We start from the raw sequence: 57,204 nt of genomic DNA on the forward strand, positions 1-57,204 counted from the left end.
CTCCCCCAGTTCCCCAGCGACTTCAGGAGACACCACCCACCGATCCCTGCTCATGGCGGCCTCCGTTCAATCTAAAGAGGGGGCTCGAACAGCCCACCAAATTGCTTGTCCAGTTGCGCTGCGAAGTCAGTCACTTGCTGCCTCGTTGGATTGAGGTGGGTGCGATAGAAATCGTTCCAGGCGCGTCGAAGCTTGCTGAGGTGAAGGTCTGGATTGATGGACTTCGGGACTCCACGGAGGTTCTTCAACGAGTGAATCTCCGCCTCCGTGAACAGCCCTGGGTACTTCTTGAGCACTTGTTGCTCAATGGAATGATGTACGAGGACCTTGCCGCGCAAGCCAGGATGCGCTTCGAAGAACGTCTCTCGATAGTTCGTTGATGCGACGGTCGTGTCCGTACGGCCAGCGTCCCCCGGAGCATCACCACTTCCGGCCATCATCGCGACCGCCGTGGATGCCAGGGTGATGACGAGGTTGCCCTCTACGACGGCCACCTCGCTGATCTGGCCTGCCCTCGCCAGCCGGATGCCCACCTGGGAGGCCCCGAGTGCCGCCACCTCCGGGAAGTGAGGCAGCATCGACAGCCGCGAGGCCAGCCACGCGGCCCCTCCGGTCATGCCATGGCTCACCGCCACCGTGACCGAGAGGATCAGGACGCGCGCGATTCCCGGTCCCACCGCGCGTCCGAAGCGCTGGCTCGCATCCTCCAACTCCTCGACGGTGGTGGCCCGGTCGGTGGCTCGTTTCAGCTCCCTGCTCGCTTTCATCACGTCCAGGAAGGTTTCCACTCCCAGGTACACCAGCATCATCGCCGACACGAGCGCCGCCGCCTTGGTGAAGACCGGCTCGGGATTCGCCGCCAGGGCCACCCAGGTCACCAGCCCCGTGGCGATGACCGTGTAGAAGAGGTGGGGGGCCAGGGTGTCCTCCACCGCCCTGGCGATGCTCTGGCGCATGGGCTCCAGCGACAGCCCCAGGGCGACTCCCAGCTTGTCCCACTCACCCAGGCTCTTCACATCATGGAGCCGCGACAGGCACTGTTCCCCGCGCTGGCCCGCCTTGCACACGCCTCCGAAGCTCTTGCGCAGCAGGTGCTCCGAACGCTCGTCCGCGTTGTTACCTGGATAGGAGGCGCGCACCAGCCTTCCTGGCTGGGAGGGAAGGAGGGTCAGAGGGGTCTCCAGCACCAGCCGCGTCAGCGCCTCCTCGAAATCAATCTCGTCCACTCGCATGGACGCATTGACGGTGCGCGGCTTGTACTCCAGTGGAGCCCCCTCACCCGTCTCGAGGCGTACCACGCGCGGCGTGGCGCACGCGATGCACAGCGCCAGCAACAGGTGAGTCACGGCCAGACGTGGTGTCACAGGACCCCCTCCAGAGCGCGGAGGTTTCCAGCCTACGGGAGAACATCATCGCGGAGACGATGATGTGTGCTCCGGGCCAAGGGGAACGCGGATTCCCCGCACCGGCCCACCCGCACCGGGCGTGGAAACGTGCCCGCCCGCCCGCTTCCACGAACTCCACACGCGTCCTCGCCGGGGTAGGCTGCGCGCCCCATCACGCCAGACCGACGAGGAACCGCGGTGAACCGATTGAGCCTCCGTTGTCTCGCGCTCCTGCTGACGAGCGCGTTGCCCCTCTCCGCCCGCGCGCAGGCGCCGGCCCCCACGCCCGCCCTGGCCGCGCAGCCCGCGAAGGACGCGGCCAGGCCCGAGGAGAAGAAGCCCGAGGAGAAGTGGGACGTGAACGCGCCCGGCTTCCCCGCCACCCAGGTGGAGCTCGACGTCACCGAGGGCACGTGGATGAGCCTGGACGTCAGCCCCAAGGGCGACGAGCTCGTCTTCGATCTCCTGGGCGATCTCTACACGCTGCCCATCGGCGGCGGCGAGGCGAAGGTGCTCACCAGCGGCGTCGCCTGGGACATGCAGCCGCGCTACAGCCCGGATGGGAAGTCCATCGCCTTCACGAGCGACCGTGGCGGCGGGGACAACATCTGGGTGGTGAAGCGCGACGGCTCGGAGCCCACGGCGGTGACGCAGGAGAAGTTCCGCCTGCTCAACAGCCCCGCGTGGTCTCCGGACGGGCAGTACCTCATCGCGCGCAAGCACTTCACCTCGCGGCGCTCGCTGGGCGCGGGGGAAATCTGGATGTACCACCGCTCGGGCGGTGACGGCGTGCAGCTCACCGAGCGTCCGAATGATCAGAAGGACGTGGGCGAGCCGGTGTTCTCTCCGGACGGCCGGTATGTCTATTACAGCCAGGACATCACGCCCGGGAAGGTGTTCGAGTACAACAAGGACCCGAACGGCGAAATCTACGTCATCCAGCGGCTGGACCTGGACACGCGGGAGACGGAGCGCTTCATCACGGGCCCGGGCGGCTCCATCCGTCCCACGCCGTCGCCGGACGGCAAGTCGCTGGCCTTCGTCCGCCGGGTGCGCGGGAAGACGACGCTCTACGTGGCGGACCTGGTGACCGGTGCCGAGCGGCCCCTCTTCGACGGGCTCGAGCGGGACATGCAGGAGACGTGGGCCATCCACGGCGTGTACCCGGTGATGGCGTGGACGCCGGACAACAAGTCGGTGGTGTTCTGGGCGGGCGGCAAGCTGCATCGGATTGACGTGGCGACGAAGAAGGTGACGCCGATTCCCTTCCGCGTGCGCGGCACCCGGGCGATCCACGAGGCGTTGCGCTTCCCGCAGTCGGTGGCGCCCGAGAAGTTCAACGTGAAGATGCTGCGCTGGGTGCAGGTGTCTCCGAAGGGGGACAAGGTGGTGTACCAGGCGCTGGGGCACCTGTACGTGCGCGAGCTGCCGAACGGCACGCCGAAGCGGCTGACGAAGCAGACGGAGCACACGGAGATGTACCCGTCGTTCTCGCGGGACGGGAAGAGCATCGTCTACACGACGTGGGACGACGAGAAGCTGGGCACGGTGCGGGTGGTGCCGGTGACGGGCGGCGAGGGCAGGGTGGTGAGCACGAAGCCGGGGCACTACGTGGAGCCGGCGCTGTCTCCGGACGGGCGCTTCCTCGTGTACCGGGCGGTGGGGGGAGGCCATCTGCGCTCGGCGCTGTACGGCCGGGAGCAGGGGCTGTTCGTGATGCCGGCGGCGGGAGGCACGGCGAAGCGGCTGGTGAAGGACGGAGTGCAGCCGCACTTCGGGGCGGGCTCGGAGCGGGTGTTCTTCCTGACGGTGGAGCAGCGGGAGAAGGACGACGAGCGGGCGCTGAAGAGCATCCGGCTGGACGGGACGGAGCCGCGCACGCACCTGACGAGCGACGAGGCGACGGAGTACCGGGTGTCGCCGGACGAGCAGTGGCTGGCGTTCCGGGAGAACTTCAACGCGTTCATCATGCCGCTGCCGCGCGGGGCGAAGGGCGCGGTGGCGAGCCCCGAGGGCAAGGCGTTGCCGGTGGCGAAGGTGTCGCGGGATGCGGGCGAGTGGCTGCACTGGTCGGGGGATGGGAAGCGGCTGCACTGGGCGCTGGGGCCGGAGCTGTACACGCGCGAGCTGAAGGACAGCTTCCGCTTCCAGGAGGGAGCGCCGGAGAAGCTGCCGGAGACGCCGGAGACGGGGTTGGACATCGGCTTCCAGGTGAAGACGGACGTGCCGGAGGGGACGGTGGCGCTGGTGGGCGGCCGCGTCATCACGATGAAGGGTGACGAGGTGCTGGAGGACGGCGTGGTGGTGGTGAAGGGCAGCCGCATCGTGGCGGTGGGCCCGAGGGGCCGGGTGGCGGTGCCGGCGGGGGCGAAGGTGGTGGACGTGCGTGGGAAGACGGTGATGCCGGGCCTCGTGGACGTGCACTGGCACGGGGTGATGTCGGACGAGGGCATGCTGCCGGAGCAGAACTGGAAGCTGCTGTCCTCGCTGGCGTTCGGCGTGACGACGGTGCACGACCCGTCGAACGACGCGGGCGCCATCTTCGCGACGAGCGAGCGGGTGAAGTCCGGCGCCATGGTGGGGCCGCGGGTGTTCTCGACGGGCAACATCCTGTACGGCGCGGCGGGTGTGTCCCGGGTGCCCATCGAGACGGTGGAGGACGCGCGCTCGCACCTGAAGCGGCTGAAGGCGGTGGGGGCGTTCAGCGTGAAGAGCTACAACCAGCCGCGGAGGGATCAGCGGCAGAAGGTGCTCCAGGCGGCGCGCGAGCTGGAGATGATGGTGGTGCCGGAGGGCGGCTCGCTCTTCCAGCACAACATGACGATGGTGGTGGATGGGCACACGGGCATCGAGCACTCGATTCCGGTGGAGAAGGCGTACGCGGACGTGCAGCAGCTGTGGAGCCGGAGCGGGACGGGCTACACGCCGACGCTGATCGTCGCGTACGGAGGCGTGTGGGGTGAGAACTACTGGTACCAGAAGACGAACGTCTGGGACGACAAGCGGCTGCTGGCGTTCGTGCCGAGGCGGGTGGTGGACGAACGGAGCCGCCGGCCGGTGATGGCGCCGGAGGACGAGTTCAACCACTTCCAGATCGCCCGGGTGACGAAGGAGCTGAACGACAAGGGCGTGAGCGTGCAGCTGGGAGCGCACGGGCAGCGCGAGGGCCTGGGGGCGCACTGGGAGCTGTGGATGTTCGGGCAGGGCGGGATGAAGCCGATGCAGGCGCTGAGGGCGGCGACGCTGTCGGGAGCGCACTACCTGGGGCTGGACGGGGACATCGGCTCGCTGGAGGAGGGGAAGCTGGCGGACCTGCTGGTGCTGGAGAAGAACCCGCTGGAGGACCTGCGCCACAGCACGAGCATCCAGTACACGATGGTGGGCGGACGCCTGTACGACTCGCTGACGTTGAACGAGGTGGGGGGGAGCGCGCGGAAGCGCGAGCCGCTCTTCTTCGAGCGGGAGGGCCAGGAGGCGTGGGGCCCGGCGACGACGGTGAGCACGCACGAGGACTGAGGAAGCCCACCGCGAGAACCACCGCGGCACAGAAGCACGAAGGAGAGGGGGGACCGCGTCAATCTCCCCTCGCCCTCCGGGAGAGGGACGGGGTGAGGGTGCCACGCATCCCAGGTTGCCCCCGTGCCACGCCCCCTCTCCCTCTGGGAGAGGGTTGGGGTGAGGGTCATCGATCAATGTGACCCCACCCCGCCCCCATTCACCGCTCCCCAGGAACCACGGCCGTCCCCTCCACGGAAGGCGCGTGGGAGATCCGGATGGGAGGCACATCCACGAGCGCCCCGTTCTTCTTCACGCGGGAGCCGAGGATGACCTGGAAGGGAGGCTCGTCGATGACGGGAGCGGCGCCGTAGACGACGAAGTGCGTGTCCCCGTTGAACACGACGTCGGACTGTCCCTCGCGGACGAACTCCCCGGCCGAGAGCGGGAATCCGCCCGGAGAAGCGAGGGAACCATCGGCGCGCACGAAGTTGCCGCGAACGGAGATGTGGTTCGGGCTCGATTGAGTCCACGAGGCGAGGACGCGCGAGCCATCGTAGGAGAGGGCGGCAAGGAAGTCGGTGTCCGCGCTGGTGGCGATGGGGAACCCATCGGAATCGGGCACGGAGCCATTTGCCTTCACGAGCGTGCCGAAGATGTCCGGGTTGTCGCGGCGCGTGTCGGTCCAGGCGACGACGAAGCCCTGCTTCGTGGCGACGACATCCGGCCGGGTCTGCTCACCGGGAGCGTCGGAGAGCAGGAGGCCCTCCGGGTCGAGCACGGTGCCATCGGTCTTCACGCGGGCGGCGATGATCTTCTGGGAGCCGGCGCGCGCGGCGCTCCAGGCGACGAGGAAGCGGTCATGTCCCCAGGCGGCGGAGATGCCGAAGGGGGCGATGGACGGTGCGGGAGACGCGATGAGGATTTCCCGAGTCCCGAGGCCATGGTCATCGGTCTCGAGGAGGACGCCGCGGATGGTGCGGGGGTCGGCGAAGTCGGGCCAGGCGACGAGACACTTGCGCCAGCCGCAGGCGATGGCCGGAGCGGGAGCGGGGCTGCCGAAGATATCGGCGAGGGGCAGGACGGGAGGCTCCACGGTGCCGTCGCGATTCACCCGGACGAGGTACAGGGTGCGCTGGCCCTGCCAGACGACGAGGAATTGCCTGCCGTCGTAGGCGACGGCGGGGTTGCCGGTCTCGACGGTGGGCTCGAGGTCGAGGCGGATGGCCTCGGGGTCGAGCAGCTCGCCGTGCGGGGAGACGCGAGCGGCGAAGAGCTGGCCAGGCCGGCCGGAGTCACGCCAGACGGTGAGGAATTGCCGTCCATCCGTGGCGAGCACCGGGGTGGAGGCGAAGGTGGGCGTGGACCAGGTGGGAAAGACGCGCTGCCCGCCATGGGAGTCGCGCAGGGCGGAGACGGAGCCCTCCTCGCGCGAGTCCTCTCCTCGCGGCTCGGGCGCGACGCCGCACGCGGCGAGCACGAGCGCTCCCAACACGAACCACTTCCAGCCCCGGCGTGGGGCCTGCATCTCGGACGACATGGGAAACCCCCCTCGAGAGAACGACGGGGGCAAGGTTCGTCTCGGGCGCGAGGGGAACAACATCCCCGAGGTGAGGCGCGAGCGCCGGTTGGAAGACGGTGCCAGGGACGCGGGGTGCTCGCCTGCCTGGAGGGGGCGCCAGCACCCGGTGGGCGTGGACACCCCGTCAGACGATGGCGGCTGCGGGGCGCATGCACAAGCTCGCGGGGCCCGTGGGGACGCGGGAGGGAGAGGCGGTGCTGTTGCCGAGGGCGGAGGGAGCGGCGGACGTGGGCCGCGGACCGGTCCCCGTGCCTCCCAACTCCGCCCTGCTGCTCCGGTTCGTCCGCTGACCCCAGGAGCCCGATTTCCCCTCTCCCGCCGGGAGAGGGACGGGGTGAGGGTATCCGGCCCCGGGTTCCCACTCGGGCCGTGTCCCTGTCTCAGAACCCGAGGCTCTCGATGAAGGGAGCGATCTCCTCGGCCATCTTGGCGTGGGACTCGTTGGTGGGGTGCCAGTCCTCGCCGTAGGGGTCGCCGACGATGGGGGTATAGGCGAAGTAGAAGACGTTGGGGTCTCCGAGGGACTCGACCATCTGGGAGACGTAGGCCTTCATCTTGGTCCAGTGCTGTCGGCCGGCGGGGTAGTTGTCGTTCATCATGGGGCCCACGGAGCAGATGATCTTCGCGTCCGGGTAGTACTCGCGCAGCTGCTGGACGAAGGAGGCGTAGGCGGCCTTGAACTCCTCGGCGGGCGGGGCGGTCGGGAGCTTGTCCTCGCCGAGCACGTTGAAGTCGTTGTTGCCCAGGTTGATGACGATGACGTCGGGGACGTAGTACGCCGGGTTCCAGAGGGGCTTCTCCTCGTCCGGGTACATGCGCGTGTAGAGGTAGGGGAAGGCCCTGCCCACGGTGGAGCCATCGAGGTTGCGGTAGACGCCGGTGCCGGAGATGCAGGTGGTGACGGTCTCGGCCTTGAACCGGCGGCCGAGGATGGAGCCGTAGGCCTGGGAGATGTCCTCGTTCTTCGAGTGGTAGCCGGTGTTGGGCTCGGTATAGGTGGGGGCGTAGATGTCCACCTCGTTGCCGTAGCCGCAGGTGATGGAGTCGCCGATGAACTCGAACTTCTTCTCGGGCCAGGGGGGCGGATCCAACAGGACGCCCTGGAGGCTGACGCCGAGGAAGGTCACCTTGCCGGCATAGGGCTCGGTGCGCTTGACGATTTCGACGAGGTGCTCGCCGCGGGGGAGGTTGCGGGCGCCGCGCAGCAGGTTGCGACCGGGCTTGAGCTGGACCTTGGCCGCTGTTTTCCCGTCGACGATGACGTTGACCCAGTTGGTGTGCTCGTCGCCGCCGGTGCCATGGTCCTGGAAGGCCACGTCCACGCCGGTGCAGTTGCACCGGAAGCGGACGGTGACACCCGAATGGGCATACGTGGGGCCATTCTCGGTGGACCAGTCCATGCGGCCGATGTGCTGCAACTGCTTGTCATCGGGGGCGAAGTCGAACCAGGGGTCGAAGGGCTCGCAGCCGGCCATGAAGAGGACGGGCAGCAGCCAGGACAGGTGGAATCGGCTCATGTGTAGCTCCTCCGGGGCGGCGAGTATGGCCCGGTGCGAGCACGGCGTCACTCGCGCGCGCCTGACCCTCCAGCGGGCAGGTGCAGGAATTGCGTGGGGGTGGAGCGGACGCAGCATTTGCGCTGTGCGTACGGGGCCTTCCGAGGGAGCGGGGGTGGGAACGGCCATTGCACCAGGGAGGGGAGACCCGACCTGGAGTGGAACCATGAACAAGATTCAGCGAATCCTCGTGCCGGTGGACTTCTCGGAGACGTCGAAGCGTGCGCTCGAGTACGCGCACCAGTTCATCAGCCGATTCGACGCGAAGCTGGACGTGCTGCACGTGTGGAGGCCGTCGGAGTACGCGGGGGACGAGATGGTGGTGCTGACGCGCAGCGAGCCGGAGCTGACGCTGTCCACGTACCTGCGCAACCACGCGGACCAGCAGTTGACGGCGTTCCTGAAGGACGTGCCGCACTCGAAGCAGATGTTGGAGGCGGGCGAGCCGGCGCACGTCATCACCCGGGTGGCGGAGGAGGGCGGGTATGACCTCATCATCATGGGCACGCACGGGCGCACGGGCCTGTCGCACCTGATGATGGGGAGCGTGGCGGAGAAGGTGGTGCGGCTGGCGCCCTGCCCGGTGCTGACGTACCGGGTGCCGGCGGAGAAGAAGTAGGCCGGTTTGGAGGATGGTGCCCGCCTGGGGTAGCAAGGACCGGGCATGGATGAAGAAAGCATCGTCCTGGCGGTGGTGTTCCTGCTCGGGCTGGGCCTTTTGGCGGCCGGAGTGGGGAACCTGTGGTGGAGCAGGGCCCGGCTCGCGAGGCTGCGAGGCACGCCGAGGAGCCGGGTGATGGAGGCGCGGCCGGGCACCACGGTGAAGGTGGTGGGCCGGCTGGGCGCGAGGAAGCCGGTGCGTGCGCCGCTCGCGGACGTGGACTGTGCGTACTACCAGTTGCGCGTGGACGAGCGGGATGGCGAGAACTCGAGCACGCTCTTCCACGAGACGGAATACGCGGAGGGCTGGGAGTTGGAGGACGAGTTCGGCCGCATCGGGCTCGAGCCTGGCGGGGCGTCGCTGGTGGGGATGAAGGTGCGCGAGTACACGCCCGGGAGTCTCTTCAACGGCTACGAGGTGCCGTCGCACGTGCTGTCACGCTACGTGTACACGGAGACGGGGCGTGGGGACGTGGGGGCGGGCACGCGCCTGCGCGAGGAGCGGTTGGAGGTGGGGGCGAGCGTGGTGGTGATGGGGCAGGTGGCGTTGGGAGAGCGGGGGCCGGTGCTGGTGGGCGGGGAGCGGCTGGAGGTGTTCCAGGGCACGGAGCGGGAGGTGCTGGGGCAGAAGGACTTCCAGCTCATCGCGTGGCTGATGGTGGTGGGAGGGGTGCTGCTGTGCCTGGCGGGGGGCGCGGCGATGTTCGAGGAGCCGGAACCCGTACCGGTGGTGAAGGACGAGCCGCTGAGACCCGTCGCCCCGGTGCGAGCCGGGGAGAGGCGCGAGTAGCGCGGGAATACCGAGGCGCTTGCGAGGAAGCGCTGGCGGAACGAGAGTGCAGGCCCCCTCTCCTCCCGGAGTCACGACGTGCCCTCGTTCCTCCCGCTGTCCGCCGCGTTGTTGTCCCTGCTCACCGCCGCGCCGAAGACGCCGGCCCCGGCTCCCGCGGCCGTGACGGGCCCCTCGCCGCAGGTGGCGGAGCGGCTCATTGGCGCGGCGCTCACCGAGGGCCACGCGTACGCGCGGCTGGCGGAGCTGACGGATGGGATTGGACCGCGGCTGTCGGGGACGGAGGGGGAGAAGGCGGCGGTGCAGTGGGCGAAGCGGAGCTTCGAGGCGGACGGGGTGAAGGTGTGGCTGGAGCCGGTGAAGGTGCCGCGCTGGGTGCGAGGGGAGGAGAGCGGGCGGGTACTGGGGACGGAGCGTTACCGGGAGCACCCGTTGGCGCTGATGGCGCTGGGCGGGAGCGTGGGGACGGCGCCGGAGGGGGTGACGGCCGAGGTTGTCGAGGTGCGCTCGCTGGAGGAGGTGGCGGCGCTGGGGGAGAAGGTGAAGGGGAAGGTGGTGCTGTTCAACCACTCGATGGCGGTGGCGGCGGACTACGGGAAGGCGGCGGCGCTGCGGACGCGGGGAGCGTCGGTGGCGGGGAAGGCGGGGGCGGTGGGGATGCTGGTGCGCTCGCTGGCGACGGCGACGCTGCGCTCGCCGCACACGGGGGCGATGCGTTACGACGAGGACGGGCCGAGGATTCCGGCGGCGGCGGTGTCGGTGGAGGACGCGGAGCTGCTGCACCGGCTGCTGGCGAGCGGGCCGGTGAAGGTGGAGCTGAAGCTGGGGTGCCAGACGCTGCCGGACGTGGACTCCTTCAACGTGGTGGCGGAGGTGCCGGGGCGGGAGAAGCCGAAGGAGGTGGTGCTGTTGGGGGCGCACCTGGACTCGTGGGACGTGGGGACGGGGGCGCACGATGACGGCGCGGGGGTGGTGATGGTGATGGAGGCGGCGAGGCTGATTGGGAAGCTGAAGCCGGCGCCGAGGAGGACGGTGCGGGTGGTGCTGTTCGCGAACGAGGAGAACGGGCTGAAGGGAGGGAGGGCGTACGCGGAGGCGCATGCGGGGGAGCTGGCCAACCACGTGGCGGCGATGGAGATGGACGCGGGGGGCTTCAAGCCGGTGGGGGTGGCGCTGCGAGCGGGCCCGGGAGGAGCGGAGCTGGTGAGCCCGTGGCTGAAGCCGCTGGAGGCGCTGGGGGCGGCGAACATGCTGCAGGGGGATGCGGGGGGAGCGGACATCTCACCGTTGATGCCGGCGCGGGTGCCGTTCGTGGGGGTGAGGGTGGACAGCAGCCGGTACTTCGACGTGCACCACTCGGAGGCGGACACGCTGGACAAGGTGGATCCGAAGGAACTGGCGCAGGCGACGGCGGCGGTGGCGTGGGTGAGCTACGTGCTGGCGGAGGTGCCGGGGGTGCTGCCGCGTCCGGAGGCCCCGCCGGCCGAGGCGCCGAAGCCGGCTGTGGCCCCCGTGAGCCCCAAGTCCAACTGAGCCCAATCTCCCCTCGCCCTCCGGGAGAGGAGCCCCCCGTCGTTCAAAGGGGGGGCAAGCCCCCCGGGGTGAGGGTATCGAGCCCCGAGGGTTCGCATCCAAGTCGCCGAGAGAAGACCATGAGCAACGAAGCGGACCCGGAGGATCGCCGGACGCCGAGAGAGAGCCGGCTGAAGCAGGAGCACCGCGACTCCATCCTGAGCGCACTGAAACAGGTGCACGAGCGTGTGCACGAGGCGCAACCCGAGGGCTCGAGCCCCAAGTTGTCACAGGGCTGGGTGGACCGGAGAAGACTGCTGCTGGTGGACCTGGCGTTGCACCTGTGTGAGGAGGCGGTGAAGGGGGAGACGGTGGGGACGAGGGAGTTGGCGGAGAAGGTGCACTCGGTGCTGTACGTGGCGAAGGACCTGGCGCCGGGGCACGCATTGGAGAAGGCAGCGGAGCTGGTGCTCGAGGCGCTCGGGGAAGGGGACCCGGACGCGCACGTGGATTGAAGAGCTCAGAACCCCGGAGGCTTGCGAAACGCTCCGGTGACATGGGCGAGGGACTCGGAGAGGGCGAGCAACTCCTCATCGAGCCACCTTCGCCCCACCACCTGGATGCCCAGCGGAAGCGGTGAGTCCACCAACTGCGTGAGCGGCAGGACGACCACGGGGTGGCCGGTGAGGTTGAACACGGAAGTGAACCCGGCGGTACCCGCCATATAGGGGACACGCTGGTCATCGACTTCAATCCACTCGCCGCTGGGCCTGTGGGTGAACGCTTGCCCGACGGAGACGGGACACAGCCACGCATCCCAATCGGACAGGAAGGATTCGACCTGTCCGGTGAATCGGTCGCGGATGGCGAGGGCCTCGATGTACTCGGGCATTTCAATCTGCATTCCGCGGATGACGCCGCGGTTGAGGGTGGCCTCGCCGCGCATGGCGTTGAAGCGGACGCTGATGGCGAAGCGGAACAGGAAGGGCATCTCGGAGCCGATCTCCGCGCCGAGCACGCGGCCCCAGACTTCCCACAGCTCGTCGTAGTTGATGTCCTTGGGAGCGGCGCGCTCCACGCGGCAGCCGAGCCCCTCCAGGGTGCGCGCGAGCTTCTCCATCGCGGTGCGCGTCTCCCGGGTGACGGGCAATCCACCGAAATCATCCGTCCAGGCGATGCGGTAATGCCGGGGCTCGCGCGGGGGCACGTCGCGCACGGGCAGGGGAGGCACATCGAAGTCCTCATCATCCGGCCCGGCGAGCAGCTTGAGCCCGAGCCTCAAGTCCTCCACACAGCGAGCGAGCGGCCCGGCGGCGCCCTCATACCGCACCCCGCGAGGCCGGCCAGGCAAGGGCGGAATGTGCCCGGAGATGGGGACGCGGTGCTCGGTGGGCTTGAAGCCGAACACGCCGCAGTAGTGCGAGGGCACACGGATGGAGCCACCGAGGTCACTGCCCACCTCGAAGGGAGACATGCCGGCGGCCACGGCTGCCGCGCCACCGCCGGTACTGCCCCCGGGAGTGCGAGACTCGTCCCACGGATTGCTGGCGCGGCCGAACAGGTGCCCACTGGTCTGCAAATCCAACGTGAGGGTGGGCAGGTTCGACTTGCCCAGGAGGATGCCGCCGGCGGCCTTGAGGCGGGCCACCACGGTGGCGTCATGAGAGGGGATGTGGTGGCGCAGCCGCTTGTAGCTGCTGGTGGTGCGCACCCCGGCGGTCATGAACGAGTCCTTGATGGTGATGGGGACGCCATGGAGGGGGCCCCAGGACTCGCCGCGGGCGGTGGCCTCATCGGCCTGGAGGGCGCGCGCGCGGGCGCGCTCCTCGTCGAGCGTGATGAGGGCGTTGAGCCGGGCGTTGTGCCGGGCCACCTGGGCGAGGTGGACCTCCAGCAGTTCCCGGGCCGACACCTCGCGAGCGCGCACCAGGGCCGCGAGGCGGTGGGCCGGAAGGAAGTTGAGCTCCTGCATAAGGCGCCGTCCTCCGCGCACTGTGCGCTGCGTCGTGGACTTCAAAAGCTAGACACGGGCCACGGCGGCACCGTCATCCACTGCCCGGAAGTGTGGCCCGGCCGTTCACCACATGGCGGAGGGCGGAGGGGCCCCCGTTGGCCGAGGACACTCGGGGCAGGCGGGCGAGGTCACCCGGCACCCGGCGCGGGTCCGAACCGCACCCCCCGTCAAGCCGTTCCGGTACCCGGCCGGGTCCACTATCCTCGCGGCCCCTCAGGAGGACGCATGGCGAGCCAGGAGCCCACGAAGTCCGAGCGCGCGCGCAACTTCATGGCGCTGATGAACCGACTGCGCATCATCGACGACGAGGCGGCCGAGCAGGCGTTGCTCGACGAGCTCTCCCGCCCCTCGCGCCCCTTCATCCTCTCCTTCCTCAACGCGCACGCGGTGAACCTGGGGTGGAATCAGCCAGGGATGTTGGAAGGGCTGTTGCGCTCGGACCTGGTGTTGCGCGACGGCATCGGGGTGAAGCTGGGCCTCAAGGCCTTCCAGCGGCCATTTGGGCTCAACATGAATGGCACGGACTTCATCCCCAAGGTGGCGCGCCGGTACGCGGGCCGGAAGGTGGCGCTCTTCGGAACGCGCTCGCCGTGGCTGGACAACGCGCGGCGCACGCTCGAGGAGTGGGGGCTGAACGTGGTGGCGAGCCAGGAGGGCTTTGATCCACCGGAGACGTACCTGCGGCTGGCGGCGGAGACGAAGCCGGACCTCATCATCATGGCGATGGGGATGCCCAAGCAGGAGGAGGTGTCGGTGAAGCTGCGCGAGGCGCTCACGCACCCGGTGCTCATCGTGAATGGGGGCGCCATCCTGGACTACATCGGCGGCAAGGTGCCGAGGGCGCCGGTGGTGATGCGCAAGGTGGGGATGGAGTGGCTGTTCCGTCTGGCGGTGGAGCCGAGGCGGCTCTTCAGCCGGTACGTGTTGGGCATCCCCATCTACTTCGCGCACGTGGCGGAGGTGCGGCGCTCGGGCGAGACGGGAGAGCCGCCGGGCGGGCAGGCGGTGGGCTAGCGGCAGGGCCCGGGTGCGTCCCGGGCTCCTCTTGTCGCGGGCGGGGAATTCTGCGTTGCTGAAGGCGCGCATGGAATCCGCCCAGACCGCCCATCAAGCCTTTCTTCGCACCAAGACCTTCGGAGCCCTGGACGGGCTGCGAGCCCTCGCCATCTTCGCGGTGGTGCTCTACCACGTGCTGGAGGCCCGCGAGGGACTGGTGGGCCGCTTCTACCTGAGCGTCTCGCTCTTCTTCGCCATCAGCGGCTTCCTCATCACGACGCTGCTGTTGCGCGAGCGGGCGCAGACGGGGACCATCTCGCTCAAGGGCTTCTACGCGCGGCGCTCGCTGCGCATCTTCCCGCTCTACTACGCGGTGACGGCGCTCTACATCGTGCTCGTCTCGGTGTTCGAGACGGACCAGGAGGTGCGCGGGGCCTTCTTCGACAACGTGAAGTACTACCTCACGTACACGTCGAACTGGTTCATCAAGCTGGAAGAGGGGCGCATCATCTTCTACTTCGCGTGGTCCATGGCCACCGAGGAGCAGTTCTACCTGCTGTGGCCCTTCGTGGTGCGCTACTTCAAGAGCACGTGGGGCCCGGTGGTGTTCATGTCGGGGATGCTGGCGGTGGGCATCTTCATGGGCTGGGCGACGAAGACGGGCTTCCTGGACACGCGGCACCTGTGGGTGCGCATTCTCGCGAGCATCTCCATCTCGGTGTGCATGGGCTGCCTGTCGGCGTACCTGGTGCACTTCCCCAAGCCGTTCGAGCTGACGTGGAAGGTGCTGGGGCAGGTGTGGAGCGTGCCGGTCATCGTGGTGGCGGTGTTCTTCGCCATCTACAACCACGACACGCCGCTGTGGCTGTCCTCGCTGCTGCTGACGATGATGGTCATCGCGATGTGCATCCGGCCCCAGCACGTGCTGGCGCCGCTGATCGACCACAAGTGGCTGCGCTACGTGGGCTCCATCACGTACGGCATCTACCTGATGCACATGATTTCGCTGAACATCGTGCGGCGGGTGGTGCCGCACAACCTGGCGCTGTACTACGTGCTGACGCTGGCGCTGAGCATCTTCTTCGCGACGCTGAGCTACCGCTACTTCGAGAAGCCGTTCCTGAAGCTGAAGGACCGGTTCGACTGGCGCGGGAAGAAGCCGGCGGCGGAGGCGCAGCCGGTGGTGAGCACGACGATCAATCCGGGCTGAGAGCCCCGAGGAATCCGACATCATGACGACGCAGTCCCGTTCCCCCATCCTGCTGACGATGGCCGACTACTACGGCACGCTGGCCGCGGTGCGCAGCCTGGGCCGTCTGGGAATCCCGGTCACCGTGGCCGAGTCCAAGCTGCTGGCGCCGGCGCGCTGGAGCCGCTACGTGACGAGGCGGGTGGAGTGCCCGGAGGTGGGGGACTCGGACGCCTTCCTGGAGTGGCTGATGCGCTTCGGGGAGGCGGAGCCGGGGCACGTGCTCTACCCGACGAGCGATGACATGGCGTGGCTGTTCGCGCTGCACCGCGAGGAGCTGGGCCAGCACTTCCGGATGTACCAGCCGGGGGTGGACGTCATCTACGGGCTGCTGAACAAGCAGCGGCTCCACGACTTGTGCAAGGACGTGGGGCTGGACGTGCCGGACACGTGGTTCCCGGAGGGCGAGGGGGACCTGGAGAAGGTGGCGGCCGAGGCGCGCTTCCCGGTGTTGCTCAAGCCGCAGACGCAGATTCTCTTCGAGAGCCACGTGAAGGGCTCGCAGGTGGAGCGCGCGAGCGAGCTGTTGCCGCGCTACCGGGAGTTCCTGGAGCGCAACCGGTACGGGCGGAAGCTGCTGGACTACGACGCGAAGGCGAACCGGCCGATGGTGCAGGCCTTCTACACGGAGGCGGCGCAGAACATCTTCAGCCTGAGCGGCTTCGTGGACCGGACGGGCGAGCTGTTCGTGGCGCGAGGGGCGCTGAAGGTGCTGCAGCGGCCGCGCAAGCTGGGAATCGGGCTGTGCTTCGAGGAAGTGCCGGTGGAGCCGGAGCTCGCGGAGAAGGTGCGGGCGCTGTGCAAGAAGCTGGGGTACCACGGCACGTTCGAGGTGGAGTTCATCCGGGCGGGAGGGAAGCAGCTCCTCATCGACTTCAACCCGCGCTTCTACAGCCAGATGGGGTTCGACATCGCCCGGGGGAGCCCGCTGCCGCTGTTCGTGTACGAGGCGGCGTGTGGGCACGAGGAGACGCTGGGCGAGGTGGCGCGGGAGGCGTTGGGATGGAAGGGTGGGGGCCAGTACATCTACTGCCACCGGGGCATCTTCGAGCTGTTGCTGAGGGCGCAGGGGTTGTCGGGGAGGCTGAAGCCGGACGAGGTGAAGCACTGGCGCGAGTGGTACGCGCGCAACCGGGAGCGGGCGGTGGACGCGGTCATCGACACGGGGGACTGGGTGCCGTGGATGGTGGACGTGGCCATGCACCTGCGCTCGTACGCGCGGCACCCGAAGGGCTTCATCCGGACGATGGTGCTGGACCGGTAGGGAGGCGCTTCACAGTTCCAGCTTCTTGAGACCGTTTTCCACCAGGGCCACCTTCAGGGTTTCGGTGGCCTGATTCCATCCGGACCAGTCGTAGCGTCCGAGATCTTCGACGGGCATTCTTTCGGCGAGGCTCGCTTGCATCTTCGCGTTGAAGCTGCCCCCGAAGGTGCGGAGCAGGCGCTGGAGCTCGGCCTTGGCGTCCTTCTTCAGCGCGTCCTCGTCCGGCACGGGCACGGTACAGTGCTCGCGGTCGTAGGCGAGCTCAATGGCCCGCTTGCTCGTCAGCCATGCCTGGATCTCCGGCGCGGGTTGAAGCAGCGGCACATGGGTACCGAGGCTCGTGTTGACCACATGTACGGCCTTGATGGCGGAGGATGCGGCTTCATCCGCATCATGTGTGGCCACGAGCAGGTCGACAGGGACTGGCCCGCGCAGTGGTTTCAGTGCCGCCGAGACGAGTGGCGCAAGCGCATTCGAGTCGGCGAGGAGCTCGGTCATCGCTGGCTGACGCGGGAGCCGTGGTGCTGGGGGTTGCAGGACGTGTATCCCATCATTGTCCTTGAGCCCTCGATGCCAGGACTGACCGGGATGGCGCAGCGGGTATAGGGCACGCCTCACGAGGATCTCCATGGCGCCCTGTTGATCATGGGGAACGCGGGCGAAGGGCGGCAGCGTGCGAGGCTTGCCGCGCTCGTCCTTGCCTTCGCCGAGCACGATGACGCGTAGAGGCTTTTTCATGCCCCTGTCCCTGGCACACCGCCGAGAGCCCCCGAGTACCAGAGGTCACCCGCGTTCGCCTGAAACTTGTCGACAAGTGTGCGCAGGTTTTCGCTTTCGGGAATGGCATGAATGAGCGTGCTCGTCTCGTTGCTGTACTCTACGACGCGGAGTTCCGAGGGTTCCACCCAGCGGACGAAGTCAACTGATTGGGTCGCGACGACAACCCGCAGCGGATGGCCGGTGAACTCTCCAGCTGCGAGGGAACGCAGGAATTCGACTCGCTTACCCATCAGATGAGGATGGAGAGCCGCTTCTGGTTCATCGATGAGGAGCGTGCCGTGCGGAGGCGTCGTTGCTCCAGCCCAGAGCAGGAACAGCGTTGTCAGGACACCATCCGCTTCCATCTGAGCCGGAATCAGTTGCTTCGAGCGTTGGGTCGAAAAGACCAGGTGCTGGATCTTGCCTTTGGCACCGATGTCGAAGCGGATGCGCTGGATGTGCGGGAAGAGTTCGCTCAGCCTCTGCGAGATGGCCTCGAAGCGCTCACTTTCCCGATTCTGGAGGGTGGCCAACGCTGCCACGAACCCCGAACCGTCTGGCCATACCTCGTTGTCAGAGGTGGGATGGAGCATCGCCGTGCTGTTCGGCCGAAAGTAGCGGGCGGTTCCGAAGGATTCCAGGTATTGGACAAGGCCCTCAGTTTCCTCGCGAAACGGAGGAAGCCTTCCGACCTGGGAAAGCATCCACGTGATGGAAAATTGGCGTGGCTGCGACAGGCTGATTGGCCGATCGTCGATCCTGAGCGCCTGAATTCCCATGTCACTGCTGAGCGAACGTCCATTCTGATCTCTCAGTTGTTCATTCAGGATCTGCGGTTCGGCCTTTTGCTCTGCACCCGGTTGCGCAACGATGTTGCTGCGTACTTGCTCCCAATCAATGCCGAGCGTCATTTCGTAATCGGGTTGAGTGGAACCAGGCTGGACGAATCCACGCAGGATGAGGCGCTTCGCTGCATCTCCCCCGTTGATGATCTGGGGCCAGTGGGAGCCCGTCAGTGAGTAGCCCGCGTATTTCACCTCCTGCATGGGATGGTTCCGCAGCATCGCGAACAGCTCGATGCCACGCATGACGGTCGTCTTGCCGGAAGCGTTGGACCCGAGGAGCACCGTCAGGGGGCTGAGCGACACACCCGTCTTCTGGATGGGGCCGAGGTTCTCGATTTCGATTCGTTCCAGCATTTCCGCCGAACATGCCCAGCGGGCCAGAATCGGTCAACGCCCGGGAATCGACGAACGTTGAGCGTCCCGTCCATAGGGCCGGACTTGAGGGCTCGGGCCGACTCGGGCATGTGAGCACGCATGGGACTGGGTGATGCGTTTCGCTCGTGGCGGCTCTCGCGTGAGGTGCGCCGGCTGCTGGTCGCCGGGGAACGGAAGAACGCGCTCGCGCTCGTTTCCAGCGTGGGTGGGCAACTCCGGGCCAGCGCCCTGGTCGGTCTCGCCCAGGACTGCGACGAGGACGAGCCGGAGCTCGCGTGCGAACTGCTCCAGCAGGCGCTGGTGCGCTCTCCCCAGGATGATGGCATCACCTGGCTGCTGGCCCGGTACGAGGCCCGGGCGGGCCGGGTGCGCTCGTCCGTCGAGCGGCTGCGCGCACTCCGGCTCCGTCACCCCCGCCGCGTCGATGTGCTGGCCGAGCTGGCCAACCACCTCATCGCGCTGGAGCGCGCCTCCGAGGCGGAGCAAATGCTGACGGGCTGGGAGCAGTCGCTGGAGCCCCGGCTCCTGTGCCTGCTCGGCAAGGCCCGCTTCGCCCAGGCGCGTCTGGAGGAGGCGCTTCCCCCGCTGGAGCGGGCGATGGCGCTGTACGAGGAGATGATCCGCAGCGACCCGTACGGTCAAGCCGTGCGCGATGACGCGTACGTGGAACTGGAGGCGCTCCACTCGGAGGTGCTGGCCTCCTTGCATGGCCACGAGGCGTTGGTCGTGGACGCGGCGCGCCGGCGCAAGCTGGACGCGCACGCGGGCGTGAACTTCCTGCTGCTCGCGGCACACCAGATGGTGGGAGCGCCGTGCCGTGCCCCCAGCCTCACGCTGCTCCCCATGGAGCGGATGCGGGCGCTGGCGGACGAGCGGCTGCGCGAGGACGCCTCGGATGTCGTGGGTCTCGTCCAGCGGGGCGGGGTGGCTCTCCGGGAGGGCCGGTTCAGCGACGCGCTGAAGCACTTCGAGCGGGCGCACGAGCTGTCTCCGAGTGACTTCGCGCCACTCCTCGGCAAGGGCATGGCGCTCGAGCTCTCCCAGCAGGATGTTCTCGGAGGCTTGAAGCACCTGCCCGACGTGGGCTCGCTGGAGGGCCTCGAGCGCGTATTCCCGGACTGGCCGGCGCTGACCGAGCGGGAGCGCCGCGTCGTGCATGCCTCGGCGCTCCCCTTGCGCCAGTTCCTCCCGAACCTGGCCGCGAGGGGCTTCCGCCTTCGGATCCTCCCCCTGGACGTGCGCGTCTCGGACGTGCCCGAGCTCGCCCCTCTCCGCGAGGAGCGGGCGGGGGAGGGTGACCATCGGACCTTCGAGGCGCTCCACGGCGTGACTCACGGGAATCTGGCGATGGCGAAGGTGGAGGGGCTGTTGAGCCTGTCGCCCGGGGCGAACGGGTGGGTGCTTGCCCACGAGTTCGCGCACCTCGTCCTCATCGCGGGGCCCGGCACGCTCCGCTTCCGTGTGCAGCGGTTGCTCCGGCGGGCCGAGCGCACGGGTTACGTGGGGTCCGAGTACCAGAAGCAGAACGAGGACGAGTTCTTCGCCTGTGCGTACACGGAGTACCTCGCGCGGCGCTATGGACTCGAGGTGGAGCAGCAGCTGGATGACCGGGGGGTCTCCGCCGACGTCTTCGCGCTCTTCGAGGAGCTGGAGCACCCGGTCCAGGGGTAGCCATCCCAGGCCGCCGGTTCGTTCTGTATACTGGAGAACCCTCCTGCCTGGCCCCCCTTCTCATAGCGCATGACCCTGTTCCGACACCCTGAAGACCGTATCCCCGTCCTGTTGTTCCTGTGTGTGTTCGCGCTCGACCTGACCGTGTACTTCACGGCGAGCAGCTGGTGGCTGCCCGTGCTGTGGCTCGCGGTGATGGCCATTCCGAAGGGGTGGATCAGCGCGTGGAACCACCACCACCAGCACCTGAGCATGTTCCGCCACGCCCTGCCCAACCGGCTGCTGGAGATCGTCTTCGGCTTCCAGACGGGCATCATCTCCCACGGGTGGTTCCTGCACCACGTGGTCGGCCACCACCTGAACTACCTCGACCAGGAGAAGGACGAGTCGCGTTGGAAGCGCGATGACGGCTCCACCATGGGCGAGCTGGAGTACTCCCTCAAGACGGCGCTGACGGCCTATCCGCGGGCCTGGCAGGTGGGGCGGCGCTACCCCAAGGCGCTGCGCGTCTTCCTGGCCATGGGCGTGGTGCAGGTGGCGCTGCTGGGCGTGCTCTTCTGGCACGACTGGTACAACGCGCTGTTCGTCTTCCTGCTGCCCATGTGCCTGTCTCTCTACCTCACCGTCTGGGCCACGTACTTCCACCACGTGGGGCTCGAGACTCGGGAGCACGCGGAGGCCTCGTACAACATCCTCCACCGGGGCTACAACCTGATGACGGGCAACCTCGGCTACCACGCCGCGCACCATGCGAAGCAGGGGCTGCACTGGTCGAAGCTGCCGCAGCTGCACGCGCAGATGGCCAAGGACATCCCCGCCACGCTCTACCGCCAGCCGGGCATTCCCTTCGTGTGGAGCGGCTCGGAGGAGAAGCTGGAGCTGAGTGACGAGCAGGTGGCGGCGGCGCTCACCCGGGTCCGGCCCGCGGGCTCCTGAGCCCGGACACCTGACGTGAAGTGACACACATGTGACGACGGTCTTCTTTCCCGACTGCGAGGCGACCTCGCCCAATGGCCGGTTCACCCTGGAAGCCCGCTCGCATCGCGCCCTCGAGGAGCGCGTGTACCAGGACGACTTCGTCTACCGGCTGTTCGACGGGGACCGGGTCGTCTGGGAGCGGCGGCAGGGTCCTGGCGAGCACGGGCCGCACCAGGTGTTGGTCTCGGATGACGGCTGGTCGATCCTCCGGACCCACGGCTACACGCCCCAGGTGATCGCCGTGTCCCCGGAAGGGCACGACACGATTCACGTGCTCCTCCGAAGAGCCCGTTCGGCGCAGGAGCCAGCGCAGGGGCCCGGGCAGGCGCGGCGGTGCGAGTGGGTGATCGACCCTCCCTACGTCTTCATGGGAGGTCTTTTCTGGGCGGGGGAATCGTGGCCGTACTTCTTCCAGGTGGATGGCACGGCCTGGTTCGTCTGGAGGACGAGCTGGGGCCCGCGGCTGGTGCTCGATCTCACCCAGGGGCTCCTGGTGCCGGAGGACAGTCCGGCCCGGGCCGCCATCACCCGCGCGATGGACGAGGCGGAGAAACGGGGCGCGTACCACCTGCTGTGGAAGCTGGCGGCCCGGCTGTACGAGGTCCAGCAATTCCTCGCGAGCCGCGAGCGCCCTTCCATCGGGGACAAGCCCTCGCCCCTCCAGGTCCAGCTCAGGCACGTGCGGCCCGCCTTGAAACTGGTGGGGCTGCATCGGTGTGAGGAGGCCCTGCCGGTGCTCCGGTTCTGGGAGCGGCTCGACCATGCGGGCTCCTCCCAAAGCAGTACGGCGATGGGCCGGGGTTGGGACGTGGAAGAACAGGCCTTCCGGCCCCTCCTCCACCACGCCCTGCGGTTGCTCGGGGAGGAGCCCCTGGGGTACGCGGCCTACCACTTCCGCCCGGGGCGCGGACACGCCCGGTTTCCGGTGCCCGAACATGTGGCCCACCGGCGCGAGCGAGCCGCGGAGCTGGACCCGGGCATGTCCGCCGAGCAGGTGCTCCAGCGGGTGGGCTCGCCGGACCACGTCCGGCAGCACTCGCATCCGGCCGGCAAGTTCTATCGCTGGACAGAGCAGTGGGACTACGACTTCCGGGTTGCCGGGCAATGGGTGACGCTGCGGCTCACCTGGGAAGAACACGAATCCCGGGGCCGCCTCTCCCATATCCAGGAAGCGCCAGCCTCCTGGCTCCAGGCCGACGAACGCTAGAGGGGGAATCCAGACCGATGACAAGCACTGCGGGCAGGCGTGGCCGTGACGCGACGTTCGAGGCCATCCGCTCCGCTCCAGAGTGGCGGTCCTATGTCCAGCTGATTCGAGCTCCCCGACGAGCGCACCGTGTGCCTGGGCGAGGACGTCATGCTCCTGAGGGGCTGGGGCTTCGCCGCGCGCACGCCCGAGGTGCTGGCCAGGCTCGAGCGGGCCGCACGGGAATCCGGCCGGTCGTTCCCGTCCATCCGGCAGCGGGGCCGGATGAACGCGTGGGACGCCATCTGGGTGGCGGAGTGAGCCCGGAGCGCCAGGTCAGCCGCGCACGGTCTCCGGCCGCTCGCCCGGCTCCGTTTCCCGGGGGCCCCAGGCCTTGGTGAGGTAGACGCGGGCCTCCTTCACCAGGTCCGCCTTGTGCCGCATGTAGTTGAGCGAGTTGTAGTCGTCCATGTGCTCCGACGGGAGGACGCCGAGCGAGGGCGGGTGGTGGCCCAGGGAGAAGCGCATCGGGTTGCCCTCCTCGCGCGGGAGGATGGACTCGAGCTCCACCGTGGCGAGGTCCAGATAGGGATGGGTGGCCTCGTCCCAGGCGACGTTGCAGTTGAAGATCTCCGGGCTGTCGTCCGGCTGGGGCGTGTGGAGTTGAATCTGCAGCACGTACTGGACGGGGCCGCGCGAGAGCCGCTCGACGAGCTCCTGGCGGAGGTAGTCGGGAGGGCGGCTCTCACCGGGCACCACCGCCTCCTTCCAGCGGTTGCGCAGCTCGTCCTTCGACATGAGGCCCGACTCGGGGCAGCGGTCCGCGGGCACCAGGCGGTACTTGGCGTAGCGCAGCACGCCGTCCTTGCCGACGAAGCGCGTGGCCGTCTGTGAGTGGTAGTAGAGCTGCGCGAACGAGGCGGGGTCCTTGCGGATGCCGTCCTCGGCGGCGAGCAGGCCGCGCGGGTACTTGTCGTAGTAATGCCAGTACGCGAGCTCGTTGACGCGGTGGCGCCGCTGCTGGGAGAACTCGGCGAAGTTCCGCGCCGTCCAGAACAGCGAGATGGTGCCGGTGTTCAGCTCGATATCCAGGGGGCTGTCATCATCACTGTCCGCGAACTTCAGCGACGCGGAGCGCACCTGGATGATGGTGTCGTCCTCGTAGGAGGCCGAGGCGTGCCGGAGCCGGCATTTGAACTCGCGGCCGGGCTCGAAGAAGTCATGCGCGGGGAAGGCGGGCGTCTTCGTGATGCGGATGCGCCCCTTCGCGGTGATGCCACTGTTGTGGGACATCCGCTCGCGCTTCAGGGAGAACACCAGGCACAGCGCCCAGGCCCATGCGTACGAGAACAGCCAGAGCTGCGCCTTCTTGAAAACCTTGGTCATGTCAATGAGTTCTTTGCCTTGGAGACCGGCTGGCGGGGAACTGTAGGGACGAGGACAATTCCACGCAAGCCGGGCGCTCGGGCAGGCACGAGGGCCAGCCATGGGATCGGGTCGTTGCTTCGTGTTCCGACTCGATTTCAGATGCCCGGCGGGCAGCGCTGAAACGGCGGAATATGAGGAGCCAGGTGATTTCGGGATACGGCCTGCGGGAGAAGCTCTTCGAGAGCCGGCACTCCCTCATCTACCGGGCCGTGCGCGAGGCGGACGGGCGCCTGGTGGTGCTCAAGCTGGTGCACGCGGAGTATCCGACGAGCGAGCAGCTCGCGCGCTCGAGGTACGAGTTCCGGATGACGCGCCAGGCGCGCGGCGAGGGCGTCATCGAGGCGCTCGCGCTGGAGGAGTTCCGGAATGGCGTGGCGCTCGTGCTCGAGGATTTCGCGGGCCGGCCCCTGTCGGAGCTGCTCGGCGCCGGGCCGCTGGAGCTGCGGCGCTTCCTGGACATGGCGGCGCGCCTGGCGGAGGCACTCGGGGGGGTGCATCAGCGGCGCATCATCCACAAGGACCTCAACCCCTCGAACATCCTCTACAACCCGGACACGGACACGCTGAAGCTGATTGATTTCGGCATCTCCACCGAGCTGTCGCGCGAGGTGCCGACGCAGGTGGGGCCGCGGGTGCTGGAGGGGACGCTGCCGTACATCTCGCCCGAGCAGACGGGGCGGATGAACCGGGCCATCGACTACCGGACGGACCTGTATTCGCTGGGCGTCACGCTGTACCAGCTGGTGACGGGGCGGCTGCCCTTCACGGCGGCGGACCCGATGGGGCTGGTGCACGCGCACATCGCCCAGGTGCCGGTGCCTCCGCACGAGCTCGTCCCCGCGGTGCCGGTGGTGGTGTCCAACATCATCCTGCGGCTGTTGGCCAAGCGCGCCGAGGAGCGCTACCAGAGCGCCTTCACGCTCCGGGCGGACCTGGCGCGGTGCCTGGAGCGCCTGGACGGGCGGGGAGACATCACCGAGTTCCCCATCGGGTGCAACGATGTGCCGGACGTGTTGCGGCTGCCGCAGCGGCTGCACGGCCGCGAGCGCGAGACCCAACTGCTGCTCGAGGCCTTCGAGCGCGTCGCGAGCGGGGGCAAGGAGCTGCTGCTGGTGGCGGGCTACTCGGGCATCGGCAAGAGCGCGCTGGTGCACGAGCTGCACAGGCCCATCGTCGAGCGGCGGGGCTATTTCATCTCGGGCAAGTTCGACCAGTTCAACCGCGACATCCCCTACGCCTCGCTCATCCAGGCGGTGCAGGAGCTGGTGCGGCAGTTGCTCACCGAGCCCGCGGAGGAGCTGGCCTGGTGGAAGGAGCGGCTGCTGGAGGCGGTGGGGGCCAATGGGCAGCTCATCATCGACGTCATCCACGAGGTGGCGCTCGTCATTGGCGAGCAGCCGCCGGTGCCGGAGCTGTCGCCGACGGAGGCGCAGAACCGTTTCAACCTGACGTTCGAGCGCTTCTTCCGGGTGTTCGCGGACGCGGCGCACCCGCTGGCCATCTTCCTGGATGACCTGCAGTGGGCGGACCTGCCGTCGCTGAGGCTGCTGGAGCGGCTGATGACGGACGCGGAGACGCGGCACCTGCTGCTCATGGGCGCCTATCGCGACAACGAGGTGGACGCGGGACATCCGCTGCTCGTCACCGTGGAGGCGATGCGCGAGCAGGGCGCGAGGGTGGGGGGGATCTCCCTGTCGCCGCTCGGGAGGGAGGACGTCATCGGGTACCTCGTGGACACGCTGCAGTGCGGGCGGGACGAGGTGGTGGCGCTGGCGGAGCTGTGTCTGAAGAAGACGGGGGGCAATCCGTTCTTCCTGGGGCAGTTCCTGCTGTCGCTGCACGAGCGGGGCGAGCTGCGTTACGACACGCGCCCAAGCCGCTGGCAGTGGGACGACGCGCGCATCTCCCGCATGGAGATGACGGACAACGTGGTGGACCTGATGGCGGGGCGCATCCGCGGTCTGGCCGAGCCGGTGCAGCACACGCTCCGGGTGGCGGCGTGCATCGGCAACGTGTTCGATCTCCAGACGCTCGCGGTGGGCCTGGGTGTGCCGGCCGCCGAGGCCGCCACGGCGCTCTGGCCCGCGCTGAAGGAGGGGCTCGTCCTTCCACTGGATGGCGCGTACCGGTTCGCGGAGGAAGCCCAGGGCGTCACCTACCGCTTCCTGCATGACCGGGTGCAGCAGGCGGCCTATTCGCTCATTCCTCCGGAGCTGCGGGGCGCGCTGCACTTGCAGGTGGGCCGGCTGCTGCTGCGCGGGGCGAGCGAGGCGGAGCGCGAGGAGCGGCTCTTCTCGCTGGTGGGCCACCTCAACGCGGGCTCCCCGCTCATCGAGGCACGGGAGGAGCGGGACGCGCTCGCGGAGTTGAACCTCGCGGCCGCGCGCAAGGCGAAGGCGTCCACCGCGTACGCGGCGGCGATGAGCTATCTCCAGAAGGGCATCGCGCTGTTGGGGGAGGACGGCTTCCAGCGGCGGCACGCATTGGCCATCGAGCTCCACCTGCAGGCGGCGGAGGTGAGCTATCTCAACAAGGAGTTCAACCGCATCGACCTCTACGCGCGGGAGGTCCTGGCGCACGACGAGGACGTGCTGTTGCGGGTGAAGGTGGCGGAGATCCGCATCCAGGCGTTCAACGCGCAGAACAAGCTGGGAGACGCGGTGCACACCGCGCTGGGGATTCTCGAGGTGCTCGGCGTCCGTTTCCCGGACACGCCCACCGAGGCGGATCTCCTGAAGGCGGTGGGCGAGCTGGACGCGGCGTTGGCGGGCAGGCCCATCGGTGCGTTGCTGGAGCTGCCGGCGCTGACGGATCCGGTGAAGGTGGCGGTGCTGCGCATCCTGGCGACGACGATTCCGACGTCGTACCTGTATGACCCGAGGCTCTTCCCGCTGCTGGCGGTGAGGCAGGTGGCGTACTCGGTGGCGCACGGCAACGCGGGCCCGTCGGCGAGTGGCTATGCCTCCTGGGCCATCATCCTGTGTGGAGCGCTGGGGCGCATCGACGACGGGTACGAGTTCGGCAAGCTCGCCTCGCGGGTGCTCGCGCGCTACGACGCCCGGAACTACGAGGCCCGGACCGAGTACATCGTCTCCTGCTACATCGCGCACCACAAGGAGCACGTGCGCCGCAGCGTGCAGGCCTTCAAGGACATCTACCGCACGGGGCTGGAGACGGGAGACCTGGACTTCGCGAGCTACTCGCTGGTGTCCCAGGCCACGCAGCTCTACCTGGGGGGCGTGGAGCTGGCGCAGGTGGAGCAGGTGACGGCGAGCAGCATTCCGGCGCTCGTCCAGCTGCGGCACGAGCCCGCGCTGAACTACACGCGGGCGGTGCGCCAGGTGGTCCACAACCTGATGGGCCGCGTGGAGGAGCCCACCCGGCTGGTGGGCGAGGCGTATGACGAGGAGACGATGCTCGCCTTCCACCAGGAGGCGCGGGACTCGTATGGCCTGGGCAGTGCGTACCTGTGGAAGCTTCAGCTGAGCTTCCTGTTCGGCCGCCGCGCCGAGGCGCTGAAGCACGCGGATGCATTGAGGACGCAGCTCAACGGGCTGGTGGGGCAGTTCCAGGTGCCCACCGCGCTGCTGTTCGGCTCGCTGGCGGTGTTGGCGAACCTCCCGGACGCCTCGTTGGAGATGCGGGGGCCCCTGTTGGCGCGGGTGGAGGGGAACCTGGAGCGGCTGAAGATGTTCGCGGCGCACGCGCCGATGAACCACGCGCACAAGTACGCCCTGGTGCGGGCGGAGCGGGCGCGCGTGCTGGGCGAGCCGGAGAAGGCGCGGGAGCTGTACTACCAGGCGATGGCCCTGGCCCACGAGAACGAGTACCGGAACGAGGAGGCGCTCGCGGCGGAGCTCTTCTCCGAGTTCGCCTCCAGCCGGGGGGAGCTCGAGCTGGCGGGCCTGTTCCTGGAGAAGGCGCACCACCTGTACGGGCTGTGGGGCGCGAAGGCGAAGGTGCAGGAGCTGGAGCGGCGGCACCCGGAGCTCGCCGCGGTGGTGATGGCGAGGCACCACGCGCGGCGGATGGACACGCGGCAGACGGACACGGTGAAGGAGCTGGAGAGCGTGGGCTCGGCGCTCGACCTGTTGTCGGTGCTGAAGGCGTCGCAGGCGCTCTCGGGCGAGGTGCACCTGGAGGGGCTGCTGAAGAAGTTGATGGGCATCGTGCTGGAGAACGCGGGAGCGCGCCGGGGCCTGTTGATGGTGGAGGGCGAGTCCGCGCTGGGCGTGGTGGCGGGCCCTGGTGGAATCGAGCTGGTGCACGAGCCGGTGGAGCAACGGGAGGACGTGTCACAGGCGATCGTCCGGTACGTGCACAGGACGCATCAGGCGGTGGTGCTGGGAGACGCGGCGAAGAGCGGGGCGTTCATCTCGGACGCATACGTGGCGAGGCACCGGCCGAAGTCGGTGCTGTGCCAGCCCATCCTCCACCAGAAGAAGCTGGTGGGAATCCTGTACCTGGAGAACGAGCTGGTCTCCAACGCCTTCTCCCCGCAGCTGCGGCAGGTGTTGGAGCTGTTGTCGGCGCAGGCGGCCATCTCCATCGAGAACGCGAAGCTGTACGAGACGCTGGACAGCCGGGTGAAGGCGCGGACGCGGGAGCTCTCCGACGCGCTGGAGCGGCTGAAGGAGACGCAGCGGCAGCTGGTGGTGCAGGAGAAGCTGGCGTCGCTGGGGATGCTGACCTCGGGCATCGCGCACGAGCTGAAGAATCCGCTCAACTTCGTGAACAACTTCGCGGACCTGTCGGTGAAGCTGGGCGAGGAGCTGGTGCAGGAGTTCACCGGGCAGAAGGAGCGGCTGACGCCGTCCAGCTACGAGTACCTGAGGGAGCTGGTGCAGGACCTGCGGCAGAACGCGGTGAAGATCCACGAGCACGGCAGGAGGGCGGACGGAATCGTGAAGGCCATGCTGCAGCACTCCTCGAGGCCGGGGACGGGGCAGCGGCAGCCGGTGGACGTGAATGGACTGGTGCGGCAGTACACGGTGTTGGCGCTGCAGGGGCGGGGAGAGGGCGCGGCCAGTGGGGTGAAGCTGGAGACGCACTACGACGAGTCGCTGGGGGAGGCGGAGTGGGTGGCGGATGAGATTGGCCGGGTGATCATCAACCTGCTGGAGAACGCGCTGCACGCGGTGCAGGCGCGCAAGGCCCGGGAGGGGGAGGGCTACACGCCAGTCATCTCCGTCACGACGCGGGCGGTGGGAGACCGCATGGAGCTGCGGGTGAGGGACAACGGGACGGGAATCCCCGTGGCGCTGAGGGAGCGCATCTTCAGCCCGTTCTTCACGACGAAGGCACCGGGGAAGGGGACGGGGCTGGGGCTGTCGCTGAGCCACAACATCATCGTGCAGGCCAACGGGGGCACGCTGACATTCGAGTCAGAGGAAGGCCGGTTCACCGAGTTCGTGGTGACGCTGCCCCGGAAGGCTCCGCCGCCGGCCTCCGCGCCCCAGCGGACGGCCTGAGGAGCCTCCGTCCGCCTCCCTAGCGGTTTCTCCCTATGTGGGAATCCAGCCGGGCGCTGTGTATCCTGCGCGGCCCATCTCGGTGATTTCCACCTGTGTGAAAGACGAATGACCCTGTTCCGGCACCCCGAGGATCGAATCCCCGTCCTGCTGTTCGCGTGCGTGTTCGCGCTCGACCTGACGGTGTATTTCATGGCGAGCAGTTGGTGGCTGCCCATTCTGTGGTTTGGCATTGGGATCATCCCCAAGGGGTGGATCAGCGCGTGGAACCACCACCACCAGCACCTGAACATGTTCCGCCACGCGCCGCTCAACCGGCTGCTGGAGATCGTCTTCGGCTTCCAGACGGGGGTGACGTCCCATACGTGGTTCCTCCACCATGTGGTGGGCCACCACGTGAACTACCTGGACCAGGGGAAGGACGAGTCACGCTGGAAGCGCGGCGACGGCAGCACCATGGGGGAAGTGGAGTACTCGCTCACCACGGCGCTGACGGCCTATCCGCGGGCCTACGAGGTGGGGCGCCGCTATCCCAAGGCGCTGCGCATCTTCCTGGTGATGGGCGGGGTGCAGCTCGCGCTGCTCGGCGTGCTCTTCTGGCACAACGGGTACAACGCGCTGTTCGTCTTCCTGCTGCCCATGGCGACGTCGCTGTACGTGACGTCCTGGGCCACGTACTTCCACCACGTGGGGCTCGAGACGCGGGAGCACGCCGAGGCATCGTACAACATCCTCCACCGGGGCTACAACCTGATGACGGGCAACCTCGGCTACCACGCCGCGCACCACGCGAAGCAGGCGCTGCACTGGTCGAAACTGCCGCAGCTGCACGCGCAGATGGCCAAGGACATCCCCGCCGCGCACTACCGTCAGCCGGGCATTCCCTTCGTGTGGAGTGGCTCGGAGGAGAAGCTGGAGCTGACGGACGAGCAGGTGGAGGCGCTGGCTCGTCCGACGCCGTGAGCGCCTACTGGGCGACGGTGAGGTCCAGCACGGTGATGGACCAGGGCGGCAGGAGCACCTGCAGGCTGCTGCCCGCCTGGAAGAAGGACTTGCGCTCGGCGAAGCCCGAGGGCTCTCCGGCGTAGCCCAGCACCCGCGCGTTGGAGACGTTGCCGCAGCCCTTGAGCTCCACCTGGGTGCTGCGGGCGGCGTCCGGCTCCAGGTTGAGGGCGATGGCCACCACGCGCTTGCCGTCACCGCTGCGCGAGGCGAACAGCGACATGCCCTGCGAGTCCGCGCCCTTCTCGAACCTGGAGGGCACGTAGTTGTCCTGGAAGCGCCCGCCCTTGCCGTCGAAGTTGCGGAAGGCGCGGAACGCCCAGAAGGCCGGGCTGCGGTTGGGCGGGTAGGTGAAGAGGAAGGCCGAGGTGAGGTTGTACTCGGCGAAGCGGCCCAGGGCCTCGGCCTGCGCGAGGCCTCCGCTCATGTGCCCCGTGGCGCCGAAGTTGTACTCGCCGATGGAGACGCCGCGGCCCGGGTAGTTCTCCGCCACCCAGCGCTTCATGCGCGGAATGAGCTCGACGGAGTCGTCGATCCACGACTCGTCCTTGTACTTCGGGTCCCACAGCGCGCGCGTGGAGCGGATGCGCCGCGCGGACGTGTCCGGGTCCGTGGCCCCGCGCTCCTCGAAGCCGATGCCGTCGCCCTGCGGGTAGAAGTGCAGGTCCAACACGTCGAGGACGCGCGTCCCCGTCTGCTTCTCGTGCTCGGCGAGCTTCTTGAGGTACCAGGCGATGAGCGGCGTGTTGCCGTGGGCCTTGCGGTCCTTCTTGTTGCCGCCCGGAGCCATGTCCGCGGCCGAGTTGAAGTAGTTCGTCCACCCCCACTCGGCGGGGCCGGCGATGAGGCCCTCGGGGTCCGCCTGGCGCACGGCGGTGCCGTAGGCGATGGTGCGCTCGAGCAGCTCGTCGTAGGTGACGGGCTCCGGGTGCACGTCCCGATGCGTGGTGTTCCAGAGCATCGGCTCGTTGTCGAGGATGTACATCTGCACGCCGCGCCCGCGCGTCTTGTCCTTCTCGCGGATGGAGCGCACCCACTCGTGGATGAAGGCGGGAGGCGCCTCGACACTCGTCTGGGCGGGGGGCAGCGGCGTGAGGCCCTCACCCGAGAGGGCGATGCCGTTGCCGGCCTCCGTCACGTCCGGATCCATCTTCTGCTGCGCGCCGAAGAGGGACTTGGGGAAGGAGACGGAGGAGGAGTCCTTGGCCACCCAGCCGAGCATGGGCACGGTGAGGGCGGACTGGAGGCCGCGCTGCTGGTTGGCCTGGAGGAAGCTGTCGTAGGTGTACTGGGGGCTGGTGCCGAGGACGATGTTGCGGAAGAAGTAGTCGTTGGCCGTGTTCCAGACGTTGCCCAGCTTCCAGTTGTAACGGGAGGTGGGGTTGCCGCCCCAGCGGCGCGCGGTGGCGCCGAGCTCCCACTGGTGGTTGTCCTTGAGCTCGCGCAGGTTGTTGAAGGCGATGCCGTAGATGAGCGGGCTGATGGGGTGGCCGGGCTGGGTGCAGTCCACCACCACCTTGGACGTCTTCGCGTCGCCGAGCGCCACGCGGCCACCGCCCACGGCGGAAGCGTCCGGAGGGCCGGGCTGTCCACCGGCGGTGACGGGGATGGTGCCCACGTTGGCGCTGGTGACGAGCCGGGCCAAGCCCACCTGGTTCAGCTCCACCCACTCCGCGTCCACCTTCTTGTGCGCGCGCAGGACGATCTGCGTGAAGGCGTGCTTGTCCGGGTTGAGCTGCTCCATGGGGACGAACACCTGCGTCCAGTCGCCCTCGCGCGCGGTGACGTACGTGTCCGACAGCTTCACGCGGGGAAAGAGGACCTCGCCCTCGGTGTCCAGCCGCAGCTCGAGGAAGTCCCCGAAGCCCGAGGGCGCGCGGTAGCGCAGCGCCACGCCGCCGTACTCGCCGCCCAGGCCCTTCTTGTGGAGGATCCACCCGCCCAGGTTGGCCATGCGCAGCCTCGCCGGGGTGGGGCCCTTCAGCTCGCGCTCGGACCAGCCGCGGTCCTCCCAGCCCGGCTGCAGGCCGTTGTCATAGGCCAGCTCCACGGGCTCCACGACGGCCCGCGCCGCCTCGCCCGGCTGCTGCGACTGCTGTTGCACGAAGGCGGTGCCATCCGCGGGCGTCATGCCACCGGGCGCGGTGAGGCCCACCTGGTCCATCTCCACCCAGTCGTTGCCCACCTTCTTGTAGGCGCGGATGACGATGCGGCTGAAGGGCACCTTGTCCGGGTTGAGCTTCTCGAAGGGGATGAAGAGCTGCACCCACTCGCCCTCGCGGCGCGCCACGTGGCTGTTGTCCACGCGCACGCGGGGGAAGAGCGTCTCGCCCTCCGAGTCCAGCCGCACCTCGAGGAAGTCGCCGAAGCTGGAGGGCGCCTTGTAGCGCAGCGCCAGGCCGCCGAAGTCACCCTGGATGCCCTTCTTCTGCAGCATGAAGCCACCCAGGTTGGCCATGCGCATCTTCGCGCTGCCCTGGTGCTTTGGATCGCGCTCGGACCAGCCCTCGTCCTTCCAACCCGCTTGCAGTCCACCGGCCCACGCGGGCTCGGTGAGCGGGGGGATGTTGTAGACGCCCGAGGGCGAGGACGGCGCGCCCTGCGAGGTGGCCGCCTCGGAGGTGTTCTGCTTGCAGGACTCCAACAGGGGCACGCACAGGGACACGCCGGCCAGCAGGGCCGCGCGGGCCCTCCTGCCATGCCTGAAACCCACGTTCCAGCCGGACCGCCGCATCACTCGCCGTCCACGTCCTTGCGGGGGATGATGCGGGCGGGGATGCCCACGGCCACGCTGTCCGGGGGCACGTCCTGGAGCACCACCGCGTTGGCGCCGATGCGCGAGCGGGCGCCCACGGTGATGGGGCCGAGGATGCGCGCGCCGGCTCCCACCCACACGTCATCCTCGATGACGGGGTAGCCGTCGTCCTTGGCGGTGCCCACGGTGTTGTTGCCGTAGAAGCGCACGCGGTTGCCCACCTTCGCGTCGCCGCCCACCACGGTGCCCAGGCTGTGGACGAAGTACACGCCGCTGCCCAGCTCCACGTCCTTGCCAATCTCCACGCCGAGCACCGCCGTCTGCGCCACGCGCAGCGCATGGTTGCCGAGCGGAATGCCCAATCCGAGCGCGGCCTCGCGCAGCCGCTGCAGCGCCAGCACCCGGTAGCCGTCCGAGGTGAGCACCATGGCGGCCACGGCCTTCAGGCCGGGCTGGCCGTACTCGGACTTCGCCACCTGCAGCGCATCCTCCTTGAGCGCCCGGGCCAGCTTGAGCACCTGGCCGGGCCGGCCGGCGGTGAGCGCATAGCGCGCCACGTGCTTCGCGGCCTTCGGGAGCGAGCCCGCCTCGGTGCGAGCGCCGCGCAGGTACTCCATGGCGTACGTCACCGAGGTGCCCATGAAGGCGGCCTTCTTCAGGCCGGCCTTGTCCGCCAGCTTCGCCGCGGCCATCACCGCCTGCGTCACCGGACGGGTGGCCTCGGGCGCCACCACCGCGGCGGCCAGCAGCGGCCGGGCCAGCGGATTCATCTCGAAGAGGTAGCGCCACGGATCCACCTGCGGCACGTCCGCGTGCTTCGCCGCCACGCGCGAGTCGAAGATGCCGTAGCGGTGCGCGCGCTTCAGCCACTTCTCGAAGCTGGTGTGATCCGAGCCGTGCAGCACGTACGCCTCGGTGCAGAACTCGAAGCGGCAGCCGGCCTTCTCCAGGCGCACGCCCAGTTCAATATCCTCGGACTGGCCCAGGCTCTTGTCGAAACCCCCGGCGGCCACGTAGTCCTCGCGGCGGAACGACACGTTGCCGGTGAAGAGCTGCCAGCCGTGGGCGCGCCGCTTGGGGCCGCTCATGCTCGCGGCGATGCGGTTGTTGAGCCACGCGTACCACCGCTCGAAGAGCGGCATGTCGGAGATGGCCGGATCCGGACGGATGCTGCCGATGACGACGTTGCGCGAGCCCTTCGGGTGACGCGCCAGGTGCCTGGCGAGGAAGTCCTCGGCCACCTGCATGTCGTCGTCGGTGATGAGCACCACCTCGCCGCGCGCCGCGAGCACGCCGCGGTGACGGGCCGCCGCCGCACCGGCGTTGGCTTGCGTCTCCACGCGCAGGCTGAAGGGCAGCGTCAGCTTCTCCAGGTGGGGCGCCACGGGCTCGCGCGAGCCGTCATCCACCACCACCACCTCGAAGTCCGAGGCGGGCAGCGTCTGCCGGGCGAACTGGCCCAACAGGCGCTGGATGAGGTCCACGCGGTTGTAGGTGGCAACGACGACACTCAGCCGCGGGCGCGAGGCCACGGGCCGAGGTGGAACGGCGGCGCCAGAGGCGCCGTGGGCTGCGCTCATTTCTTCGGAGCTCCGGACGTGGGCTGGAGGGTAACGCTTCCGAGGAAGCGCTCCTTCCCAATCAGGTCCAGCGTACGGCGAGCGGAGGTGTAATCCGAAGTGCCGAGGGAGACGCACAGCAGCGCCCGCTCGGCCGCCAGGGCGACTTCCAGGCCCACGGGGTTGGCGACCACGGAGTCCAGCAGCACCACCACCCGGTCTCCCTGCTCCACGTAGGCCATCATCTCGGCCACCACGTGCTGGGCGGCGCCGATCTCCAGGCCCTCGGCGTCCAGGAAGTGCACCGGCGTGCTGCTCTGCTTGTTGGCCACCTCGAGGATGGCCTGCACCACCTGCATTCCGGAGCCGCCCTCGTGCGAGGGCACCACCACCAGCGACGACCACCGGCCGCGCTGGTTGAGCATCGCCCACAGGTGCAGCAGGGTGCTGGACGGGACGCTGCTGGTGCTCTTCTGCTGCTGAGGCGCTGGCTGCTGCTGCTCGACGACCTCGGCCGTCCCTTCCCCGGTGAGGGCAGGGGCGGACGGAGACGCAGGGGCGGGCTGCTGGCGGTTGCCTCGAATCACCGACAGCGGCTGCACCACGCGCCGCTGATCCGGTGGGTTCGGACCACCGCCCCGGGAGCCACCCTTGGTCTTCTTGTCGTGAGGCTCGAACATGGGCAAGGCCATGTTACCGCGTTGCCGGGCGTTTGGCATCTCGGAAGCGACGGGGCTCTGGCCCTGACTGTCGTATTTCCGTGGCCTCTTCGGTTTGCGGTGCGGTATCATACCAGATTTCCTACGGGGCTGGCCGTTTTCTCAGGCGCCGAGACTTCGTTTCGCAGGCGTTGGGCGGTCGGCCACGCATTCGTCACCGTGGCGAGCTTCCCCGCACACGTCGCGGCCATTGCCACCAGGATGGTGCCCAGCCAGCTGATGGTGCCCATGTCTCCGAAACACTGGTTGGTATAGGCCACAATCACCGACATCGCCACCAATCCTCCCGCGCGGGCTTCCGGCTCGTGCGCCCGGTGGTAGGCGCGGACGGTGAGGAACATGGCGATGGACACCCAGCTCCACAAGCCCGAGAAACCGATGATTCCTCCGAAAGCGAGCATTCCCAGGACGGAGTTGTGGGGGTGGTACAGGTAGTCGGCGAAGGCGTGGGAGATGTCGGGCAGTTTGATCTTCTCGAGGAAGGGATGCCCCCAGCCGGTGCCCAGGATGGGGTGCTGCTCCCAGGTGTAGACGACGTCGAGGTTCTCGATGTCGCGGTAGTCCATCTGCCCCTTCTGGAGGTTCTCGCCCTCCACCAGCGACTTGAAGACACCGACGATGCCGAAGATGCCGGTGGGGTTGGACCAGCCCACGGCGAGGTAGAAGGGGAAGAGCGGGGCGACGAAGAGGCCGGCGCGGGTGGCGTAGCGCTTCACCTGGTGCCAGGGGCTGACGGCGTACGCGGCGATGAGCGAGAACGTGAGGCTCACGTACGCCAGGCGCCGGTCGTTGTAGTGCATGCCCATGAAGATGACGGCGCACACCCAGACCATGCGCCAGAAGTGCTTGCGGAGGGGCTGCTCCATCCACGAGGCGATGACGCACATGAGGCCGGTGACGTAGAGCACCGTGTCCGAGTGCGTGGTGGCGTACTCGTGGTACAGGCCGCGGGGCCGGGCGATGGTGAGGATGAAGAAGGCGCCCATGAATGCCTTCACGCAGCAGCCCACGATGACGATGCGGCCCACGGTGCGGAAGTCCTCGGGTCCGCGCAGCGCGACGTTGAAGAGCGCCACCAGCAGGGGCAGCGACATCATCTGGTGCCACTGCCACTTGGCCACCACCGAGTTGCCGCCGTTGATGTAGATGCCCCACAGCTGCAGCCAGAGGATGGTGGCCGGCACGGCGAGCAGCCCGAGGACGAGCGGCCTGGGCAGGGGTGGCGTGGGCGGACCGTCGATGGTGATGCCCATGGCGCGCCGGTAGGCGTTGAGCCCGAGCAGCCCGACGGTGGCCACGTCGATGAGGGGCAGGGACATGCCCGGCTTGGTGAAGAGCAGCAGGCCGGGGAAGTAGAGGGGGGACTGCCAGTGGCCCTCGTAGGGCACCTCGGTGACGAGGTCCACCGTGACGGCCATGGCGAAGATGGCGAGCGCCAGCGTGCGGATCTTCTGCTGGCACACCCACCACCCGCCGATGACGGCCGCCACCGGCAGCATGGCGACGGCCGGAGCCAGGACGAGCAGCCCCAATGTCGCCAGCGCCAGGACGGCCAGCGACGCGTAGAAGACGAGGGGACGGGAGAGGAAGTCCTGGATCATCGTCCGGAGCGGGCCGAGCTCCCGCTATCAGCTCAGGGCTTGGGGGCCTCGCGGGTGGTGCGCACCCACTCGCCCTTCTTCTCCTCGGGGCGGCTGAGCATCAGCCACACCTTCCAGGCCACGTAGAAGGGCGCCCAGGCCAGCGCCGACAGGCCCGACAGGCCCATGCCGGACACCCACCAGCCGCGCATCACGTAGAGCACCAGCGACAGCACGCTCGCCGCCGCCACGTACGCGGACAGCGTCACGTGCCCCTGCCACAGCGACAGGGCCCCGGAGGCCACCGTCACCGCGCCCGCGCCCAGCACCACCCAGCTCAGCGGCGGCACCAGCAAGTCCATGGCCAGGTCCACCAGCACCTTGTCGCCCTTGCGCAGGCCCTCGGCGAGCAGCGGCAGGCCGAACTTGCGCGTCATGGCCATGCGCCCGCCGTCCCAGCGGCGGCGCTGCGAGCGCGCGGCCTTCTCGCTCGTCACCATCTCGCCCAGGGCCTCGGCCTCCCAGGCGTAGTGCACGCGCTGGCCCGCCTTGCCCAGGCGGATGCCGTACTCCAGGTCCTCCACGATGGAGAAGGCCTCGTGGGGCACCTGGCGGATGATGGCGTGGGTGAAGCACATGCCGTTGCCGCGCAGGCCGCACGAGACGCCCAGCCGCTCCCGGCCCAGCGAGCGCACCTTGTGGAAGAGCGCCATGGCCACCGCCATCAGCCGGGTGCGCCAGGAGGCGTGCGGGTTGAGCACGCCGTAGTGCGCCTGCACCGCCTGCGCGCCCGCCTCCAGCCGCAGCGCGAAGGCGTGCAGCAGGTTGGGCGTCACCTCGGTGTCCGCGTCCACCACCACCACCGCGTCGGCGAAGCCATCCGCGAGGCTCCGCTCGAAGGCGAGCTGCAGGGCGTAGCCCTTGCCGCGCAATTCCTGGTTGTGGCGCACCAGCACCGTGGCGCCGGCCTCGCGCGCCCGGTCCGCCGTGGCGTCCGAGCAGTTGTCCGCCACCACGACGATGCGCCGCAGCTCCACCGGATAGTCCACCCGCGACAGGTTGGACACCGTGCGGGCGATGCCCGCCTCCTCGTTGTGCGCGGGGATGATGATGTCGAACTTGAGCCGCGGCGCCACCTGGGGTGGTGCCTTCTTCTCCCCCGACAGGAGCGTGAGGAGCAGCAGGTACCCCGCGGCGAGCAGCACCGGCAGGGCCAGGAGGACGAGCAGCAAGTCGAGAATCATGGGGTGGACTTCACAGGGGGTGCTTTAGCGGGAGGAGGACTGCGTCTCGAACGAGGGGGCTTCCAGCTCCGCGAGGACGGGCAGGCCCAGTCCACGCCGGACCTGCCAGGCCTGCAGCAGCTGGCCACTGAGCACGTCCCGGGCGAGCGCCGCGAAGATGCCCAGCAGGAGGCCCGCGAAGATGCCGCCGATGGCGATCACCTTCGCGTTGGGCTTCACCGGCGTGCGGGGGAACTCGGCCGGGGTGAGCACGGTGTAGCGGTACTTGAAGGAGGCCTGGGAGATGTCGCGCTCCAGCTTCGCCCCGTCGATGCGCTTGCGCAGCTGCTGCATGATGATGGTGCGCGCACGCACCTCGTCCAGCGACACCGCCGCCTTCGGGTTCTCCGACACCGCCGGGAGGATGCCCATCAGCACGCGCTCCAGGCCGTAGGGGTCCGGCACCGGCTCGTCGGGGAAGGGCACCGCGCCGCCACCGAAGCGCGCGTACTCCTTCGTCAGCTCCTCCTCCTCGGCCTGCAGCACCGCCGTGTTCGGCGAGCCCTTGGCCCTCAAACCGTTGATGCGCTGTTGGATCTCCACGATGTTGGGGTGGTTCTCCCCGTACAGCTTGCGTTGGGCCACCAGCTCGGCGTTGAGCCCTTCCAGGCGCCGGTTGTGCTGCTCCTCGGAGTCCGAGATGGCCCGGCGCTTGGCGCGGATGAGGAAGCGCAGCTCCGCCAGGTGCTGGTCCGTGTTGAAGCCACCCACGCGCGGGTCACCCACCGCGCGGCGGCGTTCAATCATGATGGCCGAGAAGACCTTCTCGAACTCGAGGAAGGCCTTCTTGTAGTTCTCCGTGGCCAGCTTCTCGTGCTCCTCGAGGATGGCGAGCGCGTCGGTGATGCTGGCGTTGTCCTCGCGCTGGCGGGCCTCGAGGAAGCTCAGCTGGGCGGCGTCCACCAGCTCGTAGGCGAGCTGTGGATCCGGCCAGGTGATGCCGAGGGTGACCTTGCCATCATCGGTGTTCACCACGAGGGCCTTCTCCAGCATGCCCACCATGGCGTCCAGCTTGATGTCCTCGCTGGGGCGGCCGGACAGCAGGTTCATCACCGTGTCCTTGAAGCGCAGCAGCGGGGCGCGCGTGGCGTCCCAGCGGTCCAGCAGGTTCACCCGCTTGATGAGGGCCACCAGGTTCTCGCGCCGCATCACCGCCTTGGAGGCGGCGAGCGTCACCGAGTCCACCTCGCCCGCCGGGTGCAGGGGGTTGGGCGGATCCGGATCCAACGCCGGGATGCGGTCCGGGTTGACCAGCGCGGCGATGGTGGAGGCGCGCTTGGGCAGCAGCGAGGCCTGGGCGTAGTAGCTGCGCGGCAGGAACTTGGCGAGCGCCAGCCCCAGCGCCGCCACCACCACGAAGGTGGCCAGGGCCAGCAGCTTGTGGCGCAGCACCGCGTTCTTCACGAAGCCCGCGTAGTCGCGCAGCGCCTCCCAGTCGAAGATCTGGGCCTGCGCGCGCTCCACCTCGGGCAGCTCGTCACGAGGAGCCTGGGACATGACCGCTCTACGCCTCCTTCCGCGGGCGCGCCGCCATCACGCGCTCCACCTGCTGGCGCAGCTCCTCGGGGGTGAAGGGCTTGATGAGGTAACCGCTCGCGCCCGCCTCCTCCGCCTGCGCCCGGTCCATCGTCTGCGTGCGCGCTGAAATCATCAGCACCGGCACGTCCTGCAGGCCCGGCGTGGCGCGGATGTGCTCACACACCTCGTAGCCGGAGATGTCCGGCAACGTCAGGTCCAGGCACACCAGGTCCGGCGTCTGCTCGGCCAGGAGCTCCTTGGCCGCCTGTCCGCTGAAGGCCTCGAGGACGCGCGTGTAGCCGAGGCTCTGCAGCATGTCGCTGAGCATCCTGCGGAACATGGGCGAGTCCTCCACGACGAGGACGGTTGTTCCTTGCTGCTGCATAGAATCTCTCAGGCCTTTTTCTCAGTCTTCCATTTGCGTCCAAACCGATAGGACGAGGAAGGCGTAGAGGAAGTTGTACGCCACGAACAGAGCCACCGCCCGTTTTACGCCACGCACCGCGTTGCGCTCGCGCGCCGCCAGGCTCGGCAGGATGAGGACGGCGTATAGCACCGACATCAGGATGAACTTCTTCATGGCCTGGTGCGCCTAAAGCCTACCACGATCATAGCGGACCACCAATCCAACACTGGTGTACCACTGGACGGCTGGCTGGCTGCCGATGACCACGTGCTTCGTCCAGGTGTACACGCCCTTGCCCTGGGCGAAGAAGTAGCGCGAGAACGGCAGGGGCCACAGCGCCTCCACCTCGGCGCGCGCCTCGGCATCGTCCCGGTGGACCCCCGTGGTGAAGGGGTGGGCATAGCGGAGCTTCGCCAGCACCTTCGCCTCGCGCCGGCCCTTCCATTCCAGCTCCAGGCCCGCGTCGGCCCGGGGGATGAGCTTGGTACTCAGGGGATCCATGTAGGGCAGGTAACGCGCGCGCACCTTGGCCTTCACCGGCCAATGGTTGCCAAGGGGGATGGGGGTGTTGAGGGTAGCCTCCAGGGTGGGCATCGCCAGGTGGGTCGGCAACTCGTCTGGTCGCCGGGGGTAGACCCGACCCACCGCGATGCCGGACTCCAGGCTCAGGTCCACCAGGGGGGTGAACTGGTGCTGGATGCCGGGGGCGAACTGGAGGACGGAGTCGCGGTTGCCGGTGGAGAACTCCACGTCCCGGCCGTACAGCGACAGGGTGAAGTAGTCGCGCCGCGTGGCGCCATAGAAGGACTGGAGGCGCAGCTCGGGGTAGCGCTGCTGCGGGTAGGCCGCGCTGCCGCGCCGCAGGGGGCGCACGGGACCCTCCAGCAGACCGTTGACGACCCAACCGAGTGTACCGGCCACCGACAGGCGCTTGATGCCGAGCGACGTCCAGAAACCCGCCGCCGTCTCCGTGTAGACGTATGCACTGTCCGTGCGGCTCGTCGCGCCCACGGGGGTCGCCGGCAGGCCGATCTTACCGACGCCCGCGTAGTCCTCGAAGGGGAAGGCGCCGAAGGTGGTGGTGTGGACGGCGATGAGCGAGAAGTCGCGGCGCAGCTTGTAGTCCGCGCGCGTGTAGACGGACTGGAGGATCTCCAGCGACGGCTTGATGAAGGACTGGCGGATGAGGAACTGCGGCTCGTAGATGAGCTTGACGTCGAGGCGGTTGGTGTAGAGGTAGCCCTCGAAGCGCGGCACGAGCATCAGGTCCGTCACCACGGGGGAGGCGGACGTCTCGGTGAGCAGCTTCGTGCGGGCCACGGACTCGACGCGGGCCGAGGCCTTGTATTTGACGGCCGGGGCGGAGGCCACCAGCAGCCAGCCGAGGGCCAGTGCGGGCAGCGCCATGCGGCTACTCCACCACCAACACGTCGCCCGTCTTCAGGCGGAAGGTGGGCGCGGAGCCCTCGCTGCGGGTGAGGGCCTCGTAGGTGAAGCGGATGCGCACCGGCGTGGCATAGCCGGGCTCCTTGCGCAGCACGTAGATGGCGTCGTCGCGCGCGTAGTCGGTGAAACCGCCGGCCTCGGAGAGCGCCTGCAGGGGGCCGGAGCCGGACTCGAGCAGCTTCTTGCCCGGGTTGCGCACCTCGCCGAGCACGGAAATCTTGATGGGCTGGGCCTCGTCCACGATGACGGTGACGACGGGGTTGGCCACCAGGTCCTTGAGCTTCGCCTCCATGGCGCGGGCGAGCGCGGCGGGCGTCATGCCGGCGGCGTCCACGTCGTTGAGCAGCGGCAGGCTGATGCGGCCATCGTCGCGCACGCGCAGGCGCGAGGAGATGTCACGCTGGTTCCACACGTTGACGTTGAGGACGTCGCCCTTGCGGATGAGGTAGCTGTCGTCCTGCTGCTGGGTCGTGGGCTCGCGGTAGTCGTCCACCCAGACGAAGCGGCCCGGCTTGTAGCAGGCGGGCAGCAGCAGGAGCGTGGCCAGCAGGGACCAGCGGCGGAGGGCGTGGGAGGAGGGCAGGCTCATGGAGGGCTTCATGCGGCGCGGACCTCGTCGGAGGAAGGCGGACCGGAGGGAGGCGTGCCGGCGGCGGGCGGGGACTTGCGGCGGTTGCGCACCATGCGCACCACTCCGAGCACCTCGTCCTTGCGCACCGCGCCGGTGAGGAGGATGAGGGACACGTAGAGCAGGCCGTCCACGACGAGCCGGGCGAGGCCGCGGACGAGGTCGCGCGCGTCCAGCCCCAGCTGGCCCATCAGCAGGTGGGCGGCGGTGACGGCGGCGCACACCCCCACCGTCTTGCCCAGCACGGCGAGGCTCCGCGTGTCCCAGGCCTTCGGGCCGATGGCGTATACGAGGACGATGGTGACGACGACTTCGTAGAGGGCCAGGGAGGTGGCCGCGGCGCTCGCGCCCCCCGTGACGCCCCGCCACTGCATGAAGGGGCCGATGAGCACCAGGTTGAGCACCAGCTTGAGGCCCACGGCCAGCACGGTGGTGCGCGTCACCGTCCACGGACGGTTGGCCGCCATCAGCCAGCTGCCGCACACCGTGGCCACGTAGGTGAAGACGAAGATGGGGGCCAGCAGCCGCAGCACCGGCGCCGCCGGCAGGTAGGCCTCGCCAATGAGCAGCCGCACCCACGTCTCGGCACCCAGCGCCAGCGCGAGCGTCACCGGCACGGACAGCGAGACGATGCCCTCGAGCCCCCGGCGGAGGATGCGGACGAACTCCTCCTCGGAGCTCGCCGCCGCGCGGGACATCATCGGCAGCAGCACCCAGCCGAGGATGGGCGAGAGCAGCATCGTCATGCCCGCGATGCCCCAGACGGCGCCGTAGTAGCCGACCTCGGTGGTGTTCGCGAGGGTGCCCAGCACGAAGACGTCCAGCGGCCCGTTGCTGGCGAGCGCCGCGTCGTTGAGGAAGAAGGGCAGGGCGGCCAGCAGCGCCGCGGCGGTGGCGCGCAGGTCCACGTTCAGCCGCAGCCCGGCATGCTGGCGCGTGAGGCGGAAGAGGAAGACGGCCTTGAAGAGCTCCGCGCCGATGAAGGGCGCGGCCAGCCAGGGCAGGGGCGCGCGGAGCAGCAGCATCGCGGCCAGCCCGAAGCCCCAGATGCACTTCATCAGGACGTGGGCCACGGACAGGCCGTCCACCTTCTCGTGCGCATGCAGCAGCGCGGCGAGGATGGCGTTGAGGCGGAAGAAGAACTGGTAGACGCCGAGCAGCAGCGCCAGGGTGCGCACCTCGGGAGGCGCGCCGCGCATGTGCATCACCACGGCCAGGGCGCCCAGCAGCACCACCGCGAGGACCCCCTGCAACAGCAGGGTGCCGCCGAAGAACTCGTTGGCGTGCTGCTTGCGGACGGCCACCTCCTTGCGGATGTAGACGTCCAGGCCCAGCGCGCTGAGGATGAAGAAGGCGGCGGCGGTGCCAGTGGCCCAGTTGTACTGGCCGAAGCTCTCCGGCCCCATGAGCCGGGGCACCAGCACCTGCAGGCCAAATCCGATGACGTACGTCACCAGCAGCGACCCACCCAGCTTCAGGGCGTTGCGCAGGGGCGTGTGGGTGTCCACCGGCGCGGGCACGGCCCGCGGGGTGGCCGCCTCGCTCGTCTGGGGCGTTTCGATGACGGGTACCTCGACAGGAATGGCCGAGCGCAGTGAACGACACAGGTACACCCCCGTCAAATACACGGATACATGTCTGTAGAGCGGGCGGCCGGGCTTCTCACCCCCTGAGAAGGCCCTGTGGGGTGGCCGACAGGGTGACTGCCTGGCCGCCCGGCTTGCTGGTAGGAGGGCTCCATGGAGACGTTCGAGCCCGAGCCGATCTTCCCGCATGAGCTCCGTGATGCCTGGCCCGCGCTCTCGCGGGACGAGCGCGTGGAGAGCTTCAAGCTGGTGCCCCACGCCACGGCGGACGACTTCTTCCTGTCGCTGTCCGCGCCGGAGCAGGCCGAGCTCATCCTGGCCATGGCCCCGGGCGAGCGGCGCACGTGGATGCGGCTGCTGGCCCCGGATGACGCGGTGGACGTGGTGCAGTCGGTCTCCGCCGAGCACCGGGACGCCCTGCTGCGGGAGCTGGACGAGGCCACGCGCCGCGAGGTGCAGGTGCTCCAGGCCTACGAGGAGGACGTGGCCGGTGGGTTGATGAACCCGCGCTTCGTGCGGGTGCGGCCGGAGATGACCATCGACGAGGCGATCGGCTACCTGCGCCGGCAGACGCGCGAGAAGGTGGAGACCGTCTACTACGCCTACGTGCTGGACGCGCGGCAGCACCTGCTCGGCGTGGTGTCGCTGCGCCAGCTCTTCCAGGCCGCCCCGGACAAGCGCGTGGAGGAGGTGATGCGGCGCGACGTGCTCACCGTCACCGAGAACACGGACCAGGAGGCCCTGGGCCGGCTCTTCGCCGAACAGGGCCTGATGGCCATTCCGGTGGTGGATGCCGAGCGGCGGATGAAGGGCATCGTCACGGTGGACGACATCGTGCAGGTGGTGCAGGAGGAGGCCACCGAGGACATCCAGAAGGTGGGCGGCATGGAGGCGCTGGACGCGCCCTACTTCGAGGTGGGCCTCCTCGACATGCTGAAGAAGCGCGCGGGCTGGCTGCTGGTGCTCTTCGTGGGCGAGATGCTCACGGCCACCGCCATGGGCCACTTCGAGGAGGAGATCGCCCGGGCGGTGGTGCTGGCGCTGTTCGTGCCGCTCATCATCAGCTCGGGAGGCAACTCGGGGAGTCAGGCCACCACGCTCATCATCCGCTCGCTGGCGCTCTCCGAGGTGCGGTTGCGCGACTGGTGGCGGGTGATGCGGCGCGAGGTGCTGGCGGGGCTGGCGCTGGGGACCATCCTGGGCGTGGTGGGCATCGCGCGCATCCTCATCTGGCAGGCGCTCTTCCACACCTACGGCGAGCACGCCTTGCTGGTGGCGATGACGGTGGGTGCGTCGCTGGTGGGCGTGGTGACATGGGGCACGCTCTCCGGCTCCATGCTGCCCTTCGCGCTGCGGCGGCTGGGATTCGATCCGGCGAGCGCCTCGGCGCCCTTCGTGGCCACGCTGGTGGATGTGTCCGGGCTCGTCATCTACTTCACCGTGGCCGCCATCCTCCTGCGCGGCACGCTGCTGTAGCCGGCGAGGGGCTTCATGAACGAGAAGAGACCGTGGGGGTTGCTGCTCAGTGTGTTGCTGGCCGGGTGCGCGGCCTCGGAGCCGGCGCTGCGCGAGCAGGAGGCGGAGCGGGAAGCGGCCGGGACGTGCCTGACCGTCCTCTGTGACGAGGAGGTGTGCGGCTTCTTCCGCTGCGAGGACGTGGCCGACGCCATGGCCGTGAGCGAGGGAGCGGAGGCCGCGCCCGGCGGCGTGGTGCAGGTGTTCGACCTGCAGGGGCTGGGTGTGTACCCGCCCGGCTACAGCGGTTCACCCATGCGGTACTGGGGCCGGCCGCTGCCGCTGCAACGGGAGCAGGGGGCCGTCTTCATCATCCCCTGGAGGAACCACCACCTCCGCAACCTGCTGCCGAGTCAGAAGCAGCTCATCGAGGAGGCCAACAGGAAGCTGAACCGGCCTCACGAGAAGCACCACATCTTCCCGCAGGAGTTCAAGAAGTGGTTCGAACGCAGGGGTATCAACATCCATCAATGGACGATGTGGATCGAGACAGAGCAGCACCAGCGCATCCACTGTGGTGAGCGTGGTGGTCCCTGGAACGCGGCGTGGCGGCAATTCAAGGCGGCGAATGAAGAAACCGCGACGAAGGAAGAAATCTGGAAGCATGCCTGGGAGCTGTGTGTGCGCTTCGGCCTGATGGCTCCCCTGCAGCCGTATTATGGCAAGACGCAGTTGCCTCCCCCCATCCCATTCTGAGGAGAAGATGAAGTACTACCGGCTGGACTCTGTTTCGTACGAGAGCGTGCGCTACACGGGGGAATACAGGGCTGAGCGGAGATGGGGCCTGCCCGGGCTGCATTGCCCCACATGCGGTGGGGACTGCGTTGGCTTGGAGTTCTACCCAAGCGTCGACCTCTCGGGATTGCCAGCGGCGAAGCAGCTCGAAGACGCCTGGCAGGAAACGGACGTCGAGAAGTTCGAACGCTTGAGGCAACTGGTGAAGCCGCTGGCTCCGGCCTGGGCGCGTCTGGCTCCTGGAGCCAGCTTCGGTCCACTCACCGGCTCGGCGCATGGCCGCTTCGCGCAGCTCTACACGCTGGACGGCGACACGGTGCTCATCCGCCGCGAGGCGTTGGATGAGCTCCATGCGGAGGGTCTGCGGGAATTGAAGGGGGTCCGCACCGGCCTTCGCTTCAGGCAGAGGAACGCGCCGGAGTTACTGGAACTGGAGGTGGAGATGCATGGCCTCTTCCACCCGGACTGCCTGCCACCCGGCAAGGTCGACCCCTGCGGCACGTGTGGCTGCTATCGCTTCCCCCTGCCCAAGCAGCCCCTGCTCGACGGGGCCTCGCTGCCGGAGCACCTGGACGCATTCCGGCTGCGCAACTTCACCAACGTCATCGTCATCACCGAGCGCTTCGCCGACACCCTGAACCGGTTGGGCTTCGAGGAGTTCTCCTTGCGCGAGCTCCCCGTGCGCTGAGTCCCCTGCCTCGGGACCTGGCGTCTTGCCTCCGCCCTGACTAGCTCGCGCCGCTGCCGGTCAGCACCACCGGCACCGTCTTGAGGATCAGGTTGATGTCGTTCTTGAGGCTCCAGTGGTCGATGTACTGCATGTCCAGGTACATCCACTCCTCGAACGAAATCTGGTTGCGGCCGGAGACCTGCCAGATGCACGTCAGGCCCGGGCGCACCGACAACCGCCGCCGCTGCCACGCCGCGTACTTCTCCACCTCGCTCGGAATCGGCGGACGCGGACCCACCACGCTCATCTCGCCGCGCAGCACGTTGATGAGCTGCGGCAGCTCGTCGATGGAGTACTTGCGGATGAACCGGCCAATCCGCGTGATGCGCGGATCGTTCTTCATCTTGAAGACCGGACCCGTCTGCTCGTTCATCGCCTCCAGCTTCGCCTTCAGCTCCTCGGCGTTCACCACCATGGAGCGGAACTTGAGCATGTGGAACGTCTTGCCGTGCAGCCCCACGCGCTTCTGCTTGAAGAAGATGGGCCCGCGGCTGGTGAACTTCACCCCCAGCGCCACGCCAATGAGCAGCGGCGAGAGCACCGCCAGCGCCGCCGCCGAGCTGACGATGTCGAACAGCCGCTTGAGCGCCATCTGGTGCGGCCGGAACACATGCGTCATGAAGTGCAGGTAGCCGTCGGAAATCGCATGGTCATCCACCGGCCGCGCCCGGTCGAAGCGCATGTGGTACGCCGGCAGCGCGAAGGGCAGGCCGAACTTCTCGCACAGCTTCACCGCCGCCTGCATCTCCGCCGAGTGCTTCAGCATGTTGCCGGCGATGTAGACCTCGTCCACCGGCACCGTGCACAGGATGTGCTCCAGGTCCTTCACCGTCCCCAACAGCGGCGCCGGCGGCGCCGTCGAGGCCGTCTCGTTGCTGAAGCTCAGGAAGCCGATGACCTTGCGCCGGTGCTTGTCGTTCAGGTCCTCGCCCGTGAGCCGGCCCATGGCTCCCACGCCCAGGATGAGCACCTCGTCCAGCGGCTGCTCCTGCCCCGACAGGTTGCGGAACAGCTTCAGGCGCAACAGCGCCACCGACGGCCACAACAGCGGCGGGAACAGGCTCAGCGCGACGATCCACGACTCGGTCCCCATCACCAGACGCGTGACGAAGAGCACCACCGTCACCACCATCACCTGGATGGAGATGAGCGCCAGGTCATCCAGCCGCTCGCGGTCCGCGAAGCGCACGTCATAGAGGCACAGCGCCGTGCCCACCACCAGCCACGCCACCACGCCCACCCCGAGCAGCACCCACACATCCGTGCGCTCCAGGTGCAGGTCGTGCCCCATCATCGTCGTGGAGATGAGCAGCGCGGCCACCACCAGCACCACGTCCACCGCCAGGTTCAGCTTGGCGGCGAACCCCGGCGCGAAGCGCGAGGGCAGCGACTCGGCGCGCTTGGGGCTCACCACGGACAGCTTCTCCGTCGTCTCCAGCGCCAGGCCCGGCGGCGGCGTCTCGGCGGGGCCCAGCCCCGGCGGCGGCGTCTCGGCGGGAGCCAACCCATTGGGTGGGGTCTCCGCACCCGCGCGCGCGCTCGTCGATGGCGGCTCGCTCGTGGTCACGTCAACTTGAGATGCGGGTCGCATGGAAGCCTTCCCTGATTCAACGCCAACAGAACCGCATGATAGGGGCCCGCGACGTCCGCAAAAAGCCAGGGATCGCGAACTGTTAAGACGGCACACCCCCTTCGTTGCGCGTTGCGCAGCGTAGAAGGCTGTCCCGAAATCCGTCAACCCTCCCTGGATTTTTACATTTTGATTGTTGCTCCAAGTGGACACGGATTCGCCCCGCAGTCCCATCACACACGCGCCGCTCTTGTAGGGGCATGGGATGTGCAGGTCATGAAAAGGACGTGTTGGGTCCTCCACGGGAGTCACCGCCATGCCCACCTCCGAGCCGCCCGTTTCCGCCGCCGTGGTGCTGTCGCGCCGTGAGCTGGACGCGGCCCTGTTCGATCTGGATGGCGTGGTGACGCGCACGGCGCAGGTGCATGCCGAGGCGTGGACGCGCCTGTTCGACGCGTACCTGGCGTCACACGCGCGGCCTGGGCCCTTCCAGCCCTTCACCCCGGAGGACTACCAGCGTTACGTGGACGGCAGGCCGCGACTGGACGGCATCCGCTGCTTCCTCGGGAGCCGGGGCCTCACGCTGCCCGAGGGCTCGCCGGAGGACGGCCCCGAGACGGAGACGGTGCGGGGGCTGGGCAAGCGCAAGAATGGCTACTTCCTCGAGGCGCTGGCGCAGCGGGGCGTGGAGGTGTTCGAGGGCGCGGTGGGGCTGCTGGAGCGGCTGCGGGCGGCGGGCTTCCGCACGGCGGTGGTGTCCGCGAGCCGCAACTGCGAGGCGGTGGTGCGGGCGGCCGGGCTCGCGCACCTCTTCGACGCCCGGGTGGACGGGGTGGAGGCGGGCAGGCTCGGGTTGCCGGGCAAGCCAGCCCCGGACACGTTCCTGGAAGCGGCACGGAGGTTGGGCGTGCCCCCGGCGCGCGCCGTGGTACTGGAGGACGCGCAGGCCGGTGTGCAGGCGGGCAGGCGAGGCCGCTTCGGTCTCGTCCTCGGCGTGCGCCGGGCGGGGCCGGAGGGCGCGCTGGTGCGGGCCGGCGCCGACGTGGAGGTGGCGCACCTGGCCACCGTGAAGGTGGAGGAAGGAGAGCCCTGAGTGATGCGGCCGATACGGGAAGTGCCCTCGGCGCTGGCGCGGTGGGACGAGGTATCGCGGCGGCTGGAGGGCCGGCGGGTGGCCCTCTTCCTCGACTATGACGGCACGCTCTCGCCCATCGTGCCCAACCCGGAGGACGCGCGGCTGTCGGAGGACATGGTGTCCACGCTGGTGGCGCTGGCCCGGCACTACCCGGTGGCCATCGTGAGCGGGCGGGACCTGACGGTGCTCGAGGACTTCGTGGGGCTGACGGGCGTGTACTACGCGGGCAGCCACGGCTTCGACATCCAGGGGCCGGGCGGGCAGACCTTCCAGTTGGAGGAGGGCCGGGCGCTGCTGCCGGAGCTGGACGCGGCGGAGCGGGAGCTGGCGTCGGGCCTGGCGGCCATTCCGGGCGCGAAGCTGGAGCGCAAGCGCTTCAGCGTGGCCGTGCACTGGCGGCACGTGGAGGAGGCCCGGTACGCGGAGGTGGAGGGGCTGGTGGACGCGGTGCTCGCGCGCCACCCGCGGCTGCGCAAGGGCGGCGGGAAGAAGGTGTTCGAGGTGCAGCCGGACATCGACTGGCACAAGGGCCGGGCGGTGCAGTGGCTGCTGCGCGCCCTGGTCCTGGAGAGCCGGGACGTGCTGCCGGTGTACGCGGGCGATGACCTCACGGACGAGGACGCCTTCCAGATGCTGGCGGGGAGGGGACTCGGGCTGGTGGTGCGGGGCGAGGTGGAGCGGCCCACGGCGGCGGACTACGCGCTGGAGGACGTGGAGGAGGTGCGCCAGTTCCTCGAGCGGCTCATCACCCGGGCCGGAGGGGCGGTGCGATGAATGGGGAGCACTGGCTGTTCACCTACGAGGGCTTCGAGCCGGGCAAGGAGGGCTTGCGCGAGGCGCTGTGCACGCTGGGCAATGGCTACTTCGCCACGCGCGGGGCGGCGCCGGAGGCCGAGGCGGACGAGACACACTACCCGGGGACGTACCTGGCGGGCGGGTACAACCGGCTGAAGACGGACCTGGCCGGGCGGGTGGTGGAGAACGAGGACCTGGTGAACATGCCCAACTGGTTGCCGCTCACCTTCCGGCTGGAGGGCGGTGACTGGTTCAACGCGCAGGCGGTGCGGCTGCTGGAGTACCGGCAGGTGCTGGACCTGGCGCGCGGGCTGCTGCTGCGCACGTTGCGCTTCGAGGACAAGCGGGGACGGCGCACGCGGGTGGAGCAGCGGCGCTTCGTGCACATGCGCGACAAGCACCTGGCGGGGCAGGAGCTGGTGCTGGTGCCGGAGAACTGGAGCGGCCGGGTGCACGTGCGCTCGGCGCTGGACGGGCGCGTGGTGAATGGCGGCGTGCCGCGCTACCGGCAGCTCAACTGCAAGCACCTGCGGACGCTGGTGACGGAGGAGCTGGACGCGGAGACGCTGCTGCTCGAGGTGGAGACGGTGCAGTCGCGCGTGGAGGTGGCCGAGGCGGCGCGGACGCGGCTGTACGTGGAGGGGCAGCCGGCGAAGGTGCAGCGGGGGCTCGCCGTGGAGGAGGGCTACCTCGCGCACGAGCTCACGGTGGAGCTGCGCGAGGGCCAGCGGCTGGCGGTGGAGAAGGTGGTGGCGTTGTACTCGTCGAGGGACCTGGCGGTGTCGGAGGCGGCGATGGCGGCCCGGCACGCGGTGGAGCAGGCGCCCGCGCGCTTCGACGAGCTGGTGACCACGCACGTGCGGGAGTGGTCGCACCTGTGGCGCCGCAGCGACCTGGACCTGGAGGTGGCCGAGCCGGACCATCTCCACACCTCCTTGCGGCTTCACATCTTCCACCTGCTGCAGACGGTGTCCCCGCACACCATCGACCAGGACGTGGGGGTGCCGGCGCGCGGCTGGCACGGCGAGGCGTACCGGGGCCACATCTTCTGGGACGAGCTGTTCATCTTCCCGTTCCTCAACCTGCGGCTGCCGGCGCTGACGCGGTCGCTGCTGCGCTATCGCCACCGGAGGTTGCGGCGGGCGCGCGAGGCCGCACGCGAGGCCGGTTTCCGCGGGGCGATGTTCCCCTGGCAGAGTGGCAGCGACGGGCGCGAGGAGAGCCAGCGGGTGCATCTCAATCCCCGCTCGGGGCGGTGGGTGCAGGACGTGACGTGGCTGCAGCGGCACATCAACGCGGCCATCGCCTACAACGTCTGGCAGTACTACCAGGCCACCGCGGACACCGAGTTCCTCTACTTCTACGGGGCGGAGATGTTGCTGGAGCTCGCGCGCTTCTGGGCGAGCATGGCCCGGTGGAACCCCGAGCTGCGGCGCTACGAAATCCTCGGCGTGATGGGGCCGGACGAGTACCACACGGGCTACCCGGACCGGCCGGAGCCGGGGCTCGACAACAATTCCTACACGAACCTCATGGCGGTGTGGGTGCTGTGCAAGGGATTGGAGGTGCTCCCGCTGCTGCCCGGCGAGCGCCGGGATGAGCTGCTCGAGACGCTGGAGCTGGGACAGGAGGAGCTGGCGCACTGGGAGGACGTGAGCCGGAAGATGCGGCTGGTGTTCCACGAGGACGGCGTGCTGAGCCAGTTCGAGGGCTACGAGCAGCTCGAGGAGTTCGACTGGGAGTCCTACCGGGCGCGCTATGGCGACATCCAGCGGCTGGACCGGATTCTCGAGGCCGAGGGGGACTCGCCCAACCGCTACAAGCTGTCGAAGCAGGCGGACGTGCTGATGTTGTTCTATCTGTTCTCGGCGGAGGAGCTGGAGCAGCTCTTCGAGCGGCTGGGGTACCCGTTCAAGCCCGAGATGATTCCGAGGACGGTGGACTACTACATGCAGCGGGCCTCGCATGGCTCGACGCTGAGCGGGGTGGTGCACTCGTGGGTGCTGGCGCGAAGCGACCGTCCCCGCTCGTGGAAGCTGTTCAGCGAGGCGTTGCGGAGCGACATCTCGGACGTGCAGGGCGGGACGACGCCGGAGGGCATCCACCTGGGCGCCATGGCCGGCACGGTGGACCTGATGCAGCGGGCGTATACGGGCATCGAGGTGCGCGGGGACGTGCTGCACTTCAACCCCAACCTGCCCGAGGGGCTGACGCGGCTGAAGTTCCTGCTGCGCTACCGCAAGCACATGGTGGAGGTGGAGATCACCCAGGACAAGCTGGTGCTCAACAGCCGGTGGCCCGCGCCCGCGCCGCTGGAGTTCGCGCTGCGGGGCCAGCGCCACCGGCTCCTGTCCTGCGAGACGCGGGAGTTCCCCATCGAGAGACCCCCGGTCTCCCTCGAGTCGGAGCTGCACGGCGCGGGCCCGTGAGCGCATCTCCTCACGCCGTCAATTTCCCCTCGCCCTCCGGGAGAGGGACGGGGTGAGGGGGCCACGTGCCCCGGGTTGAATCCGTGGAGGCTCCCTCTCCCTCTGGGAGAGGGCTGGGGTGAGGGTCTCGAGACCGAGCGGGTGCATTTGAGGATCCGCCGCAGTGCCATTCTGCTAGATGGCCCATACGCCATGAGCTTCGTCGAGGAATGGGGCCTACGACTACCTGGAGAAGGTCCCCACCCTGCCCGCGCTCTTGCGCGTCAAGGTCCGCAATGCCGCGGAGGCGATTCGGGAGCGCCGGCTCGCCGCGCTCAGTGCCGAGGACCGCGAGAAGGAGATTCGCGACGTGTGGAACGCCGTGCGGACCGAGGCGGACCACCACAGGAAGGGCAAGCTGTTGGAGGACTTGATGGTCCTCCTCTTCAAGACCGTGCACGGCTTCACGCACGTCGAGACCCGGCGCAAGAGCAGGGATGAGGAGATCGACATCTTCATCCGCAACGAGTCCTCCGAGGCGTTCTGGGTGGGCGAGCAGTCCCAGTACGTCATCGTCGAGTGCAAGAACTGGTCGAAGCCCGTGGGTCCCAGTGAGCTCGTCGTCTTTCGCGACAAGATCGTGAACCGGGGAGGCCGCTGCCGCCTCGGCTTCTTCGTCGCCGTGGGGGGCTTCACGGAGGGCTTCTTCACGCGCTCGGCGACCTTCCGCAAGGACGACGTGCTGGTCGTTCCCGTGGGCCCGAACGACCTCGAGGAGCTGGTGCTGTCCAAGGACCGCAACGAGGTGCTCAAGAAGCTCCATGCCCGAGCGGTCATGTCGGGCAACGGTCACTGAGGCGGTGAGGGGGGAGCGAAGGCTCTCCTCACTCCTTCCCGGTCCCGCGGGCCCGCACCCGCTCGCCCGTGGTGAAGAACAGGCCCCCGGCCACGTGGTGCACGGAGCGGTGCTCCTCCGCGCCCTCGAAGTCGAAGCTCCCGTTCTTCCACACCGAGTCCTCGACCCACGCCGCCACCACCTCGGCGATGAACAGGTCATACTTGCGCTGCACGTCCGGCTCCGGGAGCACGCGGCACTCCAGCCAGCCCACGCACCCCTCCACCAGCGGCGCCTTCACGCGCGAGGCCGGCGCGGCCTTCAACCCATACAGCGCCCACTTGTCCTCCTCGCGCCCCGTCACCGAGCCCACCGCGTACACCTGCTCCAGCTGCGCGCGCGTGGGGACGCACAGCGTGAATTCTCCCGACGCGTCCACCAGCTCGCGGGTGAGGGTGCTCTCGGCGATGACGACGGCCACCTTGGGCGGCTCGAAGTCGAGCGGCATGGCCCACGCCGCCGCCATCACGTTGGTGCGGCCGTGGGCGGCACTCGTGACGAGCGTGGTGGGGCCATGGTTCAGCAGCTTGTAGGCACGGCGCAGCTCGAGCGGGACTCTCATGCCCGGCGGTGTATCACCACCGCACCGGCAGCGACTCGAATCCGCGGAAGAGCAGCCCGCCACACTTGATGCGCGGCAGCTTCGTCACGTCCAGGCGCAGCTCCGGCATGCGGTGCAGCAGCTCCTCGAAGGCGATCTCCAGCTCGCGGCGCGCCAGGCCCGCCCCCAGGCAGTGGTGCGGCCCGAAGCCGAAGCTCATGGACTTCTGCTGGTGCGGATCCCTCGAGATGTCGAAGTACTCCGCGTCCTTGAAGGCCGCCGGATCGTGGTTGGCCGCCGCCAGCCCCAGGAACACGATGTCGCCCTTGCGGATGGTCCGGCCCCGCAGCTCGATGGTGTCCACGGCGATGCGGTGCACGAAGGGCACCGGCGGAGCGAAGCGCATCATCTCCTCGATGGCCGGCTTGAGCAGCGCGGGCTCCCTGCGCAGCAGCGCGAGCTGCTCCGGGTGCGTGAGCAGCTCGTACAGGCCGTTGCTGAGCTGATCCGTCGTGGTGAGGTGACCGGCCGCGAGCAGCAGGCTCGTGTTGGCCACGATCTCCTCCGTCGTCATCCCGCCGCCCTGCTCCTGCGAGCGCAGCATGTGGCTCACGAGGTCGTTCCCCGGCTCCCGGCGGCGCTCCTCCACGAGGTTCGTGAGGAACTGGTTGATTCTCGCCTGGCCCTCGTTGGCCTGGCGGGCCACTTCCAGGATGTTCTTCGCCGCCCCCGTGCTCGTCAGCTGCGTCACCGCCTCGCCCCACTGCTGCAGGCGCTCACGGTCCTCGGGGGTGATGCCGAGCAGCTCCGCGATGACGAGCGGCGGCATCTGGTAGAAGAGCTCGGGCACCAGGTCCGCCTCGCGGCGGCCGCGCAGCTTGTCCAGGTGCGTCACCAGCGTGCGGTGGATGAGCGGCCGCCAGCTGTCGAGCACCTGCGGCGCGAAGGCCGCCGCCGTCTGCCGCCGCGGCTTCAGGTGGGCCGCTCCGTCCTTGCAGGCCATCTGCCGCTTGAAGGTGTCCGTCACCTCGCGGATGGACTCGGGGCTCAGCCCCATCATCTGGAACTGGTGCTCCAGCACCTTGCCCCGGTCCGCGCTCAGCCTCGAGTCCCTCAGCCCGTTCATCACGTCTTCATGGCGCGTGAGGAACCACCCGTGCACCACGTCCGACCAGTGCACCGGATCGTTCTCTCTCAATTCCTTGTAGAAGGGGACCGGATTGAGCAGGTTCTCCGGATCGACAGGATTGAGTTGAAGCTTCCGGGCCGCGCTCGCCATGGGGTTCCCTCCTCACATCCACCAGCAGTTACAGCTCTGGCGGGGTGTGCCTGAATCGCACCGTTGTCCAGGCTTGATATGCAGATGCCAGGCCAGCACGTGATGCAACACATTGGCCGACACCGCGAGGGTCGAAAGCTTGGGATTCCGGCGTCCTTCGCTTGTAGGACCGGGTATGTCTCAAGGAGCAAATCCGCTCGAATCGCATCCGCGGGGCAGGGTAGCCGGGGACTCCTGGGTCACGTGGCACCCAATAGGTGGGGAATTACCGGGGGGATGTCACGGGGCGTGCGCGTGGGGGCCTCGGAGGCCGAGCAGATCGGGCCGTGGTACAGGTTCGCGCGCATGGACACGGAATTGTTGAAGCGGGTGGTCATCCGCGAGGCGCGGCCCGAGGACGACGCGGCCATCGGCGAGCTGCTGGTGGAGGCATTCGTGACCCAGTACGCCCGGAAACTACCCGAGGTGGTGTACACGGACGCGCGCAAGCAGAGCCTCCGGGACACGGCGGGCAAACGCGCGGTGGCGACGGTGCTGGTGGCGGAATTGGAGGGGCGTGTGGTGGGGACGGTGGCGCTGTGGCCGCCGGGAGCACCCGGCTCGGAGGCGTGGCTGCCGGGAGCGGCGGACCTGCGGCACCTGGCCACCGCGGTGGAGCTCCACGGGCAGGGCCTGTCCGTCCCGCTGATGGAGGCGGCCGAGCGGAAGGCGCGGGAGTGGGGCGTGCCCGCCATCTGCCTGCACGTGCGCCGGGGCGCGGCGGGCGTGGCGCGCCTGTACCAGCGCCGCGGCTTCACCCGCGAGCCCTCGGCGGACCTCGACACGCCCAGCGTGTACCTCGAGGCCTACGTGCTGAGATTCCAGGACTGAAGCGAGTGCCCGCTCCCCCTCCCGCCGGGGTGAGGACGAGGAGCCCGCGAGCGCGTGCCTAGATTCAGGGCGAACGGGGGACCCTCATGCGCGCGCCGCCCATCTCCGACTACGCCTTGCTGTCCGACTGCCACTCCGCCCTGCTCGTGAGCCGTGGCGGCTCGGTGGACTGGCTGTGCTACCCGCGCTTCGACTCGCCCGCCGTGTTCGGCCGGCTGCTGGGCGCCGAGGCCGGACACTGGGTGCTGCGGCCGGTGAAGGGCCGCTCGCACCGGCGCTACCTCGAGCGCACGCTCGTCCTGGAGACGCTGCACCACACGCCCACCGGCATCGCCGTGCAGGTGGAGGCCCTGGCCCTGGGACGGGGCAAGCGTGGGCACGACCTGGGGGAGGGCGCGCCCGGCATGGTGCTGCGCCGGGTGATGTGCGTGGAGGGCCAGGTGGAGTTCGAGACGGAGTTCTGCCCCCGGCCCGAGTACGGCCTGGTACACCCGCTGCTGCGCGAGGTGGAGGGCGGTGTGCTGGCCCAGGGTGGCGCGGACCGGCTGCGGCTCTCCTCGCCGGTGCGTCTGCGCTTCGGCGACTGCCGTGCCTTCGGGCGCTTCACCCTGCGGGCGGGCGAGTCCGTGTGCTTCGCCCTGGAGCACCGCGCGTGGTGGGCGCCGCCGCCGCGGGCCTGGAGTCAGCAGGAGCTCCAGGCGTGGCTGCAGGACACGGTGGAGGGGTGGCGCAGCTGGTCGGACATGCACCAGAACTACGAGGGCCCCTGGCGCGAGCTGGTCCACCACAGCGGCCGCGTGCTGCAGGCCCTCACCTTCCAGCCCACGGGCGCCATCGTCGCCGCGCCCACCACCTCGCTGCCCGAGTCCGTCGGCGGCGAGCGCAACTGGGACTACCGCTACACGTGGCTGCGCGACACGAGCCTCACCCTCGAGGCCCTCTGGGTGGCCGCCTGCCCGGACGAGGCCTGGCGCTTCTTCGACTTCCTCACCTCGGCCCTGACGCAGATGCGCCGGGGAGAGGACTTGCAGAT

At 68.7% G+C, this 57,204-nt stretch carries 45 protein-coding genes (1 of these 45 only partly in view); 24 read left to right on the forward strand and 21 right to left on the reverse strand.

Annotation, left to right across the window (positions count from 1 at the left end):
* Positions 1-71: 71 nt before the first annotated feature.
* A complete protein-coding gene (sitA5, locus tag AC16DP_RS27785; protein WP_329731521.1) occupies positions 72-1,364 on the reverse strand; it encodes a SitA5 family polymorphic toxin in 1,293 nt (430 codons plus the stop codon).
* A 219-nt stretch (positions 1,365-1,583) separates the two neighbouring features.
* On the opposite strand from sitA5, the gene AC16DP_RS27790 reads away from it, so the two are divergent.
* On the forward strand, positions 1,584-4,901 hold the full coding sequence (locus AC16DP_RS27790; RefSeq protein ID WP_329731522.1) for an amidohydrolase family protein: 3,318 nt from the start codon (positions 1,584-1,586) through the stop codon (positions 4,899-4,901).
* A gap of 199 nt (positions 4,902-5,100) precedes the next feature.
* Here the strand turns inward: AC16DP_RS27790 and AC16DP_RS27795 are convergent, their stop codons facing one another.
* Positions 5,101-6,420: a hypothetical protein gene (locus AC16DP_RS27795; RefSeq protein ID WP_329731523.1), complete on the reverse strand. Its 1,320-nt coding sequence runs from the start codon at positions 6,418-6,420 to the stop codon at positions 5,101-5,103.
* Between the two features lie 191 nt (positions 6,421-6,611).
* Here AC16DP_RS27795 and AC16DP_RS27800 point away from each other — a divergent pair, with 191 nt between their 5' ends.
* Positions 6,612-6,752 (forward strand): hypothetical protein, encoded by a 141-nt coding sequence (locus AC16DP_RS27800; protein ID WP_329731524.1) that lies wholly within the window; start codon positions 6,612-6,614, stop codon positions 6,750-6,752.
* Between the two features lie 90 nt (positions 6,753-6,842).
* Here the strand turns inward: AC16DP_RS27800 and AC16DP_RS27805 are convergent, their stop codons facing one another.
* The gene (locus AC16DP_RS27805; protein ID WP_329731525.1) at positions 6,843-7,979 is read right to left on the reverse strand and encodes an SGNH/GDSL hydrolase family protein; all 1,137 of its coding nucleotides are present in this window, start codon (positions 7,977-7,979) and stop codon (positions 6,843-6,845) included.
* A gap of 205 nt (positions 7,980-8,184) precedes the next feature.
* On the opposite strand from AC16DP_RS27805, the gene AC16DP_RS27810 reads away from it, so the two are divergent.
* The 4 genes from AC16DP_RS27810 to AC16DP_RS27825 all read left to right on the forward strand — a co-directional run bounded on the left by AC16DP_RS27810 (position 8,185) and on the right by AC16DP_RS27825 (position 11,495).
* Entirely contained in the window at positions 8,185-8,637 is a 453-nt protein-coding gene (locus AC16DP_RS27810) for a universal stress protein (protein ID WP_329731526.1), read from the forward strand.
* 45 nt (positions 8,638-8,682) lie between these two features.
* On the forward strand, positions 8,683-9,468 hold the full coding sequence (locus AC16DP_RS27815) for a hypothetical protein (RefSeq protein ID WP_329731527.1): 786 nt from the start codon (positions 8,683-8,685) through the stop codon (positions 9,466-9,468).
* A gap of 78 nt (positions 9,469-9,546) precedes the next feature.
* On the forward strand, positions 9,547-11,001 hold the full coding sequence (locus tag AC16DP_RS27820) for a M20/M25/M40 family metallo-hydrolase (RefSeq protein ID WP_329731528.1): 1,455 nt from the start codon (positions 9,547-9,549) through the stop codon (positions 10,999-11,001).
* A 119-nt stretch (positions 11,002-11,120) separates the two neighbouring features.
* Positions 11,121-11,495, forward strand: coding sequence for a hypothetical protein (locus tag AC16DP_RS27825; RefSeq protein ID WP_329731529.1), 375 nt, complete (start codon positions 11,121-11,123; stop codon positions 11,493-11,495).
* A gap of 5 nt (positions 11,496-11,500) precedes the next feature.
* Here AC16DP_RS27825 and AC16DP_RS27830 read toward each other — a convergent pair whose 3' ends face one another.
* Positions 11,501-12,952 (reverse strand): amidase, encoded by a 1,452-nt coding sequence (locus AC16DP_RS27830; RefSeq protein ID WP_329731530.1) that lies wholly within the window; start codon positions 12,950-12,952, stop codon positions 11,501-11,503.
* Positions 12,953-13,219: 267 nt separating this feature from the next.
* Between AC16DP_RS27830 and AC16DP_RS27835 the strand changes: the two genes are divergently transcribed.
* The 3 genes from AC16DP_RS27835 to AC16DP_RS27845 all read left to right on the forward strand — a co-directional run bounded on the left by AC16DP_RS27835 (position 13,220) and on the right by AC16DP_RS27845 (position 16,503).
* Complete coding sequence (locus AC16DP_RS27835) at positions 13,220-14,008, forward strand: WecB/TagA/CpsF family glycosyltransferase (protein ID WP_329731531.1); 789 nt, start codon at positions 13,220-13,222, stop codon at positions 14,006-14,008.
* Between the two features lie 70 nt (positions 14,009-14,078).
* On the forward strand, positions 14,079-15,200 hold the full coding sequence (locus AC16DP_RS27840; RefSeq protein WP_329731532.1) for an acyltransferase family protein: 1,122 nt from the start codon (positions 14,079-14,081) through the stop codon (positions 15,198-15,200).
* Positions 15,201-15,222: 22 nt separating this feature from the next.
* Positions 15,223-16,503 carry a carboxylate--amine ligase gene (locus AC16DP_RS27845; protein ID WP_329731533.1) on the forward strand — a complete coding sequence of 427 codons (1,281 nt, stop codon included), beginning with the start codon at positions 15,223-15,225 and terminating at the stop codon, positions 16,501-16,503.
* 9 nt (positions 16,504-16,512) lie between these two features.
* On the opposite strand, the gene AC16DP_RS27850 is transcribed toward AC16DP_RS27845, so the two are convergent.
* The gene (locus AC16DP_RS27850) at positions 16,513-17,241 is read right to left on the reverse strand and encodes a hypothetical protein (protein ID WP_329731534.1); all 729 of its coding nucleotides are present in this window, start codon (positions 17,239-17,241) and stop codon (positions 16,513-16,515) included.
* Positions 17,238-18,461, reverse strand: coding sequence for an AAA family ATPase (locus tag AC16DP_RS27855; protein WP_329731535.1), 1,224 nt, complete (start codon positions 18,459-18,461; stop codon positions 17,238-17,240). Before AC16DP_RS27855 ends, AC16DP_RS27850 begins: the two co-directional genes overlap by 4 nt.
* Positions 18,462-18,581: 120 nt before the next feature.
* On the opposite strand from AC16DP_RS27855, the gene AC16DP_RS27860 reads away from it, so the two are divergent.
* From AC16DP_RS27860 to AC16DP_RS27875, 4 genes are all read left to right on the forward strand, one after another.
* Positions 18,582-20,153 (forward strand): tetratricopeptide repeat protein, encoded by a 1,572-nt coding sequence (locus tag AC16DP_RS27860; RefSeq protein ID WP_329731536.1) that lies wholly within the window; start codon positions 18,582-18,584, stop codon positions 20,151-20,153.
* A gap of 69 nt (positions 20,154-20,222) precedes the next feature.
* A complete protein-coding gene (locus AC16DP_RS27865; protein ID WP_329731537.1) occupies positions 20,223-21,089 on the forward strand; it encodes a fatty acid desaturase family protein in 867 nt (288 codons plus the stop codon).
* Positions 21,090-21,120: 31 nt separating this feature from the next.
* Positions 21,121-22,338, forward strand: a complete 1,218-nt coding sequence (locus tag AC16DP_RS27870; protein WP_329731538.1) for a hypothetical protein — start codon at positions 21,121-21,123, stop codon at positions 22,336-22,338.
* Positions 22,339-22,488: 150 nt separating this feature from the next.
* Positions 22,489-22,638 carry a hypothetical protein gene (locus tag AC16DP_RS27875; protein ID WP_329731539.1) on the forward strand — a complete coding sequence of 50 codons (150 nt, stop codon included), beginning with the start codon at positions 22,489-22,491 and terminating at the stop codon, positions 22,636-22,638.
* Between the two features lie 15 nt (positions 22,639-22,653).
* On the opposite strand, the gene AC16DP_RS27880 is transcribed toward AC16DP_RS27875, so the two are convergent.
* Positions 22,654-23,703 (reverse strand): catalase family protein, encoded by a 1,050-nt coding sequence (locus AC16DP_RS27880; protein WP_329731540.1) that lies wholly within the window; start codon positions 23,701-23,703, stop codon positions 22,654-22,656.
* A 185-nt stretch (positions 23,704-23,888) separates the two neighbouring features.
* On the opposite strand from AC16DP_RS27880, the gene AC16DP_RS27885 reads away from it, so the two are divergent.
* Both AC16DP_RS27885 and AC16DP_RS27890 read left to right on the forward strand, forming a co-directional pair.
* Entirely contained in the window at positions 23,889-29,216 is a 5,328-nt protein-coding gene (locus AC16DP_RS27885; protein ID WP_329731541.1) for a trifunctional serine/threonine-protein kinase/ATP-binding protein/sensor histidine kinase, read from the forward strand.
* Positions 29,217-29,324: 108 nt separating this feature from the next.
* Positions 29,325-30,179, forward strand: a complete 855-nt coding sequence (locus tag AC16DP_RS27890) for a fatty acid desaturase family protein (RefSeq protein WP_329731542.1) — start codon at positions 29,325-29,327, stop codon at positions 30,177-30,179.
* A gap of 4 nt (positions 30,180-30,183) precedes the next feature.
* Here the strand turns inward: AC16DP_RS27890 and AC16DP_RS27895 are convergent, their stop codons facing one another.
* The 11 genes from AC16DP_RS27895 to AC16DP_RS27945 all read right to left on the reverse strand — a co-directional run bounded on the left by AC16DP_RS27895 (position 30,184) and on the right by AC16DP_RS27945 (position 43,725).
* Positions 30,184-32,952 (reverse strand): glycoside hydrolase family 44 protein, encoded by a 2,769-nt coding sequence (locus AC16DP_RS27895; RefSeq protein ID WP_329731575.1) that lies wholly within the window; start codon positions 32,950-32,952, stop codon positions 30,184-30,186.
* Positions 32,952-34,553 carry an exopolysaccharide biosynthesis glycosyltransferase EpsD gene (gene epsD / locus AC16DP_RS27900; protein ID WP_329731543.1) on the reverse strand — a complete coding sequence of 534 codons (1,602 nt, stop codon included), beginning with the start codon at positions 34,551-34,553 and terminating at the stop codon, positions 32,952-32,954. The genes AC16DP_RS27895 and epsD overlap by 1 nt, the downstream gene beginning before the upstream one ends.
* Positions 34,550-35,212 carry a hypothetical protein gene (locus tag AC16DP_RS27905; protein ID WP_329731544.1) on the reverse strand — a complete coding sequence of 221 codons (663 nt, stop codon included), beginning with the start codon at positions 35,210-35,212 and terminating at the stop codon, positions 34,550-34,552. The genes epsD and AC16DP_RS27905 overlap by 4 nt, the downstream gene beginning before the upstream one ends.
* Positions 35,213-35,319: 107 nt before the next feature.
* Complete coding sequence (gene wzy / locus AC16DP_RS27910) at positions 35,320-36,852, reverse strand: exopolysaccharide repeat unit polymerase (RefSeq protein WP_329731545.1); 1,533 nt, start codon at positions 36,850-36,852, stop codon at positions 35,320-35,322.
* Between the two features lie 32 nt (positions 36,853-36,884).
* Positions 36,885-38,075: an exopolysaccharide biosynthesis GT2 family glycosyltransferase EpsU gene (gene epsU, locus AC16DP_RS27915; protein ID WP_329731546.1), complete on the reverse strand. Its 1,191-nt coding sequence runs from the start codon at positions 38,073-38,075 to the stop codon at positions 36,885-36,887.
* Between the two features lie 24 nt (positions 38,076-38,099).
* Complete coding sequence (locus AC16DP_RS27920) at positions 38,100-39,611, reverse strand: GumC domain-containing protein (protein WP_329731547.1); 1,512 nt, start codon at positions 39,609-39,611, stop codon at positions 38,100-38,102.
* A gap of 7 nt (positions 39,612-39,618) precedes the next feature.
* Positions 39,619-40,017, reverse strand: a complete 399-nt coding sequence (locus AC16DP_RS27925) for a response regulator (protein ID WP_329731548.1) — start codon at positions 40,015-40,017, stop codon at positions 39,619-39,621.
* Between the two features lie 21 nt (positions 40,018-40,038).
* On the reverse strand, positions 40,039-40,212 hold the full coding sequence (locus AC16DP_RS27930; RefSeq protein ID WP_329731549.1) for a hypothetical protein: 174 nt from the start codon (positions 40,210-40,212) through the stop codon (positions 40,039-40,041).
* Positions 40,213-40,224: 12 nt separating this feature from the next.
* A complete protein-coding gene (locus AC16DP_RS27935; protein WP_329731550.1) occupies positions 40,225-41,445 on the reverse strand; it encodes a hypothetical protein in 1,221 nt (406 codons plus the stop codon).
* A gap of 4 nt (positions 41,446-41,449) precedes the next feature.
* Positions 41,450-42,085: an exopolysaccharide export protein EpsY gene (epsY, locus tag AC16DP_RS27940; RefSeq protein WP_329731551.1), complete on the reverse strand. Its 636-nt coding sequence runs from the start codon at positions 42,083-42,085 to the stop codon at positions 41,450-41,452.
* Positions 42,082-43,725 (reverse strand): oligosaccharide flippase family protein, encoded by a 1,644-nt coding sequence (locus AC16DP_RS27945; RefSeq protein ID WP_329731552.1) that lies wholly within the window; start codon positions 43,723-43,725, stop codon positions 42,082-42,084. The genes epsY and AC16DP_RS27945 overlap by 4 nt, the downstream gene beginning before the upstream one ends.
* A 126-nt stretch (positions 43,726-43,851) precedes the next feature.
* Here AC16DP_RS27945 and mgtE point away from each other — a divergent pair, with 126 nt between their 5' ends.
* Genes mgtE through sitI6 form a run of 3 tightly spaced genes read left to right on the forward strand, consistent with a single transcriptional unit; the run spans position 43,852 to position 46,636 of the window.
* On the forward strand, positions 43,852-45,174 hold the full coding sequence (gene mgtE, locus AC16DP_RS27950; RefSeq protein WP_329731553.1) for a magnesium transporter: 1,323 nt from the start codon (positions 43,852-43,854) through the stop codon (positions 45,172-45,174).
* A 15-nt stretch (positions 45,175-45,189) separates the two neighbouring features.
* Positions 45,190-45,909, forward strand: a complete 720-nt coding sequence (sitA6, locus tag AC16DP_RS27955) for a SitA6 family polymorphic toxin lipoprotein (RefSeq protein WP_329731554.1) — start codon at positions 45,190-45,192, stop codon at positions 45,907-45,909.
* 7 nt (positions 45,910-45,916) lie between these two features.
* On the forward strand, positions 45,917-46,636 hold the full coding sequence (gene sitI6 / locus AC16DP_RS27960; RefSeq protein ID WP_329731555.1) for a SitI6 family double-CXXCG motif immunity protein: 720 nt from the start codon (positions 45,917-45,919) through the stop codon (positions 46,634-46,636).
* 40 nt (positions 46,637-46,676) lie between these two features.
* Here the strand turns inward: sitI6 and epsZ are convergent, their stop codons facing one another.
* Complete coding sequence (epsZ, locus tag AC16DP_RS27965; protein ID WP_483956891.1) at positions 46,677-48,245, reverse strand: exopolysaccharide biosynthesis polyisoprenyl-phosphate hexose-1-phosphate transferase EpsZ; 1,569 nt, start codon at positions 48,243-48,245, stop codon at positions 46,677-46,679.
* A gap of 319 nt (positions 48,246-48,564) precedes the next feature.
* Between epsZ and AC16DP_RS27970 the strand changes: the two genes are divergently transcribed.
* From AC16DP_RS27970 to AC16DP_RS27985, 4 genes are all read left to right on the forward strand, one after another.
* A complete protein-coding gene (locus tag AC16DP_RS27970) occupies positions 48,565-49,341 on the forward strand; it encodes an HAD family hydrolase (protein WP_329731557.1) in 777 nt (258 codons plus the stop codon).
* 3 nt (positions 49,342-49,344) lie between these two features.
* Positions 49,345-50,157: a trehalose-phosphatase gene (otsB, locus tag AC16DP_RS27975; RefSeq protein ID WP_329731576.1), complete on the forward strand. Its 813-nt coding sequence runs from the start codon at positions 49,345-49,347 to the stop codon at positions 50,155-50,157.
* A complete protein-coding gene (locus tag AC16DP_RS27980; RefSeq protein ID WP_329731558.1) occupies positions 50,154-52,607 on the forward strand; it encodes a glycoside hydrolase family 65 protein in 2,454 nt (817 codons plus the stop codon). Before otsB ends, AC16DP_RS27980 begins: the two co-directional genes overlap by 4 nt.
* A 256-nt stretch (positions 52,608-52,863) precedes the next feature.
* Positions 52,864-53,442: a restriction endonuclease gene (locus tag AC16DP_RS27985; RefSeq protein WP_329731559.1), complete on the forward strand. Its 579-nt coding sequence runs from the start codon at positions 52,864-52,866 to the stop codon at positions 53,440-53,442.
* Between the two features lie 28 nt (positions 53,443-53,470).
* Here the strand turns inward: AC16DP_RS27985 and AC16DP_RS27990 are convergent, their stop codons facing one another.
* Complete coding sequence (locus tag AC16DP_RS27990) at positions 53,471-54,043, reverse strand: flavin reductase family protein (RefSeq protein ID WP_329731560.1); 573 nt, start codon at positions 54,041-54,043, stop codon at positions 53,471-53,473.
* Positions 54,044-54,056: 13 nt separating this feature from the next.
* The gene (locus tag AC16DP_RS27995) at positions 54,057-55,301 is read right to left on the reverse strand and encodes a cytochrome P450 (RefSeq protein WP_329731561.1); all 1,245 of its coding nucleotides are present in this window, start codon (positions 55,299-55,301) and stop codon (positions 54,057-54,059) included.
* A 345-nt stretch (positions 55,302-55,646) separates the two neighbouring features.
* On the opposite strand from AC16DP_RS27995, the gene AC16DP_RS28000 reads away from it, so the two are divergent.
* Both AC16DP_RS28000 and AC16DP_RS28005 read left to right on the forward strand, forming a co-directional pair.
* Complete coding sequence (locus AC16DP_RS28000) at positions 55,647-56,171, forward strand: GNAT family N-acetyltransferase (RefSeq protein WP_329731577.1); 525 nt, start codon at positions 55,647-55,649, stop codon at positions 56,169-56,171.
* Positions 56,172-56,257: 86 nt separating this feature from the next.
* Positions 56,258-57,204 carry the 5' portion of a glycoside hydrolase family 15 protein gene (locus AC16DP_RS28005; RefSeq protein WP_329731562.1) on the forward strand. 916 nt of this gene lie beyond the right edge of the window, so only the first 947 of its 1,863 coding nucleotides appear in the window; it begins with the start codon at positions 56,258-56,260; its stop codon lies beyond the right edge, outside the window.

The organism is Archangium sp. (assembly GCF_057119385.1).

Bases quoted from the DNA above. Each gene is read 5' to 3' on its own strand.
- AC16DP_RS27795 (WP_329731523.1), bottom strand. From the start codon at position 6,420: ATGTCGTCCGAGATGCAGGCCCCACGCCGGGGCTGGAAGTGGTTCGTG.
- AC16DP_RS27800 (WP_329731524.1), top strand. From the start codon at position 6,612: ATGCACAAGCTCGCGGGGCCCGTGGGGACGCGGGAGGGAGAGGCGGTG.
- AC16DP_RS27805 (WP_329731525.1), bottom strand. From the start codon at position 7,979: ATGAGCCGATTCCACCTGTCCTGGCTGCTGCCCGTCCTCTTCATGGCC.
- AC16DP_RS27810 (WP_329731526.1), top strand. From the start codon at position 8,185: ATGAACAAGATTCAGCGAATCCTCGTGCCGGTGGACTTCTCGGAGACG.
- AC16DP_RS27815 (WP_329731527.1), top strand. From the start codon at position 8,683: ATGGATGAAGAAAGCATCGTCCTGGCGGTGGTGTTCCTGCTCGGGCTG.
- AC16DP_RS27825 (WP_329731529.1), top strand. From the start codon at position 11,121: ATGAGCAACGAAGCGGACCCGGAGGATCGCCGGACGCCGAGAGAGAGC.
- AC16DP_RS27830 (WP_329731530.1), bottom strand. From the start codon at position 12,952: ATGCAGGAGCTCAACTTCCTTCCGGCCCACCGCCTCGCGGCCCTGGTG.
- AC16DP_RS27835 (WP_329731531.1), top strand. From the start codon at position 13,220: ATGGCGAGCCAGGAGCCCACGAAGTCCGAGCGCGCGCGCAACTTCATG.
- AC16DP_RS27840 (WP_329731532.1), top strand. From the start codon at position 14,079: ATGGAATCCGCCCAGACCGCCCATCAAGCCTTTCTTCGCACCAAGACC.
- AC16DP_RS27845 (WP_329731533.1), top strand. From the start codon at position 15,223: ATGACGACGCAGTCCCGTTCCCCCATCCTGCTGACGATGGCCGACTAC.
- AC16DP_RS27850 (WP_329731534.1), bottom strand. From the start codon at position 17,241: ATGAAAAAGCCTCTACGCGTCATCGTGCTCGGCGAAGGCAAGGACGAG.
- AC16DP_RS27855 (WP_329731535.1), bottom strand. From the start codon at position 18,461: ATGCTGGAACGAATCGAAATCGAGAACCTCGGCCCCATCCAGAAGACG.
- AC16DP_RS27860 (WP_329731536.1), top strand. From the start codon at position 18,582: ATGGGACTGGGTGATGCGTTTCGCTCGTGGCGGCTCTCGCGTGAGGTG.
- AC16DP_RS27865 (WP_329731537.1), top strand. From the start codon at position 20,223: ATGACCCTGTTCCGACACCCTGAAGACCGTATCCCCGTCCTGTTGTTC.
- AC16DP_RS27875 (WP_329731539.1), top strand. From the start codon at position 22,489: ATGCTCCTGAGGGGCTGGGGCTTCGCCGCGCGCACGCCCGAGGTGCTG.
- AC16DP_RS27880 (WP_329731540.1), bottom strand. From the start codon at position 23,703: ATGACCAAGGTTTTCAAGAAGGCGCAGCTCTGGCTGTTCTCGTACGCA.
- AC16DP_RS27890 (WP_329731542.1), top strand. From the start codon at position 29,325: ATGACCCTGTTCCGGCACCCCGAGGATCGAATCCCCGTCCTGCTGTTC.
- AC16DP_RS27895 (WP_329731575.1), bottom strand. From the start codon at position 32,952: ATGCGGCGGTCCGGCTGGAACGTGGGTTTCAGGCATGGCAGGAGGGCC.
- epsD (WP_329731543.1), bottom strand. From the start codon at position 34,553: ATGAGCGCAGCCCACGGCGCCTCTGGCGCCGCCGTTCCACCTCGGCCC.
- AC16DP_RS27905 (WP_329731544.1), bottom strand. From the start codon at position 35,212: ATGTTCGAGCCTCACGACAAGAAGACCAAGGGTGGCTCCCGGGGCGGT.
- wzy (WP_329731545.1), bottom strand. From the start codon at position 36,852: ATGATCCAGGACTTCCTCTCCCGTCCCCTCGTCTTCTACGCGTCGCTG.
- epsU (WP_329731546.1), bottom strand. From the start codon at position 38,075: ATGATTCTCGACTTGCTGCTCGTCCTCCTGGCCCTGCCGGTGCTGCTC.
- AC16DP_RS27920 (WP_329731547.1), bottom strand. From the start codon at position 39,611: ATGTCCCAGGCTCCTCGTGACGAGCTGCCCGAGGTGGAGCGCGCGCAG.
- AC16DP_RS27925 (WP_329731548.1), bottom strand. From the start codon at position 40,017: ATGCAGCAGCAAGGAACAACCGTCCTCGTCGTGGAGGACTCGCCCATG.
- AC16DP_RS27930 (WP_329731549.1), bottom strand. From the start codon at position 40,212: ATGAAGAAGTTCATCCTGATGTCGGTGCTATACGCCGTCCTCATCCTG.
- AC16DP_RS27935 (WP_329731550.1), bottom strand. From the start codon at position 41,445: ATGGCGCTGCCCGCACTGGCCCTCGGCTGGCTGCTGGTGGCCTCCGCC.
- epsY (WP_329731551.1), bottom strand. From the start codon at position 42,085: ATGAAGCCCTCCATGAGCCTGCCCTCCTCCCACGCCCTCCGCCGCTGG.
- mgtE (WP_329731553.1), top strand. From the start codon at position 43,852: ATGGAGACGTTCGAGCCCGAGCCGATCTTCCCGCATGAGCTCCGTGAT.
- sitA6 (WP_329731554.1), top strand. From the start codon at position 45,190: ATGAACGAGAAGAGACCGTGGGGGTTGCTGCTCAGTGTGTTGCTGGCC.
- sitI6 (WP_329731555.1), top strand. From the start codon at position 45,917: ATGAAGTACTACCGGCTGGACTCTGTTTCGTACGAGAGCGTGCGCTAC.
- AC16DP_RS27970 (WP_329731557.1), top strand. From the start codon at position 48,565: ATGCCCACCTCCGAGCCGCCCGTTTCCGCCGCCGTGGTGCTGTCGCGC.
- otsB (WP_329731576.1), top strand. From the start codon at position 49,345: ATGCGGCCGATACGGGAAGTGCCCTCGGCGCTGGCGCGGTGGGACGAG.
- AC16DP_RS27980 (WP_329731558.1), top strand. From the start codon at position 50,154: ATGAATGGGGAGCACTGGCTGTTCACCTACGAGGGCTTCGAGCCGGGC.
- AC16DP_RS27990 (WP_329731560.1), bottom strand. From the start codon at position 54,043: ATGAGAGTCCCGCTCGAGCTGCGCCGTGCCTACAAGCTGCTGAACCAT.
- AC16DP_RS27995 (WP_329731561.1), bottom strand. From the start codon at position 55,301: ATGGCGAGCGCGGCCCGGAAGCTTCAACTCAATCCTGTCGATCCGGAG.
- AC16DP_RS28000 (WP_329731577.1), top strand. From the start codon at position 55,647: ATGGACACGGAATTGTTGAAGCGGGTGGTCATCCGCGAGGCGCGGCCC.